Origin of the sequence: Vibrio sp. B1-2 (assembly GCF_963888445.1) — a bacterium.
GTDB classification, from domain to species: domain Bacteria; phylum Pseudomonadota; class Gammaproteobacteria; order Enterobacterales; family Vibrionaceae; genus Vibrio; species Vibrio anguillarum.
This window is the reverse complement of the sequence record NZ_CAWPJH010000004.1, coordinates 1-57671: the sequence shown is the minus strand read 5'-3', so window position 1 is coordinate 57671 and position 57671 is coordinate 1. Positions and strand designations below refer to the sequence as shown.

51 protein-coding genes, 2 tRNA genes and 1 riboswitch (1 of these 54 running past the window's edge) are annotated in these 57671 nt (G+C 45.2%); of the genes, 11 read left to right on the top strand and 42 right to left on the bottom strand.

Translation table 11 applies throughout. The features are described from left to right. Window positions 1–875: the 3' portion of an alanine/glycine:cation symporter family protein gene (locus tag AACQ75_RS02250; RefSeq protein WP_017043180.1), read on the top strand. The gene continues 670 nt to the left of window position 1, outside the view; 875 of the gene's 1545 nt are visible here — the last part of the coding sequence; its start codon lies off the left edge, out of view; its stop codon occupies window positions 873–875. A 91-nt stretch (window positions 876–966) separates the two neighbouring features. Here AACQ75_RS02250 and AACQ75_RS02245 read toward each other — a convergent pair whose 3' ends face one another. From AACQ75_RS02245 to guaB, 5 genes are all read right to left on the bottom strand, one after another. Further along, entirely contained in the window at window positions 967–1575 is a 609-nt protein-coding gene (locus AACQ75_RS02245) for an acetate uptake transporter (protein ID WP_094144566.1), read from the bottom strand. Window positions 1576–1754: 179 nt separating this feature from the next. Next, window positions 1755–3443, bottom strand: a complete 1689-nt coding sequence (locus AACQ75_RS02240) for a chitinase (protein ID WP_115339568.1) — start codon at window positions 3441–3443, stop codon at window positions 1755–1757. Between the two features lie 280 nt (window positions 3444–3723). After that, window positions 3724–4581 carry a bifunctional hydroxymethylpyrimidine kinase/phosphomethylpyrimidine kinase gene (thiD, locus tag AACQ75_RS02235; RefSeq protein ID WP_170889404.1) on the bottom strand — a complete coding sequence of 286 codons (858 nt, stop codon included), beginning with the start codon at window positions 4579–4581 and terminating at the stop codon, window positions 3724–3726. A gap of 100 nt (window positions 4582–4681) precedes the next feature. Beyond that, a riboswitch (TPP riboswitch) is annotated at window positions 4682–4792 on the bottom strand. A gap of 49 nt (window positions 4793–4841) precedes the next feature. Continuing rightward, window positions 4842–6395: a glutamine-hydrolyzing GMP synthase gene (gene guaA / locus AACQ75_RS02230; RefSeq protein WP_017044245.1), complete on the bottom strand. Its 1554-nt coding sequence runs from the start codon at window positions 6393–6395 to the stop codon at window positions 4842–4844. An 81-nt stretch (window positions 6396–6476) separates the two neighbouring features. Next, window positions 6477–7940: an IMP dehydrogenase gene (guaB, locus tag AACQ75_RS02225; protein ID WP_010320392.1), complete on the bottom strand. Its 1464-nt coding sequence runs from the start codon at window positions 7938–7940 to the stop codon at window positions 6477–6479. Between the two features lie 230 nt (window positions 7941–8170). Between guaB and xseA the strand changes: the two genes are divergently transcribed. Beyond that, a complete protein-coding gene (gene xseA / locus AACQ75_RS02220; protein ID WP_170889403.1) occupies window positions 8171–9502 on the top strand; it encodes an exodeoxyribonuclease VII large subunit in 1332 nt (443 codons plus the stop codon). A 4-nt stretch (window positions 9503–9506) separates the two neighbouring features. Here the strand turns inward: xseA and AACQ75_RS02215 are convergent, their stop codons facing one another. The 19 genes from AACQ75_RS02215 to trmJ form a co-directional block, all read right to left on the bottom strand. Further along, window positions 9507–9731 (bottom strand): zinc ribbon domain-containing protein, encoded by a 225-nt coding sequence (locus AACQ75_RS02215; RefSeq protein ID WP_199871416.1) that lies wholly within the window; start codon window positions 9729–9731, stop codon window positions 9507–9509. Window positions 9732–10351: 620 nt separating this feature from the next. Beyond that, the gene (gene der, locus AACQ75_RS02210; RefSeq protein WP_029388206.1) at window positions 10352–11839 is read right to left on the bottom strand and encodes a ribosome biogenesis GTPase Der; all 1488 of its coding nucleotides are present in this window, start codon (window positions 11837–11839) and stop codon (window positions 10352–10354) included. A 149-nt stretch (window positions 11840–11988) separates the two neighbouring features. Next, window positions 11989–13149, bottom strand: a complete 1161-nt coding sequence (gene bamB / locus AACQ75_RS02205; RefSeq protein WP_026027694.1) for an outer membrane protein assembly factor BamB — start codon at window positions 13147–13149, stop codon at window positions 11989–11991. 12 nt (window positions 13150–13161) lie between these two features. Next, entirely contained in the window at window positions 13162–13776 is a 615-nt protein-coding gene (locus tag AACQ75_RS02200; RefSeq protein WP_013857490.1) for a YfgM family protein, read from the bottom strand. Window positions 13777–13814: 38 nt separating this feature from the next. After that, on the bottom strand, window positions 13815–15083 hold the full coding sequence (gene hisS / locus AACQ75_RS02195) for a histidine--tRNA ligase (RefSeq protein WP_017044251.1): 1269 nt from the start codon (window positions 15081–15083) through the stop codon (window positions 13815–13817). A 25-nt stretch (window positions 15084–15108) separates the two neighbouring features. Further along, window positions 15109–16233 (bottom strand): flavodoxin-dependent (E)-4-hydroxy-3-methylbut-2-enyl-diphosphate synthase, encoded by a 1125-nt coding sequence (gene ispG / locus AACQ75_RS02190; RefSeq protein WP_010320399.1) that lies wholly within the window; start codon window positions 16231–16233, stop codon window positions 15109–15111. A gap of 8 nt (window positions 16234–16241) precedes the next feature. After that, on the bottom strand, window positions 16242–17186 hold the full coding sequence (locus AACQ75_RS02185) for a RodZ domain-containing protein (protein ID WP_170889402.1): 945 nt from the start codon (window positions 17184–17186) through the stop codon (window positions 16242–16244). A 301-nt stretch (window positions 17187–17487) separates the two neighbouring features. Continuing rightward, window positions 17488–18609: a bifunctional tRNA (adenosine(37)-C2)-methyltransferase TrmG/ribosomal RNA large subunit methyltransferase RlmN gene (locus tag AACQ75_RS02180; protein ID WP_026028096.1), complete on the bottom strand. Its 1122-nt coding sequence runs from the start codon at window positions 18607–18609 to the stop codon at window positions 17488–17490. A 209-nt stretch (window positions 18610–18818) separates the two neighbouring features. Beyond that, entirely contained in the window at window positions 18819–19244 is a 426-nt protein-coding gene (ndk, locus tag AACQ75_RS02175) for a nucleoside-diphosphate kinase (protein ID WP_013857494.1), read from the bottom strand. 72 nt (window positions 19245–19316) lie between these two features. Then, window positions 19317–20612: an aminopeptidase PepB gene (gene pepB / locus AACQ75_RS02170; RefSeq protein ID WP_026028095.1), complete on the bottom strand. Its 1296-nt coding sequence runs from the start codon at window positions 20610–20612 to the stop codon at window positions 19317–19319. A 184-nt stretch (window positions 20613–20796) separates the two neighbouring features. Then, window positions 20797–20991 (bottom strand): Fe-S cluster assembly protein IscX, encoded by a 195-nt coding sequence (iscX, locus tag AACQ75_RS02165; RefSeq protein ID WP_010320404.1) that lies wholly within the window; start codon window positions 20989–20991, stop codon window positions 20797–20799. A 50-nt stretch (window positions 20992–21041) separates the two neighbouring features. Then, window positions 21042–21380 carry an ISC system 2Fe-2S type ferredoxin gene (gene fdx, locus AACQ75_RS02160; protein WP_010320405.1) on the bottom strand — a complete coding sequence of 113 codons (339 nt, stop codon included), beginning with the start codon at window positions 21378–21380 and terminating at the stop codon, window positions 21042–21044. An 11-nt stretch (window positions 21381–21391) separates the two neighbouring features. After that, a complete protein-coding gene (gene hscA / locus AACQ75_RS02155) occupies window positions 21392–23245 on the bottom strand; it encodes a Fe-S protein assembly chaperone HscA (protein ID WP_017047929.1) in 1854 nt (617 codons plus the stop codon). A gap of 21 nt (window positions 23246–23266) precedes the next feature. Beyond that, window positions 23267–23782, bottom strand: a complete 516-nt coding sequence (gene hscB / locus AACQ75_RS02150) for a co-chaperone HscB (RefSeq protein WP_094163330.1) — start codon at window positions 23780–23782, stop codon at window positions 23267–23269. Between the two features lie 66 nt (window positions 23783–23848). Beyond that, complete coding sequence (gene iscA / locus AACQ75_RS02145; protein ID WP_010320408.1) at window positions 23849–24172, bottom strand: iron-sulfur cluster assembly protein IscA; 324 nt, start codon at window positions 24170–24172, stop codon at window positions 23849–23851. Window positions 24173–24234: 62 nt separating this feature from the next. Beyond that, window positions 24235–24618, bottom strand: coding sequence for a Fe-S cluster assembly scaffold IscU (gene iscU / locus AACQ75_RS02140; RefSeq protein WP_010320409.1), 384 nt, complete (start codon window positions 24616–24618; stop codon window positions 24235–24237). Window positions 24619–24674: 56 nt separating this feature from the next. Further along, on the bottom strand, window positions 24675–25889 hold the full coding sequence (locus AACQ75_RS02135; RefSeq protein ID WP_013857499.1) for an IscS subfamily cysteine desulfurase: 1215 nt from the start codon (window positions 25887–25889) through the stop codon (window positions 24675–24677). 26 nt (window positions 25890–25915) lie between these two features. After that, window positions 25916–26437: a Fe-S cluster assembly transcriptional regulator IscR gene (gene iscR, locus AACQ75_RS02130; RefSeq protein WP_026027698.1), complete on the bottom strand. Its 522-nt coding sequence runs from the start codon at window positions 26435–26437 to the stop codon at window positions 25916–25918. A 115-nt stretch (window positions 26438–26552) separates the two neighbouring features. Next, complete coding sequence (trmJ, locus tag AACQ75_RS02125) at window positions 26553–27281, bottom strand: tRNA (cytosine(32)/uridine(32)-2'-O)-methyltransferase TrmJ (protein ID WP_170889401.1); 729 nt, start codon at window positions 27279–27281, stop codon at window positions 26553–26555. A 177-nt stretch (window positions 27282–27458) separates the two neighbouring features. On the opposite strand from trmJ, the gene suhB reads away from it, so the two are divergent. After that, the gene (gene suhB / locus AACQ75_RS02120; RefSeq protein ID WP_013857502.1) at window positions 27459–28262 is read left to right on the top strand and encodes an inositol-1-monophosphatase; all 804 of its coding nucleotides are present in this window, start codon (window positions 27459–27461) and stop codon (window positions 28260–28262) included. A gap of 174 nt (window positions 28263–28436) precedes the next feature. On the opposite strand, the gene secF is transcribed toward suhB, so the two are convergent. The 5 genes from secF to queA all read right to left on the bottom strand — a co-directional run bounded on the left by secF (window position 28437) and on the right by queA (window position 34026). Continuing rightward, window positions 28437–29384, bottom strand: coding sequence for a protein translocase subunit SecF (gene secF, locus AACQ75_RS02115; protein WP_013857503.1), 948 nt, complete (start codon window positions 29382–29384; stop codon window positions 28437–28439). Window positions 29385–29398: 14 nt separating this feature from the next. Further along, window positions 29399–31255: a protein translocase subunit SecD gene (gene secD / locus AACQ75_RS02110; protein ID WP_017044259.1), complete on the bottom strand. Its 1857-nt coding sequence runs from the start codon at window positions 31253–31255 to the stop codon at window positions 29399–29401. Between the two features lie 19 nt (window positions 31256–31274). Continuing rightward, window positions 31275–31607 (bottom strand): preprotein translocase subunit YajC, encoded by a 333-nt coding sequence (yajC, locus tag AACQ75_RS02105; RefSeq protein ID WP_013857505.1) that lies wholly within the window; start codon window positions 31605–31607, stop codon window positions 31275–31277. A 107-nt stretch (window positions 31608–31714) separates the two neighbouring features. Next, window positions 31715–32845 carry a tRNA guanosine(34) transglycosylase Tgt gene (tgt, locus tag AACQ75_RS02100; protein WP_170889400.1) on the bottom strand — a complete coding sequence of 377 codons (1131 nt, stop codon included), beginning with the start codon at window positions 32843–32845 and terminating at the stop codon, window positions 31715–31717. Window positions 32846–32973: 128 nt separating this feature from the next. Further along, window positions 32974–34026 carry a tRNA preQ1(34) S-adenosylmethionine ribosyltransferase-isomerase QueA gene (gene queA, locus AACQ75_RS02095; protein WP_170889399.1) on the bottom strand — a complete coding sequence of 351 codons (1053 nt, stop codon included), beginning with the start codon at window positions 34024–34026 and terminating at the stop codon, window positions 32974–32976. A 228-nt stretch (window positions 34027–34254) separates the two neighbouring features. Here queA and AACQ75_RS02090 point away from each other — a divergent pair, with 228 nt between their 5' ends. Beyond that, a complete protein-coding gene (locus tag AACQ75_RS02090; protein WP_038171482.1) occupies window positions 34255–34701 on the top strand; it encodes a CBS domain-containing protein in 447 nt (148 codons plus the stop codon). A 93-nt stretch (window positions 34702–34794) separates the two neighbouring features. On the opposite strand, the gene aceA is transcribed toward AACQ75_RS02090, so the two are convergent. From aceA to AACQ75_RS02075, 3 genes are all read right to left on the bottom strand, one after another. Further along, window positions 34795–36105, bottom strand: a complete 1311-nt coding sequence (gene aceA, locus AACQ75_RS02085) for an isocitrate lyase (RefSeq protein ID WP_013857509.1) — start codon at window positions 36103–36105, stop codon at window positions 34795–34797. Window positions 36106–36240: 135 nt separating this feature from the next. Next, window positions 36241–37875, bottom strand: coding sequence for a malate synthase A (aceB, locus tag AACQ75_RS02080; protein ID WP_170889398.1), 1635 nt, complete (start codon window positions 37873–37875; stop codon window positions 36241–36243). Window positions 37876–38467: 592 nt separating this feature from the next. After that, window positions 38468–39370, bottom strand: a complete 903-nt coding sequence (locus AACQ75_RS02075) for a hydrogen peroxide-inducible genes activator (RefSeq protein WP_013857512.1) — start codon at window positions 39368–39370, stop codon at window positions 38468–38470. A 196-nt stretch (window positions 39371–39566) separates the two neighbouring features. Here AACQ75_RS02075 and AACQ75_RS02070 point away from each other — a divergent pair, with 196 nt between their 5' ends. Together AACQ75_RS02070 and AACQ75_RS02065 are read left to right on the top strand one after the other, a co-directional pair. Next, on the top strand, window positions 39567–40178 hold the full coding sequence (locus tag AACQ75_RS02070) for a peroxiredoxin C (protein ID WP_010320425.1): 612 nt from the start codon (window positions 39567–39569) through the stop codon (window positions 40176–40178). A 157-nt stretch (window positions 40179–40335) separates the two neighbouring features. Next, a complete protein-coding gene (locus AACQ75_RS02065) occupies window positions 40336–41172 on the top strand; it encodes a copper homeostasis protein CutC (RefSeq protein ID WP_170889425.1) in 837 nt (278 codons plus the stop codon). Window positions 41173–41238: 66 nt separating this feature from the next. Here the strand turns inward: AACQ75_RS02065 and phoU are convergent, their stop codons facing one another. Genes phoU through AACQ75_RS02045 form a run of 4 tightly spaced genes read right to left on the bottom strand, consistent with a single transcriptional unit; the run spans window position 41239 to window position 46666 of the window. Further along, on the bottom strand, window positions 41239–41937 hold the full coding sequence (gene phoU, locus AACQ75_RS02060) for a phosphate signaling complex protein PhoU (RefSeq protein WP_010320427.1): 699 nt from the start codon (window positions 41935–41937) through the stop codon (window positions 41239–41241). 36 nt (window positions 41938–41973) lie between these two features. Continuing rightward, the gene (gene pstB, locus AACQ75_RS02055) at window positions 41974–42792 is read right to left on the bottom strand and encodes a phosphate ABC transporter ATP-binding protein PstB (RefSeq protein ID WP_010320428.1); all 819 of its coding nucleotides are present in this window, start codon (window positions 42790–42792) and stop codon (window positions 41974–41976) included. Between the two features lie 2 nt (window positions 42793–42794). Then, window positions 42795–44441, bottom strand: coding sequence for a phosphate ABC transporter permease PstA (gene pstA / locus AACQ75_RS02050; RefSeq protein ID WP_064624534.1), 1647 nt, complete (start codon window positions 44439–44441; stop codon window positions 42795–42797). A gap of 23 nt (window positions 44442–44464) precedes the next feature. Continuing rightward, window positions 44465–46666: an ABC transporter permease subunit gene (locus tag AACQ75_RS02045; protein WP_170889397.1), complete on the bottom strand. Its 2202-nt coding sequence runs from the start codon at window positions 46664–46666 to the stop codon at window positions 44465–44467. Between the two features lie 249 nt (window positions 46667–46915). Between AACQ75_RS02045 and ppk1 the strand changes: the two genes are divergently transcribed. Continuing rightward, window positions 46916–49015, top strand: a complete 2100-nt coding sequence (gene ppk1, locus AACQ75_RS02040; RefSeq protein ID WP_170889396.1) for a polyphosphate kinase 1 — start codon at window positions 46916–46918, stop codon at window positions 49013–49015. After that, entirely contained in the window at window positions 48996–50501 is a 1506-nt protein-coding gene (ppx, locus tag AACQ75_RS02035; RefSeq protein WP_170889395.1) for an exopolyphosphatase, read from the top strand. Before ppk1 ends, ppx begins: the two co-directional genes overlap by 20 nt. A 41-nt stretch (window positions 50502–50542) precedes the next feature. On the opposite strand, the gene AACQ75_RS02030 is transcribed toward ppx, so the two are convergent. From AACQ75_RS02030 to phoB, 3 genes are read right to left on the bottom strand one after another with little or no spacing between them, the layout of a single operon-like run. After that, window positions 50543–51502 carry a PstS family phosphate ABC transporter substrate-binding protein gene (locus AACQ75_RS02030; RefSeq protein WP_017047923.1) on the bottom strand — a complete coding sequence of 320 codons (960 nt, stop codon included), beginning with the start codon at window positions 51500–51502 and terminating at the stop codon, window positions 50543–50545. Then, window positions 51499–52800, bottom strand: a complete 1302-nt coding sequence (gene phoR / locus AACQ75_RS02025) for a phosphate regulon sensor histidine kinase PhoR (RefSeq protein ID WP_013857521.1) — start codon at window positions 52798–52800, stop codon at window positions 51499–51501. Before phoR ends, AACQ75_RS02030 begins: the two co-directional genes overlap by 4 nt. Window positions 52801–52820: 20 nt before the next feature. Then, window positions 52821–53510 carry a phosphate regulon transcriptional regulator PhoB gene (gene phoB, locus AACQ75_RS02020; protein WP_013857522.1) on the bottom strand — a complete coding sequence of 230 codons (690 nt, stop codon included), beginning with the start codon at window positions 53508–53510 and terminating at the stop codon, window positions 52821–52823. Window positions 53511–53700: 190 nt separating this feature from the next. Here phoB and rdgC point away from each other — a divergent pair, with 190 nt between their 5' ends. The 3 genes from rdgC (at window position 53701) to AACQ75_RS02005 (ending at window position 56435) form a co-directional block, all read left to right on the top strand. Continuing rightward, window positions 53701–54615 (top strand): recombination-associated protein RdgC, encoded by a 915-nt coding sequence (rdgC, locus tag AACQ75_RS02015; protein ID WP_170889394.1) that lies wholly within the window; start codon window positions 53701–53703, stop codon window positions 54613–54615. A gap of 162 nt (window positions 54616–54777) precedes the next feature. Further along, window positions 54778–56178 carry a prephenate-dependent tRNA uridine(34) hydroxylase TrhP gene (gene trhP / locus AACQ75_RS02010; RefSeq protein ID WP_047689061.1) on the top strand — a complete coding sequence of 467 codons (1401 nt, stop codon included), beginning with the start codon at window positions 54778–54780 and terminating at the stop codon, window positions 56176–56178. Window positions 56179–56180: 2 nt separating this feature from the next. Next, window positions 56181–56435 carry a YfhL family 4Fe-4S dicluster ferredoxin gene (locus tag AACQ75_RS02005; protein ID WP_013857525.1) on the top strand — a complete coding sequence of 85 codons (255 nt, stop codon included), beginning with the start codon at window positions 56181–56183 and terminating at the stop codon, window positions 56433–56435. A gap of 40 nt (window positions 56436–56475) precedes the next feature. Here AACQ75_RS02005 and nfsA read toward each other — a convergent pair whose 3' ends face one another. From nfsA to AACQ75_RS01990, 3 genes are all read right to left on the bottom strand, one after another. Next, a complete protein-coding gene (nfsA, locus tag AACQ75_RS02000) occupies window positions 56476–57198 on the bottom strand; it encodes an oxygen-insensitive NADPH nitroreductase (RefSeq protein WP_170889393.1) in 723 nt (240 codons plus the stop codon). Window positions 57199–57417: 219 nt separating this feature from the next. Beyond that, window positions 57418–57494: transfer RNA gene (locus tag AACQ75_RS01995), tRNA-Trp, on the bottom strand. Window positions 57495–57554: 60 nt separating this feature from the next. Next, window positions 57555–57631: transfer RNA gene (locus tag AACQ75_RS01990), tRNA-Asp, on the bottom strand. Window positions 57632–57671 lie beyond the last annotated feature (40 nt).

Here is a 57671-nt window from a genome sequence, read left to right as displayed (position 1 = left end):
TGGCCTATGTCATTACTGCGTTTGTTATCATCCTGCTCAACATCAGTGAAGTACCACGTATTTTTGCCATGATCATTGGTGATGCGTTCACACCAATGGCAGGTATTGGTGCTGCGATTGGTTGGGGGGTAAAACGAGGTGTTTACTCAAACGAAGCAGGCCAAGGTACTGGACCGCACGCTGCGGCTGCCGCGAGTGTTGATCACCCTGCGCAGCAAGGTTTAGTGCAAGCCTTTTCTATCTACATTGATACTTTGCTGGTCTGTTCCGCAACCGCGTTCATGATTCTGATCACTGGTGCTTATAACGTACACGGCGGCGCAGAAGGTGCATTTTTAGTACAGAACATCGCGGCGGATATCAGTGCCAATGGCCCAGTATTTACCCAAATGGCGATTGAGAGCGCACTACCGGGCGTGGGTAAACCTTTTGTTGCGTTTGCTCTGTTCTTCTTCGCCTTTACCACGATTTTGGCATACTACTATATTGCTGAAACGAATATTGCTTACATTCGCCGCACCTTTAAAGTCGATGGCCTGATGTTCCTTCTTAAAGTAGTGATCATCGCAACGGTATTCTACGGCACAGTGAGAACCGCGAACCTTGCTTGGGCAATGGGTGATGTGGGCGTGGGTTTGATGGCGTGGCTAAACATAGTCGGGATTTTGATCATCTTCTTTATGGCTAAACCAGCTATTGCAGCACTCAAAGATTATGAAGAGCAACAAAAACAAGGTGTCGATGAGTATCTTTTCAACCCAGTAAAACTCGGCATTAAGAATGCGACATATTGGGAAGGAAAATATAAACGCAAAACGGGACAAGAACCAACCGTAGAAGAAAGCTCCGTGGGTGTTGAACAACCATCATCCTAACGATTAGCTAAGCTCATCAGCAAAAAGCAATCAAGGTAAACGTAAAAAGGGTTAGCAAACGCTAACCCTTTTTCTTTTTCATCAACCCGTATTAGGCTGCGATTTCTTGTGTCGTCAACTTTTCGACAACAGCGTTTTGCGCTTTCTTTTCACCAATCGGTAAAATAACACGGCCATATTCATTATTCAGAACTTGAGCCATTGCAAAATAAATCGCACTTGCGCCACAGAAGATGCCTTCAAAGCCAGCAATCGTGCCGATAAGTTCGCTACCAGTGAAATCACGCGCAGCTAGTAAAGCAAATAGAATGGTCAGTGAGCCGAATACCACTTGTTTAGCACGTGGGTAGCACAATGAACCGATAAACATGAAACCAGTGAAAATGCCCCACAACGTTAAGTACCAACCCATAAAGTGAGCAGGGCTTGCTGGTAGTCCCATATATGGCATGACAATCAGGCCAACCAATGTGAGCCAAAATAGACCGTAAGAGGTAAACGCTGTGGTACCAAAAGTGTCACCACGTTTGAAACACATGATACCCACGATGACTTGACTTAAACCACCGTAGAAAATACCCATCGCCAAAATCATAGAGTCGATAGGGAAAAAGCCTGCGTTATGGATATTAAGCAGGATAGTCGTCATGCCAAAACCCATTAGGCCTAGCGGCGCTGGATTGGCCAATTTAGTAGACATTCGCGAGTACCTTAAAAAATGTTGATAAAAATTACGCGCGGATTTTAGTGGAGTAGCACACAAAATGGAAAGAACGTTAACGAAAACTAAGATTGTAAATTTAACCACTTGATTGTTCAAAAAGAGAGCAGAGCAACCGAATTCGATCGTGCTGCTCTCCTTTTGCTAAATGTTACTCTCTATTGACAGTTTATTTCATCCCAAAACCAGTTACTTTGCGTGGGTGATTCCCATACTCCGGGGTTATTTTTAGCCATAAAACACTTTCCATTATGCGTAATTTTATCGCCATTTTTTGCAACAGTAACCCCTGCAACCCAGCTTGAAAAATCACTGCTTGGTGGCGTAGGCTCTGGCGTGACGGGCGGTTCTGGCTCGGTGACGACTGGCGGTGGCTCAACAGGGTCAGGTGTTGTGGGCGCGGTTGGTTCACCTGTAATAAGCTTCCAAGGATCACCTTGAGTGGGTTCATTACCTTGTGACCACCACTTAGCTTCATAAGTAGCGCCTTTATAGCTCACCTTATCGCCCGTGTTATATACCTTTGTCGCTTCCCAGCCGACGATGCCATCCACTGGTGGCTCTGGTGGCGTACCGGGATCAATCGCATCCACAACACGCACTTGGGGCCAGCTAGAATGTGAACCATAAAAGTTAGTCACACATTTTTCGTAATCACCAGCAACAAGGGCTGAATACGCGGTTTGGAAACCAACCAATTCACATTCAAACGAGTAGCCACCTGGGCGATCAGAGTAATATTTCCAATTACCATCCCAGTTGGTATACAGCACATCCGTCGCACCGTTCAAATTTAAGCTACCGTAAGGCGTTTGCTGCCAACAGGTATTCTTTTCATCAGACTCAATCGGTATTTGATAATGATCGGCTAGCCCTTCCCAGTAGCGAATACGATTAACCGGTTGACCTTTATCTTTGTTCTGTTCACCGCACTCAATGCCACCATTGATAACGTTAATTGTGGTGCCAAAACCATAGCCAATACCGGCATCGCTTTCACGTTGCGAAGGTGTCCATGTACGGTCAATTACGTGCAACATTGCCGGTTTCGGTGCTTGAGGTGTTAAGAAAAACCAAATCGCTGAGGCTAAATTCAACCAAGAATCCGCTACTAATCCGGGGTTATTGAGCAGTACTTTGGCATCACCATCAAACATCACTTCAGAAAAAGCGCCATAGTTGAAATGGTAAGAGAGCTGCTTCGCGCCACGACCAAAATAACCTTGCCCGGCGGCGCACGGCCAACGAGCATTTTGCCAATCATTTTGGCCACAACCGGTTGTGTAGCCACTTTGCCCTTCAGACCAACCCATTTCACGCACATGAACTAATGCTTGCTGCCATTCTTCAAGCCTATTCGGATTATCAGATACGTTGTCTTTCGCAATGTGACCACCCGTTTCTTGTGAGAAATGGGCAAAAGCCGTCACAATGGATTTTTTACAAATTGCGTCAGAATCTCGGCCATCCGTATATTCGCCACAAAATGCGGGGAATTTGCCAATTGCCCGTAAGAAGCGTGTGTAGGTGTATTCGGGAGCCGCCATTTGAGTTAAGAAATCCCACTCGTACTGTGGAAAGACTCGTTCAACACGCTTGACGTTTTCAGGGTTAGAACTTAACCCCGGTACTATTGCTTCAACAATCGCATTCGAACGCGTTTCTAGTGCTTTCGACCAGATGGCATACATGGGATCCGCTGTTTTGGCTTTTTCTGCCGCTTGTAGCTCTACTTTAGAGACAATATAACCCGCGGAATTTTCAGGGTCAGGTAAGATATTTAACGCGTAACTGTTTGCGGCTAAGACACTGCTAATCAGCACGGCTAGATGCTTTGTTTTCAACATATCAATCCCTTATTTTTTGCTTAGTGGGTACGGTGAAAATAGTATGGATAGCCGAGCCATTGTTGACAGTGAAACTTATTAATTAAATGTCAAAATGCGAGTGGTTTCATCATGATGTAAACCAATTATCGTACGGCGACATCGCCCTTTGAAGGCAAGTCGATAAATATGAAAAAGCCTCAAAAAAGCTTGAGGCTTTTAGAGTTCAATCTATTTTTCATCAGGTTAAGTGAACAACCAATGCCTCAAATTTCTCAAGCATCATCGCACCGGCAATGGCTTAGCGCACATGAGCGTGGCCAGTAAAAAAGTGATGAACTGGGCCGCGACCTTGGCCAACATCCAGTTCATCGGCATAGCCAATAGCTTGCGATATGTACTGCTTAGCCAAATACACGGATTTGTGCAGGTTATTTCCTTGAGCAAGATAAGAAGCGATCGCAGAAGAGAGCGTGCAACCCGTCCCATGGGTATTTTGGGTTGGAAAACGCTTCGCACTGAGCAATTCTGACGAAGATTGCATGATCAAAAGATCATTACTGTTTTCATCTTGTTCTAAATGCCCACCTTTTAGCAACACCGCCTTTGCACCCAACGCTCGTAAATCAGCCACCATACCGCTCATTTCGACTTCAGATTGAGGAACCGGCTTGCCAGTAAGTACTGCTCCCTCAAATAAATTGGGGGTAATAATGTCAGCCAAAGGGATCAACATTTCTTTTAATGTACTGATTGCCGATTGCTCAAGTAATAAATCACCACTGGTCGCCACCATCACGGGATCTATCACAAGGCTCTTGGGTTGGTATTGCTGCATTTTTTGGGCAACGATCTTGATGATACTGGCATCGGCTAGCATGCCAATTTTAACGGCCACGATCTTCAAGTCGCTAAAGACGGCATCTAACTGGCTTTCGATATGATCAAGTGGAATGGGGAAAATGGCGGAGACGCCTTGAGTATTTTGTGAAGTAATGGCGGTAATAACGGAACACGCGAAACTGCCAGTTGCCGATATCGCTTTTATGTCGGCTTGAATGCCTGCCCCTCCACCGCTATCAGACCCTGCGATAGTGAGTACAACAGGTATGTTTAATAGCGTCGTTTCTTGTGTGTGTTTCTGTATTGGTTGTGCCATGGTCGCTCCTATGACAAGACATACAGGAACTGACTTTGACCGTGGTTTGGAAAGTTCGGTAATCGAATTTACAAAGGTTAGCCGTTGTTATTCGGCTCGTGACAAAGTGCTCATAGTTCCCTACGTCAGTATTAACTGAATCAGGTTCGACGGGTCTCGAATTTCGATCTCAGCCGATGCAGAATCTGCATCGGCTCCCCGACTATTTCGCAGCAATCATAACAGGGCACTCACCGAAGGAGTACGCTTTTTTAGAGGAATTATTCCCACTCAATGGTGGCTGGTGGCTTACCTGAAATATCGTAAACCACACGAGAAATACCATTCACTTCATTGATGATACGGTTAGAAACCTTACCTAAGAACTCATAAGGCAGGTGCGCCCAATGTGCTGTCATAAAGTCAATGGTTTCCACAGCGCGTAGCGATACAACCCAATCGTATTTACGCCCATCACCCATAACGCCTACCGAACGAACAGGTAAGAAAACCGTGAAAGCTTGTGACACTTTGTTATACAGATCAGCGGCATGCAGCTCTTCAATGAAAATAGCATCGGCGCGGCGCAGCAAATCACAGTACTCTTTCTTCACTTCGCCCAGCACGCGTACGCCAAGGCCAGGGCCAGGGAACGGATGGCGGTAAAGCATGTTGTAAGGCAGACCAAGCTCTAGGCCAATCTTGCGTACTTCATCTTTGAAAAGCTCACGCAGTGGTTCAACCAATCCCATTTCCATATCATCAGGCAAACCGCCAACGTTATGGTGAGATTTAATCACGTGCGCTTTACCTGTTTTAGAGGCAGCCGATTCAATCACATCTGGGTAAATCGTGCCTTGCGCAAGCCATTTCGCATTTTTCAATTTCTTTGATTCTTCATCGAAGATATCAACAAACACATGGCCGATGATTTTGCGTTTCGCTTCCGGATCAGACTCACCTTGCAGTGCGTTGAGGAAACGATCTTCTGCATTAACATGAATGATGTTTAAACCAAACTTGTTGCCAAACATATCCATTACTTGCTGAGCTTCATTCAGACGCAATAGGCCGTTATCAACGAATACGCAGGTTAATTTATCGCCAATCGCTCGGTGAGCCAGCATCGCCACAACTGACGAATCTACACCACCCGATAGGCCAAGGATCACCTCATCGTCGCCGACTTGCTCTTTAATACGAGCAACCGCATCTTCGATGATAGACTCAGCCGTCCATAGACGCTCACAACCACAAACGTTGAGAACGAAATTCTCAAGCATTTTTAGACCGTTTTTGGTGTGCGTGACTTCTGGGTGAAATTGCACGCCATAATATTTTTTCTCTTCGTTCGCCATTGCCGCATAAGGACAAGTTTCCGTTTGCGCTGTTTTTACAAAATCAGCTGGAATCTGCACCACTTTATCACCGTGGCTCATCCAAACGTCTTGCGTTAGCTCAAGGTCGCTAAACAGGGCCGATTCACCCATTAGCTGTACAGCTGCATAACCAAATTCACGTTCCTCAGAACTGGCCACTTTTCCGCCCAACTGTTCAGCCATGGTTTGCATGCCATAGCAAACACCAAACACAGGGACGCCAGAGTCAAACACATATTGTGGCGCACGCGGAGAGTTGGCTTCAGTCACGCTTTCAGGGCCACCAGAAAGAATAATGCCATCTGGGTTGAATTCACGGATGTCCGCTTCTTCAACATCCCAGCTCCACAGCTCACAATAAACACCGATTTCGCGAACACGGCGGGCAACCAGTTGTGTGTACTGAGAGCCGAAATCTAAGATCAGAATACGTTGGTCATGGATATCTTTAGTCATTTAAGGTCAATCTCAATCATTAATGTAGTGGATGGGGAGCATCGCGCTCCCCATAAGCTTCAAGCTATTCGTGGTTGGTCATTAACCCAAGCGGTAGTTTGGCGCTTCTTTGGTAATTTGAACATCATGCACGTGTGACTCTTTCATACCTGCACCAGAGATACGAACAAACTCGGCTTTAGTGCGCAGATCTTCGATAGTGGCCGAGCCAGTTAAGCCCATGCTTGAGCGTAAACCACCCATTTGTTGATGAACGATCTCTTTTAGACGGCCTCGATAAGCGATACGACCTTCGATCCCTTCAGGTACAAGCTTGTCAGCTGCATTGTCAGATTGGAAATAACGATCAGAAGAGCCTTGAGACATTGCACCCAGCGAACCCATACCGCGGTAAGCTTTATATGAACGGCCTTGGAACAAAATAACTTCACCCGGAGCTTCTTCAGTACCCGCAAACATGGAGCCGACCATCACACAAGATGCACCAGCAGCAATCGCTTTACAAATATCGCCAGAAAAGCGAATACCGCCATCAGCAATCACAGGAATACCGTATTGATCAGCCACTTCAACTGCATCAGAAATCGCCGTAATTTGAGGAACACCAACACCCGTTACAATACGCGTTGTACAGATTGAACCCGGGCCAATACCGACTTTGACCGCGCTTACGCCCGCGTCAATTAGAGCTTTCGCACCGGCACCCGTTGCAACATTGCCGCCGATAATATCGAGATCAGGATAAGCGGCGCGCGTTTCACGAATACGGTTAAGTACACCTTCTGAATGGCCATGAGAAGAGTCAATCAGTAGAACATCCACTCCCGCTTCCACTAATGCTTTTACGCGCTCTTCATTGCCAGCACCGGCACCAACAGCCGCACCAACACGTAAACGCCCTTGTTCATCTTTACAAGCATTCGGTTTGCGTTCTGCTTTATGGAAATCTTTCGCGGTGATCATACCAGTCAGTTTGAATTCATCATTCACTACCAAGACTTTTTCAACACGCGCTTTGTGCATGCGCTCTTGTACATCCTGACGAGATGCGCCCTCTTTAACTGTGGCTAAGCGATCTTTTGGTGTCATGACTGCTTCAACTTTTTTTGTTAAATCAGTAACAAAGCGAATATCGCGGCCGGTGATGATGCCGACAAGCTCATTGTGATCGCTCACCACAGGGAAACCGGCAAAACCATGTTTCTCTGTCAAAGCAATCACATCTTGAATGGTTGCGTCAGGGCGAACTGTTACTGGCGCTGTGACTACACCCGCTTCAAAAATTTTGACAAGACGGACTTGTTCAGCCTGCTCTTCAATGGGCATATTTTTGTGGATAAAACCAATACCACCCTCTTGGGCAAGAGCGATCGCAAGGCGAGCCTCTGTAACTGTATCCATAGAAGCTGAGATCATCGGAATGTTCAGTGCGATATTTTTGGTCAGCTGAGTATGGAGATCGGCTGTGTTTGGGAGAACAGTGGAGTGTGCTGGTACGAGAAGAACATCATCGAATGTCAGCGCTTCTTTGGCAATTCTTAGCATTTGCAATATCTCACAATTAAGAGGAGTGAATAAAAGGTAAATCCAAGTTGTCTCAATTTGCCCCAATACACAATGAACAGGATAAATCGATTTGGATTTGATATTGCGGTCGGATTATACGCCCGAGGTAATCGCTTGACCACTCATTTTTTCATTTTTAATTTGCATTCCAACCCTTGATATGTATTATATTGCCGCTAATTTCCATACCCTCGTCTAGGGGATTAGCCTTGCCTTCTTTGACCAACGAAAACATCTACACTGTCTCTCGTCTCAATGCTGAAGTACGCCTGTTACTTGAAAATGAAATGGGCATTGTGTGGCTCGTTGGTGAAATATCGAACTTCTCCGCTCCTGTTTCTGGCCATTGGTATCTCTCACTCAAAGATTCTCGCGCGCAAGTAAAATGTGCGATGTTCAAAAGCAATAATCGCTTTGTGACCTTCAAACCTAAAAATGGCCAGCAGGTACTTGTTAAAGCGCGTCTTTCTCTTTATGAACCCAGAGGTGACTACCAAGTCATTATCGAGAGCATGCAACCCGAAGGAGATGGTCGTCTCCAGCAAGAGTTTGAAAAGCTGAAGATGCAGTTGGCCGCGGAAGGGCTGTTTGCACAATCCAATAAGCGCCCCTTGCCGGAAAATCCTCAATGCGTCGGAGTTATTACTTCAAAAACTGGCGCAGCCCTGTTTGATATTCTTGATGTGCTCAAGCGGCGCGATCCAAGCTTGCCCGTCATCATTTATCCTACACTGGTTCAAGGCGAACAAGCGGCCATTCAAATTGCTCAAGCAATTGGTAGAGCAAATGCGAGGCAAGAGTGTGACGTATTGATTGTGGGTCGCGGTGGCGGTTCTTTAGAGGACTTATGGTGTTTTAACCACGAGATCGTAGCGCGCACAATTGCCGCTAGTCAGATCCCAATTATCAGTGCCGTCGGGCATGAAATCGATGTGACGATTGCTGATTTTGTGGCTGACGTACGTGCCCCAACCCCCTCCGCTGCTGCAGAATTAGTCAGCCGAGACAACAGTAATAAGCGACAAGCTTTCGCCTCATACCAGCACAAGCTACAAAGTGCGATGCGCTATTACACCAGTCAACAAGCGCATCATTTACGCGCTTTGGTTCACGCGCTAGAGAAACAGCACCCCACTTACCGCTTGCAGCGTCAAAGCCAGCAACTTGATGACACAGAAATGCGCCTACAGCGGGCGATACAGCGCTATATTTCGACTCAGCGTGAGCACATTGGCCAGCAATACCATCAACTGCAGTTGCATTCTCCCGTACAAACCTTAGCGAAGCAGCAGCATCGACTAGCCAAAAGCGAGCAACGATTACTGGACGTAATGGAGAAAAAACTCCTGCGCACAGCACACCGTTTAACGCTAGCTGCAGAGAAGCTTGACGCAGTAAGCCCATTAGCGACACTAAAACGAGGCTATTCGATCACGCGAGATAGCTCAGGCAAAGTGATTCACCGCGCTCGTGATCTAAAAACCGGCGATCAATTGATCACGCGAGTGGCGGATGGCGAAGTTTTCTCTACCGTTAATTAATCACTTAATCTTGTGCTTGAAACTCAAATCGAATCTTAGATTTTGATTTGAGCTCATTGCATGAGTTACAGAAAAAGTTTGCCGCGCCACACGCCTGCAATTTCTCCAGCTCAGAATCACACTCAGGGCAAAAACCAATTTTGTTAAAGTGATGTTTGCACTGAGCACAATGGTAACGCCCATCCCACGCCAGTGGATTTTGGCAACAAGGGCAAAGATTTTCCTGCATATTAATCCCATCTCTCTTTGTGTCTTTCACATAACATCTTTCACATAGTGTGATTTTGGTAGATGTTTTATATCGTTCGTTTTAATAGATAGCTCGTTTGCGTAGATAGATCGTGCATGTGATAGCCGACACTTCATCAAACGGCACGTATGGTCTCGGATTATCGAGAGTTCAGCTTTGATCTCTATCACAATACCTTTAGGCTCACCAACCACCTCATACACATTAGGCTATGATCGATAAAAGATCTCTGCCTGATCATTTGCTTTATCTGCTCCGTTCAGCGATCTACTCTCAAAAGAACATTTATATAACCACATACCGAAAGCATAAGTTACATATTCTGCATATGGATTTATAACGATACAAAATTCCATTTTATAGCTAATAAATCAAAAAAACCAGAATATATTAAAATGATCTTTTGGCGAAATGTTCTACTCATTTTGTTTGATACTTATACAAAGCAGCAACGTTGCCGTGCTCTGTTTTTCACTCAATCATTTTGGTACTGCACTTCATTTCCAGACCGCCACGTTAGTGAGACTCTATCGCCAATGATAAATTTTAGGCAAAAAAATACCCAAGTCTAAACTTGGGTATTTCAGTTATGAGGAAGGCTACTTGCTGCGTCCTTTCATCATCGTCATTAAGCGTTTACGTTTACGCTCTTGAGATAAGGTCAGCTTATTCACTTTTCCTTCAAATGGGTTATCACTGCTTTGGAACTGGATACGAATAGGCGTACCCATGATTTCTAAAGACTTACGGTAATAGTTCATCAAATAACGTTTGTAAGAATCTGGCAGCTCATTCACCAAGTTACCGTGTACAACGATAATCGGCGGGTTATAACCACCTGCGTGAGCGTATTTAAGTTTTACGCGGCGGCTACGAACCATAGGCGGTTGGTGATCATCGGTTGCCATTTTAAGAATGCGAGTCAATACCGATGTACCAACACGTGTTGTCGCCGATTTATACGCTTCTTGAACCGATTCAAATAGATGACCAACACCCGTACCATGCAATGCAGAGATAAAGTGGATACGAGCAAAATCGACAAAGCCTAAACGGCGATCGAGCTCTTTCTTGACACGTTCTTTGACGTCGTTATCGAGCCCATCCCACTTATTGACTGCAAGCACTATCGAACGTCCGGCGTTTAGTGCAAAACCTAGCAGGCTAAGATCTTGATCTGAGATATTCTCACGAGCGTCAATGACTAACAGAACAACGTTTGCATCTTCAACGGCTTTTAAGGTTTTGACGACCGAGAATTTTTCAACCGTTTCGTTAATGCGAGTACGACGACGCACGCCAGCAGTATCAATCAATACATACTCGCGCTCATCACGCATCATCGGGATGTAGATGGAGTCTCGCGTCGTTCCGGGCATGTCGTAAACCACAACACGCTCTTCACCGAGAATGCGGTTGGTGAGTGTCGATTTACCGACATTCGGACGGCCAATGATCGCCAGTTTTATCGGCTGATCTTGCAGACGTTTGTATTCAGCTTCGGCTTCTTCTTCGGTGTAATCTAACTTTTCTTCTTCGGCATCTTCAAAGTCGGTTAGATCTTCGATTTCGCCTTCAGCCTGCTCGATCATTTCTTCAGCAAGTGGATTCAAAGCTCGGTCGATAAGGATCCCAACACCACGACCATGAGCGGCAGCAATTTGGTACATTTGATCGACGCCCAATTGCCAAAACTCAGCACTTGCAGCATCAGCGTCAATGCCATCCACTTTATTCACGACTAAAATAGCGCGCTTTTCAATCTTACGCAGATGTTGGGCGATCACTTCATCAGCCGCCGTTAAACCAGCGCGACCATCAACCATAAATAGCACAACATCAGCTTCATCAATCGCGGCCAATGACTGTTGAGCCATTTTCGTTTCTACACCCTCTTCACTACCATCAATACCGCCAGTATCGATAACAATGAAGTCGTGCTCACCCAATTTAGCTTGGCCATATTTACGGTCACGCGTTAAACCGGGGAAATCCGCCACCAACGCATCGCGAGTGCGAGTTAATCGGTTAAACAACGTAGATTTACCGACATTGGGACGCCCAACAAGAGCAACAACAGGAACCATACTAACCTCTACAATATTTTCTCTTATGTAGTTATAGGTAAACACTTGCTAGCAAGCATTAAATTTTTACCTATAACCACATCTATTTATTCAATAAAACGGCCCCTAACTGTTACCAGCCAGGAGCCGAATGTGAATTATATCACGATTTATTTTTTAATCGTCAGTTTCTTTACATTGCCATTACGGGTCATGCTGACATAACCATCATCGACAGCGAGAGGACTCACCGCAAAACCGCTCTTATCAACCAACTGTTGGGCAACGAATTCGCCACTGCTGCGATCAATCCAATGTAGATACCCTTCACTGTCACCTAGCACAAGGTAGCCATTGATAATCGCTGGCGCAGTTAGCAAACGGTGTTCAAGTTGTTTGTTGCTCCAAAGTTCGGTACCGCTTCTTGTATCCACAGCCACCACATGATCTTTGTCGGTCACCACAAATAATCGGCCACCATCGCTAGCCATGTCTGTTGCTGAAGAGTAATTCCGCTTCCAAGCTGGTTTGCCCGAACGCAGATCAATGGCGATCAACTGGCCATTAAAACCAACCGCATACAGCATGCCGCCAATCACGATAGGTGAGGCATCAACATCGACTAGGCGGTCAATTTCAGTGGCACCTTTAGGCATGCCAATCGGTTGTTGCCAAATCAACTGACCACGCTCAACGATAGCGGCAGCAAGACGGCCACCTGAGGTTCCCCAAAAAACACCGCCCGATACCGCAACAGGTTTGCTGTCACCTCTCAACGTTAAATTAGGAACTTCAGTACTGATGGTCCATTTTTGCTCACCCGTCGCTTGGTCTAAACTCACCAAAGTGCCACGACTGGTATTAACAATGATCATGTTCGCATCTGCAGCCGGAGCTGCTAGCACTTCACCGTCGACTTTAACTTGCCATACAAGCTCACCCGTAGCTTCATTAAGCGCAGTGACTAAACCGTTTTCACTACCAATGTAAATTTGGCTATAGGCCGCCGCTATACCGCCGGATAAACGCATGGTGCCATCTTGTTCAAGATCGGTTTTCCACAGCTCTTTACCCGTTTTAGGGTTCAAGGCTTTCACCAAACCATCACGGCTAGCAATAAATACTTTGTCGTAAGCGTATTCTGGAGATAACTTTGAGAAGTAATGCCCTACGCCATCACCAATCGATGTGCTCCACTGAGTTGTGGGCGTAAATTCACTGGTTACCATTGGCACAGGAGCCATGATAATGGTGTCTTCTTCACTAGCACACCCTGCAAGTGCTCCCAGCACAACGGCAGAAACGAGCACTTTGTTGAACAACTTTTTCATCAACTTGTGCCCTTATTTGGCAAGATCGTCCAGTTTCATCTGTAGCGTTTGGCTTGCATCGTCAGCTTGTTGTGCTTCCGTGTATGCCGCATAAGCCGCGTCCGTGTCGCCTTTACGCAGTGAGATATCACCACGCAGTTCCGCAATGCGTCCCGCCCACCCTTTCTCTGTGATGGTCGTAAGATCAGCTAAGGCGGCATCAAACTGGCCTTGTTCCGCTTTAATACGGGCCACGCGATAGGTCGCTAACGGTAGAATAGCATCATCTTTGGTGTTTGCTTTTGCCCATTCAAGCTGCGCTAAAGCTTCATCAATTTGACCCGCTTCTACTTGAACTTTTGCAAGTTGTAGTGCGGCTAAGACGGCATATTCTGTACCTTTATTACTATCAATAAAGCTCTCAACAACCATCTCTGCTTCTGCGCCTTTTGCAGCTAACTGAGTTACCGCTTTGCTATAACTTTCAGAAGCGGCTTCTTGCGCAGCAATAACGCTATCTTGGTAGTAACGCCAACCAAACAAGCCACCAAGGCCAATTACAGCACCAAAGATCACTGCTTTACCGTTCTCTTTCCACCAATCTTTTATCGCTTCAACTTGTTGTTCTTCAGTATCGTAGAGTTCCACTTCCTGTCCTCTTTAATAGATGTCTCAAATGCGCTTGCTTACACAAGATGCGTCAGTTTGCTCGCGACTTCAGTTTGAGAAATCGTAATTTGTTCACCACCGATAAGATCTTTGAGAACTACTGTGCTTTCTGCGACTTCATCTTCGCCTAATACCAAAGCCACCGCAGCGCCCACTTTATCAGCACGTTTAAATTGTTTTTTGAAGTTACCACCACCAAAATGGTTCATAACACGCAGCCCCGGAACCTGTTCACGCAACTGCTCAGCAAGTTTCATTGCTGCCATCATAGTGCCTTCACCCGCACTGACCATGTACACATCGACACTGCGACGCACGTCGGTCAGTTCCAGTGTTTCCATCATCAGCACTAAGCGCTCTAACCCCATGGCAAAACCCACTGCTGGTGTCGCTTTGCCACCCAGTTGTTCTACCAAGCCATCATAACGTCCACCGCCACAAACCGTACCCTGAGCACCTAAGCTTTCAGTGATCCACTCAAATACGGTGCGGTTGTAGTAGTCTAGGCCGCGCACCAAGCGCTCGTTAACTTGGTATTCGATACCCGCAGCAGTAAGAAGTTCACATAAACCTGCAAAATGTTGCTTGGATTCTTCATCTAGATACTCAGACAATTTGGGTGCGTCACCTAAAATCGCTTGAATATCTGGATTTTTAGTATCGAGTACACGCAGTGGGTTGGTGTACATACGACGTTTGGCATCTTCATCCAACACCTCTTGATGCTGCTCTAAATAGTCAATCAAAGCGGTGCGGTAATTGGCACGCGCTTCAAGAGAACCAATTGAGTTCAGTTCCAAACGAACATGTTTGTCGATGCCCAATTCACGCCACAAACGCGCGGTCATCATAATCAGCTCGGCATCAACATCAGGGCCATCCAGGCCAAACACTTCAACCCCACATTGGTGGAATTGACGGTAGCGCCCTTTTTGCGGACGTTCATGACGGAACATCGGCCCCATGTACCATAAACGTTGCTCTTGGTTGTAGAGCAAACCATTTTCGATACCAGAACGGACACAACCTGCGGTACCCTCTGGGCGAAGCGATAAACTGTCACCATTGCGATCTTCAAAAGAATACATCTCTTTTTCAACCACATCGGTCACTTCACCGATCGCACGGCTAAATAGATGTGTCATCTCAACGATAGGCATACGTACTTCATTGTAGCCATATGCACTAATCACGTTTTTCACTGTGCCTTCCACTTTTTGCCAAAGTGGAGACTGAGTTGGGAGGCAGTCGTTCATGCCTCGAATTGCTTGAATTGTTTTTGCCACAATACTTACCGTAAGGTCGTTGAGATTAATTTTGTTCGATTTGAGTCACGTTGATTCGGTTCTTCTCATCGAGAATAGAGGCCTTCGCGCGAATTTTCGCTTCGAGTTGGCTGACCAGATCATCGTTATCAAAACGCTCTTTCTGGCGGACGCCGTCTTCGTAGAATGCACTTTTCTTGTTGCTGCCAGCCAAACCAAGATGAGAAGCTTCAGCTTCACCTGGGCCATTAACCACGCAACCGATGATCGAGACATCCATAGGTGTCAAAATATCTTCCAAACGTTGCTCTAACGCATTGACTGTGGCGATCACATCAAACTCTTGACGTGAACAGCTTGGACAAGCGATGAAGTTAATGCCTCGCGAGCGAATACGCAGCGATTTAAGAATATCAAAGCCGACTTTGATCTCTTCGATCGGATCCGCAGCCAGTGAAATACGCAGCGTATCGCCGATGCCTTCGGCAAGCAGCATACCTAAGCCCACTGCCGATTTAACTGCACCGGCTCTTGCGCCTCCTGCTTCCGTAATACCAAGATGCAGAGGTTGGGCAATCTGTTTAGCCAGTAAACGGTAGGAATCAACGGCGAGAAAAACATCCGATGCTTTGACGCTGACTTTGAATTGATCAAAGTTGAGTCTTTCAAGAATGTCGACATGACGCATCGCTGACTCGACTAAAGCAGCCGGTGTTGGCTCACCATATTTCATTTGGATCTCTTTTTCGAGCGACCCACCATTCACGCCAATCCGAATGGGTATGTTCTTGTCACGTGCGCAATCGACCACGGCGCGAATACGTTCTTCGTTGCCAATGTTACCAGGGTTGATACGCAAGCAATCAACGCCATATTCGGCGACTTTCAACGCAATGCGGTAATCAAAATGGATGTCAGCCACCAGCGGGATGGATACTTGCTGCTTGATCAACTTGAACGCTTCTGCCGCGTCCATTGTCGGTACAGAAACCCGTACAATATCAGCCCCGACTTTTTCTAACGCTTTAATTTGAGCGACCGTTGCCGCAACATCGGTAGTGCGCGTGTTGGTCATAGATTGAACAGCAATAGGAGCACCATCACCGATGGGCACATTACCGACATAAATACGCGTCGATGAACGACGCTTAATTGGAGATTCGTGTTGCATAGTATTTTCTAAGGTAAGGTGAATCGAGCGACTTTACCGGAAGTATACCCAGAAAGGTCTACAGGTTCACTTGCAAATGTCATTGAAACGCTTTCAGGCGCGCCAAGAATGATTTGAAACGGAGCTTCACCTTGCAAGGTTACGGTTTGCCCTGATTTTTTAATCCCAGTGGAAAGGGTTTTGCCTGCTGCATCTTTCACCTGAATCCAACAATCTGCGCTGAATGTGAGCGTTAGAGGAGCGTATGGATTCGTTGCATCCTGCGGTGGCGTCTTATCCAATACAGGATCGTCGCTCGCACTCAGGTCGGCTTCGGCTGTATCATCTTCAGGTGAAGGGATAAGTTCTGCAGCCTGAGTGTTGATTTCTACAGGGATATCCACCGCTTCTACTTCTACTTGAGATTCGTCAACCGTAGGCACTAATTCAGGAACGGTCGTGAAATCCTCATCTCGCAAACGCTCAACGGATGTCGACGTGATTGATGGTGAACTCTCAATCACAACATTCTCTTGTTCTTGGTTTTGCCACCACCATAATGAGGAAATACCAATAATGATGGCAAAAATACCCCACGTCAGCGTCATAATACGGCTATCGTGTTTCTCTCGCTTGGTTTTCTTCGAAAAACTTTGCATCGGTTGCTCAGCGACAACCGTAGGATAGCAATCATCAAAGGAAGCTAAAATAACTGACTCTTTGATCCCGACGGCCTTCGCATAGGAACGTAAATAACCGCGAGTAAACGTCGCCACTTGGTCCGAGGCGAAGTTATTCTCTTCTAAACTCTGAATGATAGAGAGACGTAACCGCAACCTATCGGCAACTTGCTTTTGCGTTAATCCCAACGCTTCACGCTTTGCCTTTAATAAAGTACCGGGTTGCACCGTGTCTGTTTTTACATCTGCAATAATCTGTTCTTGTTCAGTAGTCATCCGTTTTGTACATCTCATTATGTTATGGCTCGAATGGCACCGTCATCACTTTTATTGTTATTAGTTCGTAGTAATAAAATGGTGCATTCCAACACGGTGAAAAATTTGCATTCATTGATGCAGGCGACAGTTCAAATTTAACATTACGTCAGTTAGCAATTCTAATGGATATTTGACGTTAAACAACATGGCTTTAGGAAAGAAATTACAGCTAGGTCAATATTTTTCATAAAATTGACGTCAAAATCGCGGAAAATTATTTCAAATGGTAAAAATGCACAAAGCCAGAGGAATCTCTGGCTTTGCTTTATCATCCGATTTAGACCGATTTGACAGGAATGACATCGCCACCCATTTGTTTCATTTTGGTCCGTTTGGTTCTATCAATCACATCACCTACTAGCTGCCCACAAGCGGCATCAATATCATCACCACGAGTTTTACGCACCGTCACTGTGTGTTCATACTGCATCAGTGTTTTTTGAAAACGGTCAATACGTGAATTACTCGGTTTTTTATAAGGTGAACCGGGATAAGGGTTAAATGGGATCAGGTTAATTTTGCACGGCGTGCCTTTCATCAACTTAGCCAATTCGTGCGCGTGGTCCATATCGTCATTGACGTGATCCAGCAACACATATTCCACCGTAACCTTGCCACGGTTTGCATTTGAAGTGGCGATATAACGACGCACTGAGGCTAAGAAATCTTGAATATCCCAGCGATCATTGATCGGCATAATTTCGCTGCGTAATTTGTCATTGGGTGCATGCAATGAAATCGCTAATGCAACATCGATTTGCCCTGTCATTTGATCAAGACCAGAAACCACGCCCGAAGTGGACACGGTGACACGACGTTTTGACAAGCCAAAACCTAAATCATCCAGCATGATCTCTAACGCTGGGATCAAGTTTTTCATGTTGAGCAGAGGCTCGCCCATCCCCATCATTACTACGTTAGTAATCGGACGACGACCAGTCTCTTTCTCAAGGCCAATTTCTCTCGCTGCGCGCCAAACTTGCCCGATAATTTCAGACACTTTGAGGTTACGGTTAAAACCTTGCTGAGCCGTTGAACAGAATTTGCATTCCAGAGCACAGCCAACTTGGGAAGAGACGCACAAAGTCGCTCGGTCTTCCTCTGGGATGTAAACCGTTTCAACATCTTGATCTCCTACACGCATCGCCCACTTAATCGTGCCATCAGACGAATGTTGTGCTTGTGAAACGATCGGCGCGCGAATTTCACAGCGTTGTTGCAGTTGCTCACGCAGTTTCTTGTTGATATTGGTCATTTGTTCGAAGTCATCACAACCAAAATGGTAGATCCACTTCATGACCTGATCAGCGCGGAACGCTTTTTCACTGAGCTCTTCAGCAAAAAATTTACGCAGACCTTGGCGATCAAAATCAAGCAGATTGACTTTTTCAATAGTCATGTGGCCTCTCAACGACGGAAACAATAAATAAGGGCGCGAATTGTACAGCCTTTATGCAGTAACAACAAGGGTTGTACAACCCTTCAATTACTAAGTCATTCAATGCTTGGCGGATTGTTTTTACTCTACAGCTCCCAACCATACGAGTATAAAAAAGCCTCACAACGTGAGGCCTTAATCGAAAGAATTTGGGATAAAAAACGCCAAGATTAACGAGAGAAAATCTCTGATTCTGGGAAGAAAAAGGCGATTTCACGTGCCGCCGATTCAGGACTATCACTGCCATGAACTGAGTTATGGCGCATGCTTAATGCGTAATCAGCACGAATGGTTCCACATGCCGCTTCTTCTGGGTTAGTTTTACCCATTAATTCGCGGTAACGAGCAATAGCATCTTCACCTTCAAGCACTTGAGCCATGATAGGCCCAGAGGTCATAAATTCTTTTAGTGCTGGAAAAAACGCTTTGCCTTCATGCTCAGCATAAAAGCCGCTCGCTTGCTCTTCGTTCAAATGTACCATTTTCGCAGCGATAATACGCAAACCTGATTTTTCGATACGGTGATAGATTTCACCAATCAAGTTACGTTCTACCGCATCGGGTTTAATGATAGAAAATGTTCTTTCTAGAGCCATAAGGTTATCCTTTTTCTTTTGTTTTTTTAGTTATAGTGAACCGCCCAAAACAGAGAGTTGAGCGGTTTTTCATTATTGAGCTTGGTCGGTCAAAATGCGTGCTAATGTACGCACCCCCATCGCCGTTGCACCTGCGGCCCATTTATCGCTTGCTGATTTGCGGTAAGTACCAGCGCAATCAAAGTGCAGCCACCCTTTTTTGTAATCTTCAACAAAGTAAGAGAGGAAGGCCGCTGCGGTACTTGCTCCCGGTGAATAATCACCTGAGCTGATGTTAGAGAGATCCGCAAAGCTTGAAGGCAACATAGAGCGATGAAACTCAGCCAAAGGCAGAGGCCATAAGCCTTCTTTCTCTTGGTGAGCTGCCACCAATGCCTGCTGGGATAAGCTCTCATCAAAGCTGAGTAGTGCATGGTAATCATTGCCGAGTGCATTTTTGGCGGCACCCGTTAATGTCGCGCAATCAATAATAAGCTGTGGTTTTTGCTCATTGGCATAAATCAAGCCATCGGCCAACACTAGGCGGCCTTCTGCATCGGTGTTCATTATTTCAACTGTGGTGCCGTTTTTATAAGTGATGATATCACCCAGTTTCAAGGCGCGTCCGGAAACCATATTTTCTGCACAACACAAAATGAGTTTCACACGTTTATTAAAACCACGCATGATAGCCAAACCAAGGCCACCGGTGATCGTTGCAGCGCCCCCCATATCCGCTTTCATCGCCGACATAAAGTTGGACGTTTTTAAACTGTAACCACCAGAATCAAAAGTAATGCCTTTGCCAATTAAGCAAGCAAAAACAGGAGCACTTTCTTTTCCTGTCGGATTGTAATCGAGTTGCAGCATAGCTGATGTGCGCTCGGAGCCACGCCCAACCGCATAAATACCTTCCCAACCTTCGGTGAGTAGATCTTTATCTTTGACAATGCGGTAGCTGACATGCTCAGGCGCTAGCGATTTGATGAACTCAGCCGCCATGGTCGCTAACTGACGCGGCGCGACTTCTTCGGCGCTTTTATTGATGATATCGCGCGTCCATTCCGTCGCTTTAATACGATATTCTAACTCGGCTTGATCTGACTCACTCAGCGGTTGCCATTCTAGTGTGTTGAGTTTTTTCGCTTCACGATAACCTTGGTAGAAAGCCCAAATATTTTCTAAGTGCCAACCATCACCTTGTAGGCTGATAGCTCTGATAGCTTGCCCATCAAGCTTACGTGCCGCGCGCTGAACCGCGCTGAGTTCATGCTCACTCTCAATAGCATGAATTGTGGCACCATTTTCTGAAAACGAAACAATCGCCTTTTCTCCCCACTGAGGCTGGGCAGCTTGTTGGCTGATAAATACGGACATCTTTGTAGACATGGTTTCTCCTTGCCTGAATATGGCCTCACCTGTGCCATTACGATTAAATAACCAAGGGATGTTAGCATTTTGTAGGGTCAAAATGTCAACTTGATAAAAAAACGGACCATTCGGTCCGCTCTTTTTAGTTAAAATTGTTAACTCTGTGATGTTTTACTGAATAACCATCATGTTAGCAATAGTCTTAGTCGATCTCTTCCATCCAACATAGAATAATCGCTTCGAGAATTTTTTCGTTGGAACGGTTTGGCTCATCATCAAACTCTTCCAGTTCCATCACCCACTGGTGTAGATCCGTAAAACGTACATTTTTAGGATCTACGTCTGGGTATTGCTCACAAAGCTCGATCGCAATATCACGAGAATCGGTCCATTTCATTTTGCTTTCCTTTTACAAACAGTGAACGGGCGTTAATACGCTCAATAGGATTAATGATCTTCAGAAGCCAGATTGAGTGTGTACTTTGGAATTTCAACCACTAAATCTTCGTTAGCGACTCTAGCTTGGCAGCCAAGGCGAGATTCAGGTTCAAGACCCCACGCTTTATCAAGCATGTCATCTTCCAACTCATCACTCTCATCAAGTGAGTCAAACCCTTCGCGAACGATAATATGGCAAGTCGTGCATGCGCAGGATTTTTCACACGCATGTTCAATAGCGATACCATTTTTCAGCGCCACATCCAGTACGGTTTCTCCTGCTTGCGCTTCCAGAACGGCACCTTCAGGACAAAGCTCTTGGTGAGGTAACACAATAATCTTAGGCATAATTTTTCTCTTTAAATATCATCTACCGATTGACCAGCAAGTGCACTGCGAATGGATTTATCCATACGGCGTGAAGCAAAATCTTGGCTGGCTTTGTCTGTCTCTTTAATTCCTTGCTCGATGGCATCGGCGCTATCACCATTACGCAGCACAATTAAATCTTCTATTGCATTCAGAAGGATCTGCTTTTCTGACTCAGATAACAATTCATCACCATCGGCCTGTAAGGCAGAGATCAAACCTTCGATAACGCGATCGGCTTCTACACGTTGCTCTGCCAGAGCGCGAGTCTGCATATCTTGTTTGGCAAACGTCATCGAATCTCGCAGCATATTTGCTACTTCATTATCACTCAGTCCATACGAGGGCTTAACTTGAATTTCCGCCTGAACCCCCGTACTTTTTTCCATCGCTGTCACGGAGAGTAAGCCATCTGCATCAACTTGATAAGTTACGCGGATATGTGCGGCACCCGCCGTCATTGGTGGAATACCTTTTAGTGAAAAACGAGCCAATGAGCGGCAATCGTCTACCATCTCACGTTCGCCCTGCACCGTATGGATGCTCATGGCTGTTTGACCGTCTTTGAAGGTGGTGAATTCTTGAGCTTTCGCAACAGGAATGGTGGTGTTACGTGGGATGATTTTTTCCACTAAGCCACCCATGGTTTCAATACCCAGCGACAGGGGAATTACATCCAGCAGTAACATTTCTGAATCGGGTTTATTACCCACCAAAATGTCGGCTTGAATTGCTGCACCAATCGCGACAACTTCATCAGGGTTGATGCTAGTTAGTGGTGTGCGACCAAAAAATTCACCAACTAAATCTCGAACCAGTGGCGTACGAGTTGAACCGCCGACCATCACCACTTCCAACACTTCATCTGCAGTAATCTCGGCATCTTTGAGTGCTCGACGACACGATAGTAAGGTTCTTTTTACTAGTGGCGTGATGAGTTGGTTAAACTCATCGCGAGTTAAACGCCCTTGCCAACCCAGCACAGAAACCTCGACACTATCGGTATCAGATAAGGCAATTTTCGCTTCGGTGGCCGCATCAAGCAATGCTCGTTGCTGCTCTGCACTGAGGGGTTCAGCTAAGCCGATTTGGCTCAAAAAATGGTCAGCAATCAAATGGTCAAAATCATCACCACCGAGCGCGGAATCACCACCAGTCGCAAGTACCTCAAACACGCCTTTCGACAGACGTAAGATAGAGATATCAAACGTACCGCCACCTAAATCATAAACCGCAATCACACCTTCTTGCGCTGAGTCTAAACCATAGGCAATCGCTGCAGCGGTAGGTTCATTGAGTAAACGCAGTACGTGCAAGCCGGCAAGTTGAGCGGCATCTTTGGTGCCCACGCGTTGCGCATCATCAAAATAAGCAGGTACGGTAATCACCACACCCGCTAATTCACCACCTAACGACGCTTCGGCACGCTGAGCAAGAGATTGAAGAATATCGGCGGAAACTTGAATCGGGTTCTTATCACCTTGAGCCGTTTGCAAAATAGGCAAACCGTTGTCACTGGCTTTGAAGCGATAAGGCAATGTGGGATAACGCGCCTGAATGTCAGCCAGTGAACGGCCGATCAAACGCTTCACAGAAATGATGGTATTAGCAGGATCAACTTGCGCGTGTGCTCTGGCATCGAAGCCTACGCAACGCTCTTGAGCCGAATAGTGGACCACCGAAGGGAGGATCGAGCGTCCTTGTTCATCAGCAAGCGTCGTCGCATTACCGCTTCGAACCGATGCGACTAATGAGTTGGTTGTCCCCAAGTCGATACCCGCTGCGAGTTTATGCTGATGCGGCGCAGAGCTTTGACCGGGTTCTGCAATTTGAAGTAATGCCATGGGTTGGTCCTTATTATCGAACTAGCCGAGTAACTGTTCTTCGACTCTTTCTATTTCATTTTTGAGCTTGGCAATAAATTTAAGCTTGCGAACCGTATCAGCCGCAAGGTTCCATTGAGCATGATTAAGTTGTTGCTCAACCAAGGTAAGATGCTGTTTATACATCTTGCTGACTCTGTTTTCAAAATCGAATAACGCACTTTCAACATCAGGCTGTGAGGCGATGGCTTCAAGCTCTTCTCGCAGCTCCATTTGCTCCATTAAAAACAACGGATCTTGCATGGTTTGGTGTTCTGCGCGTAACTCTATGCCTTGTTCAAGCAACAAGTATTCTGCGCGGCTGATCGGCGATTTTAATGTTTGATAAGCATCATTGATTTGCGAGGCGTTTTGCACAGCAAGCAGGCGATCTCGCTCAGACGCAGTGGCAAAATTGTCGGGATGAAACCGTTTTTGCAGCGCACGAAACTGAGAAGAAAGAAGGCTACCATCCAGTGCAAACTGACTTGGTAGCCCAAATAATTCAAAATAGTTCATTAACACATTGCTCCTAGTGCTCGACACTAGGCTCAAGCGAGCCTAGTCACGCCGAAAGCCAATCCGTTACACGTTGAAGCTTTCACCACAACCACATTCGCTTTTTGCATTCGGGTTGTTGAACTCAAAACCTTCGTTTAGCCCTTCTTTGACATAGTCAAGCTGTGTGCCATCAAGATAGACGAGGCTTTTCGAATCGATAATCACTTTGACACCATGATCTTCAAACACTTCGTCTTCTTCGTTAACGTCATCAACGAATTCAAGCACGTAAGCCATACCCGAGCAGCCTGTTGTTTTCACTCCAAGACGTAAACCTACGCCTTTGCCTCGGTTATCTAGGAATGCTCGAACGCGATGCGCTGCTGTTTCAGTTAAGGTAATGGCCATACTACAACCTTAGATTCTTAGTTTGAACTTATGGGAGTGAACCATCATTCACTCCCTTAATATTATTGTTGGTGTTTCTTTTTATAATCGGCAACGGCAGCTTTGATCGCATCTTCCGCCAAAATCGAACAGTGAACTTTCACTGGTGGAAGCTCTAGCTCTTCCGCGATTTCAGAGTTCTTAATCGCTGCCGCTTCGTCAATGCTCTTGCCTTTCACCCATTCAGTAACCAGTGAGCTCGAAGCAATCGCGCTACCACAACCGTAGGTTTTAAATTTTGCATCTTCAATGATGCCTTCTGGCGTCACTTTAATTTGTAGCTTCATTACGTCGCCACAAGCTGGAGCGCCAACCATACCACTACCAATGGTTGGATCTTCTTTATCAAAAGAGCCAACATTACGTGGGTTTTCATAGTGATCAATTACTTTTTCGCTGTATGCCATGATAGTTACCTCTAATCCTCTATTTCCTTGGGAATAAACCAGTGCCTTTTAAAGGACTAGTGATGTGCCCATTCAACGGTGTTTAAATCCACACCCTCTTGATACATATCCCATAGAGGAGACATGTCACGTAATTTGCTTACGGCTACGCGGATTTGTTCAACGGCGTAGTCCACTTCCTCTTCGGTCGTAAAACGGCCAAATGAGAAACGAATTGAGCTGTGCGCCATTTCATCGTTCAAACCAAGCGCACGCAGTACATATGACGGCTCTAAGCTAGCCGACGTACAAGCACTACCTGATGATACCGCTAAGTCTTTTAAAGACATCAGTAGCGATTCGCCTTCAACAAAGGCAAAACTAATATTCAGGTTGTGCGGAACACGCTGATCTAAATCGCCATTCACACTCACGGCTTCCATGTCTTGTACACCAGCGAGTAGACGATCACGCAATGCTTTTGCGTGGTCAAAATCTTTTTGCATGTCTTGCTTAGCAATACGGAATGCTTCACCCATACCTACGATTTGGTGCGTTGGTAATGTGCCTGAACGGAAACCACGTTCATGGCCGCCACCGTGCATTTGCGCTTCAAGACGGATACGAGGTTTACGGCGAACATATAATGCGCCAATCCCTTTAGGTCCATACGCTTTATGCGCTGAAAGGGAGATAAGATCCACTTTCATTTCTTGCACATCAAGGGGAATTTTACCGGCAGATTGCGCTGCATCTACGTGGAAAATTATCTTGCGTTCACGGCAAAGCTCACCGATCGCCATGATGTCCTGAATTACGCCAATTTCGTTGTTCACGTGCATGATCGACACCAAAATTGTGTCATCACGCATTGCCGCTTCTAATTTTTTTAGATCAATCAAGCCATTCGATTCTGGCTCAAGATAGGTCACCTCATAACCTTCACGCTCAAGCTGACGACATGGATCAAGCACCGCTTTATGCTCGGTTTTACAGGTAATGATATGCTTACCTTGCTTGGCATAGAAATGCGCCACACCTTTGATCGCGAGGTTATCTGACTCTGTCGCACCGGATGTGAATACGATTTCGCGAGGATCAGCATTAAGCAGTTCAGCAATTTGCTCACGCGCAGTGTCTACGGCTTCTTCTGCCTGCCAGCCATAACGGTGCGATCGCGATGCTGGATTACCAAAAACACCATCCATCGTCATGTACTGAACCATCTTTTCAGCCACGCGAGGGTCAACTGGACAGGTAGCTGAATAGTCAAAATAAATAGGCAGTTTCATTTTCTACTCCAATGTAAACATTGCCGCTATGAGCGGGCATTAAGACCTACGGGCACCGAGCCGATAATCACGGTATTGGTATTTTTATTGGTTAACCCGTGGTTCACCGTCAGGCCCAAGCCTTGGCGGTCAGAAATTTCTAGTACTTCATTATCAATCATTAACTCGCCAAGAGTAATGTTGTTCAGAAAATCACTAATGCGAGAGCTAAGATCTCGCCATAACGTATGTGTTAAGCAGCGAGTACCACCTTGGCAGTCGGCTCTTCCATTACATTTTGTTGCATCAACTGATTCATCAACAGCGGCAATCACAGTACCAATCGAAATTGAGCAGGCATCTGCACCTAAGCGGTATCCACCACCTGGACCACGCACACTAGCAACTAGCCCCGCTTTACGCAGTTTAGAAAACAGCTGCTCAAGGTAAGAGAGCGAAATGCCTTGCCGTTCGGAAATATCCGCCAGTGGCACTGGGGTTTGTTGCGAATGCAGAGCCACATCTAACATGGCTGTAACCGCATATCTTCCTTTAGATGTAAGTCTCATATCACCGTATCCACATTGATTATGTGGTTGGAATTTTTCCATACCTGACTAAATAGGTCAAGTATTTATTTGACTAATTTAGTCAGGTATTTAACCCTATTATTAATCTGGATAATTATTGATTGCTGCGATGCTTCTCAATTGAGGTCAACACACCACGTAATATATTGATTTCTTGAGACTCTGGACGCGAACGAGAAAATAGCCGACGGAGTTTATTCATGATCTGTCCCGGTTGTTCTTTTGAAATAAACTGTGTCTGTATCATTACCTTTTCAAGATGCTGATAGAACATTTCCAATTCGTGATGCAGAGGATACGCTTCTTCTGGCTGGGCTTGATAACCTTTTTTTTCATTATTTAGATAGGCAACACGCAGCTCATAACTCAATGTTTGTACGGCCATAGCAAGGTTTAACGAACTGTATTCAGGATTAGCCGGAATGCATACATGAAAATGGCATTTTTGCAGTTCATCGTTGGTCAGCCCGGTTTTTTCTCGGCCAAACACTAAAGCAACCGGGTATTGCTGCCCCTCTTGCGCCAATTTTTCTCCACATTCACGTGGTTCAAGCATTGGCCATTCTAAAGTTCGTGAGCGTGCACTTGACCCAACCACCAGGCCACAATCTGCGACAGCCTGCTCTAGCGTATCCACGACCTCCGCATTTAAAGCAATGTCGCTTGCTCCAGCAGCTAGAGCGATCGCTTGAGCGTCTACCTCGCATTGAGGCGAAACCAAAATCATTTTACTTAGGCCCATGACCTTCATCGCTCGGGCAGCAGAACCAATATTTCCTGAATGAGATGTCCCTACTAAAATGATTTTTACATTGTCTAGCATTACGTTGTACGCCACTCTATTTTAAACGACAGAATACTAACATAAACCTGACTAAAATGGTCAGGTCCTTTAGCTACACATGAACAACCGAGCAAAAAATAGCCACTTCCTTTTTAATAAAACTTTGTTATACTGCTGCCCGCTTTTTCGTTCTTTAACATCCGTTGGGAAAACTGTATGCATCCAATGCTAAACATTGCTATTCGCGCTGCGCGAAAAGCTGGTAACCATATTGCTAAATCACTAGAAAATACTGAGAAAATCGAAACAACTCAGAAAGGGACTAATGACTTTGTTACTAACGTAGACAAAGAAGCAGAAACTATGATCATCGATACAATCAAAAGTTCTTACCCAGAACACAGTATCGTTGCTGAAGAAAACGGGCTTATCGACGGTAAAGATAAGGACGTTCAATGGATCATCGACCCACTGGATGGCACAACAAACTTCGTCAAAGGTTTACCCCACTTCGCCGTTTCCATCGCGGTTCGCATTAAAGGCAAAACAGAAGTTGCTTGTGTTTATGACCCAATGCGCAATGAGCTGTTTACCGCTCAACGTGGTGCTGGTGCGCAATTAAACAACTCACGCCTTCGTGTTAAACAGTTAAAAGATCTTCAAGGCACTATTCTCGCTACTGGTTTCCCATACAAACAAAAGCAACATGCCGAATCTTTCATGAAAATCATGTCTGCACTGTTTGTTGAATGTGCTGATTTCCGTCGTACCGGTTCTCCTGCGCTTGATTTATGTTACCTAGCTTCAAACCGTGTCGATGGTTACTTTGAACTGGGTTTAAGACCTTGGAATTTAGCCGCTGGCGAGCTGATCGCTCGTGAAGCAGGCGTTATTCTTACCGATTTCTCTGGCGGTACTGAATACATGAAATCGGGCAACATTGTAGGTTCAAGTGCCCGTGGTGTTAAAGCGATTCTGAAACACATTCGTGATAACGGTAACAGCGCTATTCTTAAATAGGTTGCACTAAATACCATCAACACCGTCAAAATTGATTCAAGCCTCGTATAGCAATATACGAGGCTTTTTTAGTTTCGTTTTATACTTTGCTACTTAGAGTGACAGCGGTGAGATGGTTAGAAAAAAGCCGCAGAATATTCTGCGGCTTTGGCTATTTAAGAAACTTTCAGTCTGCTAAGGAAGTTCGTCGAACTCCGCACCCTCTTTTTCCACTTGAGGTGGAAGTAGGTGCTCACGGGTAATTCCTAATTTCAATGCCAACGCTGACGCAACATAGATAGATGAATAAGTACCCACGGTGATACCGAGCAGTAAAGCGGTGGCAAAACCATGTATGTTCGCCCCACCTTGCACAAAGAGTGCGATCACCACCAGCAAGGTGGTTCCCGATGTAATCAAAGTCCGGCTCAAGGTTTGGGTAATTGAGCTGTTCATGATCTCAGCTGAATCACCTTTACGCAATTTACGGAAGTTTTCACGGATACGGTCAAATACCACAATCGTATCGTTGAGCGAGTAACCGACAACGGTCAGCAAAGCGGCAACAATCGTTAAATCAACCTCAATTTGCATAATAGAGAAGATGCCAAGCGTGATGATCACATCGTGTGCAAGTGACATCACCGCACCCGCAGCGAGCCGCCATTCAAAACGAACAGAGACATAAAGCAAAATACAGATGAGCGAAGCCAAAATTGCTAAGCCTCCGGCTTCAGCTAATTCATCGCCCACATTCGGGCCAACGAACTCAATACGGCGCATCTCGACACTTTTTCCTGTCCCCTCTTTAATAGCAGAAAGAATTTGGTTGCCTAACGTCTCGCCAACCATGTCAGCACGTGGACGAAGACGAACCATCACTTCGCGCGCGGAACCGAAATTCTGCACCGTCGCATCGCCAAACCCTTTCGCTTCCAAAGCACTGCGGATATCTTCAAGATTAGCTGGGTGTTCAAACCCAACTTCAATCAAAGTACCGCCGGTGAAGTCCAGTCCCCAGTTCAACCACTTGGTTGATAAAGTGAAAATAGACGCACCAATCATTAAAAGAGAGAATAAAAACGCAAATTTAGACCAACGCATAAAGTCGATCGTTTTATCTGCTTTTAGAATCTGAAACATAGTAATTCCTAGCCTTAGATCGACAATTTTTTAATGCGTTTACCACCATATAACAGGTTCACAATACAGCGAGTCCCGATAATAGCGGTAAACATTGAGGTTAAAATACCGATAGAAAGTGTGACGGCAAACCCTTTGATGGCTCCAGTACCCACAGCAAATAGAATGATTGCCGTAATCAACGTAGTGATGTTGGCATCAGCAATGGTACTGAACGCGTTAGCATAGCCTTGGTGGATAGCTTGTTGTGGGTTTCGTCCATCACGGAGCTCTTCACGAATACGCTCGAAGATCAGAACGTTAGCATCCACGGCCATACCAACCGTCAATACGATGCCCGCAATACCCGGCAAGGTCATTGTCGCCCCTGGGATCATCGACATCACACCAATAATGAGCACAAGGTTCGCCATCAATGCAATATTGGCAATCAAGCCAAAACCACGGTAGTAAAGCAGCGTAAAGAGCATCACCGCAACCATACCCCAGATGCAGGCTTGAATGCCCATATCGATATTTTGCTGCCCCATTGATGGACCAATGGTACGCTCTTCAACAATAGAGATTGGCGCAATTAACGCACCTGCACGCAGTAAAAGTGCAAGGTTTTGAGCTTCTGCAGCAGAATCAATTCCCGTGATACGGAAGTTACGCCCAAGAGCCGACTGAATCGTTGCTTGGTTGATCACTTCTTCATGCTTATCCAGAATCACTTTGCCATCAGGTGTCCGACGGCCGCTGTCTTTGTACTCTGCAAATACCGTTGCCATAAGCTTGCCAATGTTCTTTTTAGAGAACGCCGACATCTTATTTCCGCCTTCGCTATCTAACGAAATGTTCACTTGCGGGCGACCATATTCATCCATGCTAGAGCTGGCATCCGTGATACTTTGACCACCTAGAATCACGCGTTTTTTCAAGACAACCGGGCGACCATTACGATCAGATTTGATTTCACTCCCAGCAGGAGCACGACCAGAAGCCGCGGCGGCTAAATCAGCCTTGTCATCAACTTCACGAAACTCAAGAGTCGCGGTTGCGCCAAGAATTTCTTTAGCACGAGCAGTATCTTGAACCCCCGGTAACTCAACCACAATGCGGCTGGCACCTTGACGCTGTACTAAGGGTTCAGCAACCCCTAACTCGTTAACACGGTTACGCAAAATCGTGATGTTCTGCTCAACGGCGTAATTTCGAACTTCCTGCAAACGCTGCTCAGTAAATTGAGCAATCAGCGCAAAGCGACCGTCAGCCTTAGACGTAGTAAAAGTCATATCAGGATGTTTCGACGTTAATGCTTGCTGTGCTTGCTCTAATTGCTCATCGTCACGCAAAGTGACTTCCACTCGATCGTTGCCCACTGAGCGAATAGCGCGGTAGCGAATTTTGTCATCACGCAGTTCGCTGCGAAACGCTTCTTCTTGCTGGCCAATCAATTTTTCCATTGCGGCATCCATATCCACTTCCATTAAAAAGTGAACACCACCACGCAGATCAAGGCCAAGCTTCATCGGTGCCGCGCCAATAGATTCCAACCAAGAAGGCGTTGAAGGAGCAAGGTTAAGTGCAACAATTGTATCTTTGCCTAACGCTTCACTCACCACATCACGCGCACTGATTTGAGTATCGGTATCGTTAAATCGAACAAGAATTGATCCATTCTCTAGAGCAATGGATTTATGAGAAAGGCTCTCTTTATCAAGAGCTTTGGTGACAGCATCCAGCGTTGACATATCAACAGAGGCGCCACGCGCCCCTGTAATTTGAATTGCCGGATCTTCACCGTAAATATTTGGAAGTGCATATAAAGCAGAGAGAGTGATGGCGAACACCACTAACAAATACTTCCATAACGGATAACGGTTTAGCACAGCAAGGATCCTTTAGCTGTTATAAAGACTTAAGCGTACCTTTTGGTAGCACCGCTGTAATGAAATCTTTTTTGATCACAATTTCATTGTTCACATTCAGTTCGATAGAGATGTAATCGCTGTCTTCTGCGATTTTAGTGATTTTACCCACTAAACCGCCACTGGTTAACACTTCATCACCTTTAGTCATGGCGGCCATCAAACTTTTATGCTCTTTAACACGTTTGGCTTGTGGGCGGTAAATCATGAAGTAGAAAATAACCGCAAACATACCAAGCATGATCAGCATTTCATAACCGCCACCTTGTGATGCACCTTCACCTGCTGCGTGTGCTACAGAAATTAAACTCATTGAAAACGTCCTCTAAAATATTGTTGTGTAATGTGATTCTAATTGGGCTGCGTTGGCTTAATTTCAAGTTTATCACTTCACAAATTAAGCAAAACGCAGCAAAACCGTTATTGGCCCATTGGTGGAACTTCACGATTGCGACGAGCATAAAACTCCTCAACAAACGCGTCGAAGCGATCTTCTTCAATCGCTAAACGAATGCTTGCCATCAGGCGTTGGTAATAACGTAAGTTATGAATAGTATTTAAACGCGCACCCAGAATTTCGTTACAACGATCCAGATGGTGTAAATACGACTTCGAATAATTTTTGCAAGTGTAACAGTCACAATGCGGATCCAGCGCAGTTGTATCGGTTTTATGTACTGCATTACGGATCTTGATCACACCACCCGTCACAAATAGATGGCCATTACGTGCATTTCGCGTTGGCATCACACAGTCAAACATATCGATACCGCGACGTACCCCTTCCACTAAGTCTTCAGGTTTACCGACACCCATCAGGTAGCGTGGTTTATCTTCTGGCAATTGTGGACAGGTGTGCTCAAGTACACGGTGCATGTCTTCTTTAGGTTCACCCACCGCTAAGCCACCAACAGCGTAGCCATCAAATCCGATCTCGGTTAAGCCTTTCACGGAAACATCACGCAAATCTTCGTAAACACTGCCTTGCACGATACCAAATAGCGAGTTGGTGTTCTCTAATTTGTCGAAATGGTCACGTGAACGCTGCGCCCAACGTAAAGACATCTCCATTGATTTTTTCGCTTCGTCGTGCGTCGCAGGGTACGGCGTACACTCATCGAAAATCATCACAATGTCAGAGCCCAGATTTTTTTGAATTTCCATCGACTTTTCTGCGTCCATGAAAATCTTGTCACCATTTACTGGGTTACGAAAATGCACCCCTTCTTCCGTGATTTTGCGAATATCACCCAAGCTAAACACTTGGAAACCACCTGAATCGGTGAGGATCGGGCCTTGCCAGTTCATAAAATCATGCAAGTCGCCGTGCATTTTCATCACTTCTTGGCCAGGGCGCAGCCACAGGTGAAAAGTATTACCGAGCAAAATTTCTGCGCCCGTCTCTTTTACTTCTTCCGGTGTCATGCCCTTTACTGTGCCGTAAGTACCTACAGGCATGAATGCCGGTGTTTGCACAGTGCCACGTTCAAAGGTTAATTGCCCACGGCGAGCATTTCCGTTTTTCTTTTTAAGTTCGTATGTTAACTTCACGAAGCCTCCAATGTCAGAGAAACAGTCTGACGTATCATGATTAGGTGCAAGCACCCCTCTAGAGCGGTCGCCAATTCCTAGCGAAAAACGAAGCGGAGCTTCTTCTCCTAGCGTAATGCTAGCACTCGTTAATTGGTGTTCTTGGTGATAAACATCGCATCACCATAACTAAAGAAACGATATTGATGTTTCACGGCATGCGCGTACGCGGCCATAGTATGCTCATAACCTGCAAAAGCGCTGACGAGCATAATCAGTGTCGACTCTGGTAAGTGGAAGTTAGTGATTAAGCAATCCACCAACTGGTACTCATAACCAGGGAAGATAAAAATTTCAGTATCGCCAAAAAAAGGAACCAGCTCAGTGCCCTTTTTAAGCGCATCTTGCGCGGCACTTTCCAGTGAGCGCACCGACGTAGTTCCAACAGCGATCACTCGACCACCACGCGCTTTCGTCGCGTTGACGGCATCGACTACCTCTTGTGGCACTTCAACATATTCTGCATGCATATGGTGATCGTGAATATTGTCGACTCGTACTGGCTGGAAGGTTCCAGCGCCAACATGCAAAGTTACATAAGTAAATTCGACGCCTTTCGCTTTGATTTGCTCAAGCAGAGCCTCATCGAAATGCAAACCGGCGGTCGGTGCAGCGACAGCTCCCGGTTTTTGGTTGTATACGGTTTGATAACGCTCTTTATCAGCATCTTCATCAGGGCGGTCAATGTAAGGCGGCAACGGCATATGGCCAATCTCGTTTAAGATCTCCAGTACCGTCTTTGACGCTGTAAAACGAATCTCGAACAGCGCATCATGGCGAGCCACCATGTGTGCATGATATTCGTCATGCTCTCCTAAATACAACTCACTGCCCGGTTTTGGCGGCTTAGATGAGCGAACATGAGCTAAAATCGTCTGTTCATCCAACATTCGTTCGACCAATACTTCCAGTTTGCCGCCTGAAGCTTTGCGCCCAAACATGCGAGCCGGGATGACACGTGTATTGTTAAAAACCAATAAATCGCCGGGCTGAACTCGGTCAAGAACGTCTTTAAATGAGCCATCCGCCAGTTCACCGCTGTTACCGTCTAATTGCAGTAAGCGACTCGCCGTACGTTCAGCCGTTGGGTAACGAGCAATCAGCTCATCGGGAAGTTCAAAGTGAAAGTCTGAAACTTGCATAGTTCTTATCTTGTTCGTTTTGAGTGGATGACGTAATTTTTTTAAGCGCCGTAGTATATACGTAAACACCTTCGCTCGTCAGACCCAGATCTAAATTTAATGTAATTAAACATGAAAATGGCACCCAATCTTTACGCATCAATCAAAGTAAAAATAGCGGGAGCTCTCAGATATTTTGCGCAGAAAAAACTATAGTTGAATCAGGTCAATAATAAAAAGGAGCTCGTTATGATCAAAATAGAAGACATGATGACTCGCAACCCCCATACCCTGTTGCGTACACACACGTTAGCCGATGCTAAGCACACTATGGAAGCGTTGGATATTCGCCACATCCCTATCGTCGATCCACACAAAAAACTACTCGGTATCATTACTCATCGAGATATTCTTGCCGCGCAAGAGTCGAGCTTAAAAAACATCCCTGAAGATCAATCATATACACTGACAACACCGTTATATGAGGTGATGCATACTGAAATTATGACGGTTGACCCGCGAGCTGGGTTAAAAGAGAGTGCTATCTACATGCAAAAACATAAAGTAGGCTGCTTACCCGTTGTAGATAAAGGCCAACTAGTGGGCATTATTACTGACACGGACTTTATTGGGGTAGCTGTTACCTTACTTGAGCTACAAGAAGAGAGTGAACCGGACGAAGTCGATATTGAATAACGCTCACTCCCTAATATAAGTGCCTCACATAAAAAAGAGCGGCTTACGCCGCTCAAAGGTGTTACACAGATAATGATTGGGAAGTATCGCTAATTAAAATTGGTCTTCTTCAGTAGAGCCCGTTAACGCGGTCACGGAAGAGCTGCCACCTTGGATGGTATTGGTCATCCGGTCAAAGTAACCCGTTCCCACCTCTTGTTGGTGTGCAACAAAGGTATAACCTCTTGATGCTGCTTCAAACTCTGGACGCTGAACTTTCTCAACGTAATGACGCATACCTTCGCCTTGCGCGTAAGCATGTGCTAACTCAAACATGTTGTACCACATGTTATGAATGCCCGCTAAGGTGATGAATTGATATTTGTACCCCATGTCCGACAACTCTTGCTGGAAACGAGCAATGGTGTCTGCATCCAAGTTTTTCTCCCAGTTGAAAGAGGGAGAACAGTTATAAGCCAGCAGTTGATCTGGGTATTGCGCTAGAATTGCTTCGGCAAATTGGCGGGCTTCATCCAAATCAGGCTTAGCGGTTTCACACCACACGAGATCAGCATACGGCGCGTAAGCGAGACCGCGTGAAATCGCTTGCTCAATCCCAGCATTCACGCGATAGAAACCTTCTTGAGTACGCTCACCTTGGATAAAATCACGATCGTATGCGTCGCAATCCGAGGTCAGTAGATCCGCCGCGTTTGCATCAGTACGAGCAATGACCAAAGTGGTTGTCCCTGATACGTCAGCGGCCAAACGTGCCGCAATCAATTTTTGAACCGCTTCTTGAGTCGGAACCAGAACCTTGCCGCCCATGTGTCCGCATTTTTTTACTGACGCCAACTGATCTTCAAAGTGCACACCGGCCGCCCCTGCTTCAATCATCGACTTCATCAACTCGTAAGCATTGAGCACGCCACCAAAACCGGCTTCAGCATCAGCAACAATCGGTAAGAAGTAATCAATACCACCTTCATCTTCCGGTGATTTTCCAGCCGCCCACTGAATTTGATCGGCACGACGAAACGAGTTGTTGATGCGCTTGACCACCGATGGAACAGAATCGACTGGATAGAGCGATTGGTCTGGGTACATGGTGGAAGCGGTGTTGTTGTCTGCCGCTACTTGCCAGCCGGAGAGATAAATCGCCTCAATTCCCGCTTTGGCTTGTTGTACCGCTTGACCACCTGTCAATGCACCCAAACAGTTCACATAACCTTTTTTGGCACTGCCGTTAACCAGTGACCACAATTTATCAGCGCCACGTTGGGCCAAGGTGTTGGCTGGAGTGATTGAACCGCGCAGGTCAACCACTTCAGCAGCAGTATAAGTACGCTTTACATTTTTCCAGCGTGGGTTGGTTGCCCAATCTTTTTCTAGAGCTTCGATTTGTTGGCGGCGAGTTAATGTCATGGTCTATCCCTCTTATTTTGATGCGCAAGCGCACTGTCATCCTTTTCTCAGCAGTACGACCTATTCTGCTTTTGAAAACAGCTTCACGTTATTGGTTGTCAGTAATTGGTTATTAGTTATTGGTTTTAAATCTCATCAATCTAGGTAGTCATAACCCGGAACGGTGAGAAAATGTGTCAGCTCATCGCTGGTAGTTAAGCGAGCCATCAATTGTGCCGCTTCGCTAAATCGTCCTTGTGCAAATCGCTGCGTGCCGATTTCCTGTTTCACGACTTCAATTTCTTGCGCAAGATACTGCTCAAAAAGCGCTTTGGTAACAATCTGACCGTTATCCAAGGCTTTTCCATGCTTGATCCATTGCCATATTGACGCTCGAGAAATCTCTGCGGTCGCCGCATCTTCCATCAAACCATAAATGGGGACACAGCCATTGCCGGAGATCCATGCTTCGATGTACTGAAGTGCAACTCGAATATTATGACGCATGCCATGCTCGGTACGTTCCCCTTCACATGGAGTCAGCAGCTCATTGGCATAAATCGGCGCATCAGACAGACGCGTAACATCTAATTGGTTACAACGCTCGCCAAGTACTTGGTCAAAGACCGCTTTTGCCGTATCCGCTAAACCGGGATGGGCAACCCAAGTACCGTCATGACCATTATTGGCTTCGAGCAATTTATCGTGATGAATTTTATCGAGAACCAACTGATTTTCTTGGGGATCTTTAGCTGGAATGAACGCGGCCATACCGCCCATCGCAAATGCGCCACGCTTATGACAGGTGTAGATCAGTAAGCGTGAATAGGCGTTAAGAAACGGCTTTTCCATTGTGACAACTTGGCGATCTGGTAGCACCCGATCCGGATAATTTTTCAATGTCTTGATATAACTGAAAATGTAATCCCAGCGGCCACAATTTAAGCCGACAATGTGTTCTTTAAGCGAGAACAATATTTCGTCCATCTCGAACACGGCGGGTAAGGTTTCAATCAATACGGTGGCTTTAATGGTGCCAGTTTCTAACCCAAAATACTCTTCGGTAAAATGGAAAACGTCACTCCACCACTTTGCTTCTTGATAGGCCTGAAGTTTTGGAAGATAAAAATAAGGGCCACTGCCTTTTTTAAGCAATGATTTATAGTTGTTGTAAAAGTAGAGTGCAAAATCAAACAGCGAACCCGGAATACTTTGCCCTGCATATTTAACATGCTTTTCTTTAAGGTGCAGACCGCGTACCCGACAAATGAGCACCGCTGGGTTATCTTTAAGCTGGTAGCACTTACCATTGTCAGGATTGGTATAGCTAATGGTTCCTTCAATGGCATCACGCAAATTGACTTGCCCATCCAGCACTTTATCCCATGCTGGTGACATCGAATCCTCAAAATCCGCCATGAACACTTTGACGTTAGCATTCAATGCATTGATCACCATTTTTCGGTCGGTTGGCCCCGTAATCTCCACTCGACGATCTTGTAAATCGTGTGGGATACCGAGAATTTTCCAGCTTCCTTCGCGAATATCTTGCGTATCCTTGAGAAAATCCGGCAGTTCTCCGTTATCAATACGTGTTTGTCGCTCTTCTCGTGCATCCAGCAGCGAATCAACACGGCTTGCAAATTTAGCACACAGAGTGGACAAGAAGATTTGGGCTTCTGAAGGGAAAATAGCTTGGTGATGTGGGCCAACGGCACCAACAACCTCAAGCTTGGCTTCGTGGTGTTCTTTGCTGAGTGCTAACTCTGTTTCTGGGGTCTGTGCAAACATAACGTTCTTCCTTAAAACCATTCCAACTACATTTGTAATTTAAAAACCACAAATTCAAATGCTCATTTTTTGCTATCCACTGACTTATCTCTACCGACACTTTCTCTCAGTCAATCCAATATTTCAAGCCTAACCAAGCTAGACATAAGTCTTACAAAACCTTATTAAACCTTACATCAACTCATCATTCAGCAAAAGAGACAAAGTTAATGAAAGGTTAAAAACAAAGTTTTATCCCGTTTCAAACCTATGTTTGATTTCCTTGTCAAATATGAAAGTTATTACGTTATTTTATTACACAACTCAAAAAGGCAGATTTTAGTTTTAAACAGACGTTCGAAATGATGTGAGACGCAGTAAGGCTTGAATTTACGACTAACCGAGCGAGACAGATGCCTTATTTTTAAACGCAAGAGAAAATAGGATGTGTAAAATTGTGGCTGTAAAGATTTTTGATTTTATGAAAACTTCATCAAGAATTGTTTGTAAAATTTTACAAGTTTAAAAACACTAACAGAATAAAAAACTGAAAAAAGCCACATTAAAAGTGACTTTTTGATTTTTTAGGCAAAGGAAAGAGTAAGACTAATCGCTAAAGTAAACCAGAAACCACATCCGCTAACTGCTTAAAAGTGTGAGTTCGCGATGAACTTGGCCGCCAAACTAAACCAATCTCTCGATACGCTTGCTGGCCAGGAGGCTCGATGACCACTAAATTTTGGTTTTCAACTAAGCCATGATTGATTGCCATTTGTGGAATGAAAGTCGTCCCTAAACCATTGGCGACCATCTGCACTAAGGTATGTAAACTGGTTGCGGTAAATGGATTAATTTTCTCTTTGGCGGTTAACTTGCAAGCCGACACAGCATGATCCGTTAAACAGTGCACATTTTCGAGCAAAAACACCGATTCATCAGGCAGGTCAGCATACTTGATTGGCACACGGATGCTATCCATTTGATGACGGCTGATCACCATTTTGAATGGATCAATCCCCACGACTCTACTCTCCATTTTGCCGATATCGACAGGCAAAGCCAAAATCAACACATCAAGCTCTCCATGACGCAGTGCTGCCAAAAGGTTCGTCGTCGTATCTTCTCGTAATAATAAGTTCAACTTCGGAAAGCGGACATTCACTTCTTGCACTAAATCACACAGTAAAAATGGGGCAATGGTTGGAATACAACCCAGCTTAAGCTGACCTTGCATCTCATCGCCTTGGCAAACCTTGCCGAGTTCCACTAAATCTTGTCCTTTGGCAAGTAACTCTCTTCCTTGGCTAACAACCAGCTCTCCTGCTTGAGTAAACACTAACGGAGCTTTCTTATCCTTTTCATAAAGCGGGCAACCTATTAATTCCTCTAAATTTTGGATCCCTTTACTTAGGGTAGATTGACTAACAAAACAACGTTCAGCGGCATCACTAAAGTGCCGTGTTTCGTAGAGTGTTACTAAATAGTGCAACTGCTTCAAACTGGGCCATTTATTCATCGTTCTACTACTATCTTATTTGAGTGCCGTTTCTGATTCCGTCATTAGAGCTCATCGCTTTTTTCGATGAGACTAATCTATTTATTTCGCTTTTTACTATCCTACAATCTGTACTATAGTTTGTCTCGTTCAAAAACGGACTGGACCAGTGCTCATCACTGGTTTGGAACTAAACCTTATTCTTAGGAGCAAAAAAATGGTACTAGTTGGTCGTAAAGCCCCTGATTTTACTGCAGCAGCTGTTCTTGGTAACGGTGAAATCGTTGATAGCTTCAACTTCGCAGAATTTACTAAAGGTAAGAAAGCGGTTGTTTTCTTCTACCCACTAGACTTCACTTTCGTTTGCCCATCAGAGCTTATCGCTTTTGACAAACGCTTCGAAGATTTCCAAGCGAAAGGCGTTGAAGTAATCGGTGTATCTATCGATTCTCAATTCTCTCACAACGCATGGCGTAATACCGCTATCGAAAACGGTGGCATTGGCCAAGTAAAATACCCGCTAATCGCTGACGTGAAGCACGAAATCTGTAAAGCGTACGATGTTGAGCACCCAGAAGCAGGCGTTGCTTTCCGTGGTTCTTTCCTCATCGACGAAGATGGTCTTGTACGTCACCAAGTTGTGAACGACCTACCACTAGGCCGTAACATCGACGAAATGCTACGTATGGTTGATGCGCTTAACTTCCACCAAAAGAACGGTGAAGTGTGCCCAGCACAGTGGGAAGAAGGCAAAGCCGGTATGGATGCATCTCCAAAAGGTGTTGCAGCATTCCTAGCTGAGCACTCAGACGACCTAGGCAAGAAATAATTCTCCTTAGCCCGCGCTCAACTCGGGTCAATGGTTGGACATATAATAAAGCGTAAAACGCATCGCCAATCAGTTAAGAAGTAAAGTCCTTATCCAAGCCCAAAGCTAACGCTTTGGGCTTTTTCGTTGTCGTTCATTTAGTGAAAATGAGGCAGCACTGGTTGGTAAACTTTACCCCTATTTCTCACCTCAATCACACAGACGTCACTACTCTAACTTGCTAACATTAACCAAATTTTTCCAGCAGGATTTTGCTATGAATATTCAAGTTGAAGTGTGTATTGATAATATTGAATCGCTACACAACGCCATTAAAGGCGGGGCTACTCGCATTGAATTGTGTTCGTCGCTCGCATTGGGTGGACTGACGCCCAGCTTTGGTTTAATGAAAAAGGCCGCGCAAATATCGAGCGTTCCTGTTTACGCGATGATTCGTCCGCGTCAAGGCGACTTTCTTTATGATCAGGATGATCTCGATTCGATGTTGATCGATATCGAGATGGCAAAACAGGCGGGACTAGACGGCATCGTCTTTGGTATTTTGAATCCGAATCGCACCATCAACCTTGAAGCAAGCTTACTGATGATGCAAGCCGCGCAAGGATTGGGTACCACTTTCCACCGTGCGATTGATCAATGCCACAGCTATGAACAAGCGATTGAAGACATTGCAAAATTAGGGTGTGAGCGTGTACTTACTTCAGGGTTAGCGCCAGATGCCTATGCAGGACGAGCCGTAATTACACACATGGTGAAACTGGCGAATGGCCGATTCTCTATTATGGCTGGGGCTGGCTTAAACGCATCAAACGTGACTGACATTATCCGTGAAACGGGCATCACTGAAGTGCATTTGTCCGGCAAAACCACGCGTGCAAGTAGCATGGATATGATCGCCAATGCGGTGAAAATGGGCCAAGAGTCTGTCGATGACACCCTCATCCCAATTACCGATCCGGCTAAAATCCAAGAGGTATTGCGCCAGCTTTCTTAACTTCGGCGACCATTATGTCTTGATGTAAGGTGAATAACTTTCCTTCACCTTACTTTACCCAAAAGGCTATTTGAGGATGTCATCAATCGATTGTTTACCTAAGTGGCGCACATCCTTACCTTTGACAAAATAGATGATGTATTCGCAGATATTCTGGCAGCGATCGCCCACGCGTTCGATGGCTCGTGCAGACCACATGACTTGTAATATATGTGGGATATTTTTAGGGTCTTCCATCATATAGGTCATCAGTTGGCGGATCACGGCTTCGTATTCGGCATCCAGCTTGTCATCCAAGCGGTACACTTCAGCAGCCGATTCAAGATCCATCCGCGCAAAAGCGTCTAACACTTGGTGCAACATTGCAATGGCTTGCCGGCATAAAGGTTCAAGAGAAACTCGAAATTTACTCTCTTTAGGTGAAGGGCTTTCGATAGTGACGTAGGCAATTTTGGTGGCAACATCACCAATTCGTTCAAGGTCGGTAATGGTTTTGATGATCGCCATGATCAAGCGCAGATCCTTGGCTGTCGGTTGTCGCTTAGCGATAATACGCGTGCAAGCCTCATCAATAGAGACTTCCATCGCATTCACTTTGTGATCATCCCGAACGACTTTTCTGGCCAGATCGGCATCATCTTTATGCAATGCTTGCATCGCAAAAGAGAGTTGTTGCTCCACCAGCCCGCCCATCGTCAATACATGAGTGCGAATCGATTCAAGTTCAACATTGAACTGTCCTGAAATGTGGCGACCTAGATGCATCATCGTTCCTTTTGAATATCGCTATTGACGAAAGTATTAACCATATCGACCAGTAATATAGTCTTCCGTCTGTTTTTTCAATGGGGAGGTGAAAATAGAGTCAGTATCCGCATACTCAATCAATTTTCCCATATGGATAAAAGCCGTATGGTCGCTCACTCTTGCCGCTTGTTGCATGTTATGCGTCACAATCACCACTGTGTATTTGGTTTTTAGATCGTTAATCAACTCTTCGATGGTCAACGTAGAAATTGGATCTAACGCAGACGTTGGCTCATCAAGCAACAGCACCTCTGGCTCAATAGCAATCGCTCTGGCGATAACTAAGCGTTGCTGCTGCCCACCCGAAAGGCCAAATGCATTTTCATGTAGGCGATGCTTCACTTCATCCCATAACGCAGCGGCTCTTAAAGCTCGCTCAACGGAGTCATCTAAAGTACGGCTATTTTTAATTCCCTGTAGACGAAGTCCATACACCACGTTTTCATAAATGGATTTCGGAAATGGGTTAGGTCGTTGGAATACCATCCCCACTCGGCGGCGCAACGTGGCAACATCCACATCTGGGTGATAGACGTTTCTACCATGAAGTTTGACTTCACCTTCAACTCGACACCCTTCGACCAGATCGTTCATCCGGTTAATACAGCGCAGTAAGGTTGATTTACCACAACCGGAAGGGCCGATAAACGCCGTTACTTGTCCTTTGGGAATACGCATTGAGATATGGCTCAGCGCACAAGTCTGTTTATAGAACAGATTCAGATCTTCAATCGCAATCGCCGTTTGTTGATCGCTCAGATTATTAACATCTAACGGGGCGTGATAACCCAAAGTTTGATTGATGGAAAACATAATTAATCTTGCCCTAACGTTCGATATTTCTCACGCAAGTTATTGCGGATACTGATGGCCGTTAAATTCAGTGCCACAATCACTGTCACCAATAAAAATGAAGTGGCGTACACCAGTGGCCTAGCCGCTTCGATGTTGGTCGTTTGGAAACCAACATCGTAAATATGAAAACCTAAGTGCATGAATTTTCGCTCAAGATGTACAAAGGGAAATTCGCCATCCACAGGCAAACTTGACGCCAGTTTGACCACACCCACCAGCATCAAAGGGGCAACCTCACCCGCGGCTCGCGCAATGGCGAGAATAAGCCCAGTAATAATCGCAGGGCTTGCCATCGGCAATACTATGCGCCAAATCGTCTCAAAATGGGTAGCGCCCAATGCTAACGAGCCATGGCGTACTGCGCTGGGAATCCGTGTTAACCCTTCTTCCGTCGTCACAATCACTACGGGTAGAGTTAACACGGCTAATGTGAGCGCCGACCACAGTAAGCCAGGCGTGCCAAAAGTGGGAGCCGGTAACCTTTCGCTATAGAGTAGCGTATCAATCGATGAGCCTATGGTGTAAACAAAAAAACCAAGACCAAACACCCCATAAACAATCGATGGCACACCAGCAAGGTTGATAACCGCAACACGAATGATACGAGTAAACAGATTCTCTTTTGCGTATTCGTGCAGATAAATAGCCGCCACAACACCAAGTGGCATGACGATAATCGACATCAACAACACCAACAGCACTGTACCAAAGATGGCTGGAAATACACCGCCTTCAGAGTTCGATTCTCGGGGATCTTCTGATAGGAAGAGCCACACCTGCTTTCCCCACTGGACCAATTTTTGCCCCAAAGTCATATCATTGGGATACCAAATATCGAGAATTTGGCTAAGTGGAATCGCCACTCGTTGCCCACTCATCTCTTCAACAATCAACGACGGCCCATTCATTTGCTGGCGCAGCGCATCTAACTTTTGTTCGGCAATAGCTAATTGGCTATCCAAATCCTGCTTTTTATGAAAATAGTGATCTAAATAGGTTCGTTCTAGCTTTCCATTGAGTTCTTTACGACGCTTCTCTAAACGTAATTTTTCGGCGGCAAAGCCAATGACTCGGATCTCCTGGTCAATAACATCATCAATTTGCTCTCTCAATAACGCGACATCCTGCATTCCTGCAGCGAGCATGGTTTGAACATCCGAACTCTCGCTTCCATCGGTTTGCACATAAGCAATCGGCTTGCCATAAAACTGTCCGTTACTCTTACGTTCTATTACCGCCCACCCGCTAGGCATTTGTTTATCCGACAGTTTAACATCCAGTATCGAGACAAAGTCCGCATGATTTCGTTCTCGGTTAGCGACTTTGATACTGAGCCGCTTCACTTCCCCAGCATCCAGTATGGCTTTGGGCCATGTAATATCTAACGCTCTTAAGTGTGTTAATGGCACATTTTCCTCAGAGTAGAGCTGACCAACCAGTGCTTGCCCCTCTTGAGTTTGCCATTGATAAAGTGGCGTCGGCCAAAAATAGGTTAATCCTTTCCAACCAATAAACAGGAGCAAGCCCAATACCGAAATCAGGCTGATGCTGACAGCACCGCCTGTTAACCATATCCAAGGTGAACCTGATTGAAACCACTTAAACATTTGTGATGATTTTTCCCAATTGATTACAAAGCGCGATATTTGGCACGCAACCTTTGTCTGACCCATTCAGCAATCGAGTTCACACAAAAGGTGAACATGAGTAGCAATAGTGCCGCTAAAAAAAGCAACCGATAATGGGAGTTCCCCACTTCCGACTCTGGTAACTCAACCGCAATCGTTGCCGATAAGGTACGCATCCCTTCTAAAATATTCCAATCTAAAATGGGTGTATTACCCGTCGCCATAAGAACGATCATTGTTTCTCCGACGGCTCGCCCCAAACCCATCATGATCGCCGAGAATATGCCAGGACTTGCCGTTAACAACACGACTTTAGTTAATGTCTGCCAAGGTGTTGCGCCTAATGCTAATGACCCATCAGAAAGATGTTTAGGTACGGAAAAGATCGCATCTTCCGCAATAGTAAAAATGGTTGGAATGACGGCAAAGCCCATCGCAAAACCAACCACCAGCGCATTACGCTGATCAAAATCGATGCCGTTTTGCGCGAGATAAATCTGAATATCGCCATCAAATAGCCAAACTTCAATTTGGCTGCTATACGAAAAGATAACCACTGCACTAACGACTAATACGGGGATTAGTATCAATGCGTGCCACCCATTTGAAAAATTTCGCACCCATGCTCTCGGTAATAGGTGCCAACCTAGCCCAACGAGTAACATCACAATGGGTAAAAATAGCAGCAGCGCTCCGACCGCCGCGAGATGGCTTTCAATTAATGGCGCAAACCACAACCCCGCTAAAAAACCAATAATGACGGTTGGTAACGCTTCCATCAATTCAATCGACGGCTTCACCACTCGGCGCATTCTCGGTGACATAAAATAAGCCGTGTAAATCGCGCCAAACACCGCAATCGGTATCGCAAATAACATTGCGTATGCCGCGGCCTTAAGAGTGCCAAAGGCTATCGGTACTAGGCTAAACTTAGGCTCAAATTCATCGTTCGCTGACGTCGATTGCCACACATATTGAGGCTCAGGATAACTTTCGTACCACACTTTTTGCCACAATGATGAGAGTGATATTTCAGGATAATCATTATCCACTTTTGCCACGCTGATCTTCTGCTCGCTCAACGTAGCGAGATAAAGCTCATTATTGGACATGGCGGCCAATTGAGGGGCTTTGTTGTACATCCTCTCAAACAACACCAGTTTTTCACTGGTCGTATAGTGACTTTGGATTGTGCCATTAGGGTAGAAACTGTAAAAACCTTTGCGATAAGTATCCGGCAGTAACAGCGTCACCTGCGGCGCTAATTTAAACTTACGAATCTGAGTCAGTTGACGTTCTTCATTTTGCAGCACATCAAACCATTGTGACACTAAGCCGTTACGGTGAGTCACCAGTAGCGAATAAGCACCGGACAATAAGTTGATTTGTGTCACGGCTCGATCGGAATTACCTTGGCTTAAATCAACCACTTCTCGCACGAAATAACCTTGACGACTCTTAACGGCAACAACCAATTCGGACCCTGAGCGAAGATAAAGCGTTTTACCATCTGGCGTAAAAAGCAATTGGTCCAAAGAAGGAAATGAGCCTTGAAACACAAAGCGCTGAATTGGCTCGACGTTATCACTCGTTAAGGTTTGTACTATCACCTCATCATTATCGAGATAAGAAGCGAAGAAAAGTGCCTCATCAGTAACAGCGAAGGCAAACTGGCGTAACGTTTGCGTTTTATGAGTCAGCCGAAAGGTAGAGGGTAAACTGACGCGCTCAAGATAAGGAGAAAACTGGCGACCTTCCACGCTATGCAGATAACTGAATTTAGGGCGAGCAATAAAGACCTCTCCCGCCACATTGCTAGCGGCAAACCATCCATCCAGCGGGGGAGCTTGGCTAAAAAGATCAACGCGAATAGGGAGACTATCCGACCACAATGCGTGTTCCGTTTTGCCCTCCAAGGGCCAAAAGTTCATGCTGCCATCAAGGTCAACAACAAAGGCATTCTCGCCGTATTCATCTATGGCCAAAAATTGAGGATTGGAAGTGGTTATACTCACTTGCGCCACGTTCCTTTCAATTTTTGCGCTACCAAAAAGAGGGAAAACAACCATCGCAAGATAGACAAAAATCAGCACTAAAGCGCCAAGTACACTCACGCCACCAAAACTCACTGCAAGGCGAACCAAACGGTCTTTTATCAACCGTTTTCTGTCACGTTCCTTCAATGAAAATTCACTTGGTGCCATTGCTCTCTCTACCCTTTTTCCTGTCTGCGTATAATATGTAATTTTCGTGACAAGTATATTACAACTCGCAATAAACGACTGAAAATAAAACAACTATACTCAACTTGCCTGCTTGAAATAAAAATGTCACATAAAAGGCATAGTTTTCATAATCATCAATACCCGAATTGATTGCTGTGCAGAATCGCACAATCAGCACACAGAGGGTGAGTCAGTAAAAAACGTCAATTGAGTTAAAAGGTAACATGAATGAGTACGGACAAGTTGTATATCGACAAGGAATTGAGCTGGCTTTCGTTTAATGAACGCGTATTGCAAGAAGCCGCAGATAAAACCGTGCCTTTAATCGAGAGAATACGGTTTTTAGGTATTTTTTCTAACAATCTGGATGAGTTCTATAAAGTTCGCTTTTCCGATGTAAAACGGCAAATTTTGATCAACCGAGAACGTGGTGGTAACGATACTACCAAGCATTTGCTGACACGAATGCAAAGTAAGGCGTTCAAACTCAACCAAGATTTCGACAATCTCTATAATGAGCTTATTTTAGAAATGGCACGTCGCCGTATCTTCTTGGTTAATGAAACGCAGTTGGATGAGACTCAGAAAAAATGGATCACTAAGTATTTCCATAAAGAAGTGCGCCCGCATATTACACCGCTGCTCATGACTGACGACATTGATGTCATGCAATTTTTGAAAGATGAATACGCCTATATTGCCGTTGATCTCAAACACAATGACCGCAGCCAATATGCGCTGATTGAAATCCCGACAGACCACCTACCGCGCTTTGTCATGGTGCCGGAGCAAAAGGGCAAACGCCGCAAAACCATCATCTTATTGGACAACATCATTCGCCACTGCCTCGATGAGATTTTCCGCGGATTTTTTGACTATGAAGAGCTCACGGGTTACGCGATGAAAATGACACGTGATGCGGAATATGACTTGCGACGGGAAGTCGAATACAGTTTGTTAGAACAGATGTCAGAAGGGTTGAATCAACGCTTAAGTGCTATGCCCGTACGCTTTGTTTATGAACGAGAAATGCCGACAAAAATGCTTAAATTTTTGTGCGAAAAACTCAAAATATCGCACTATGATAGCCTTCTTCCTGGTGGTCGTTACCATAACTTTAAAGATTTTATTGGGTTCCCAAACGTGGGGCGTGACTATTTAGAAAACAAGCCGCTACCACCCATGCAATGTGCTGACTTTGAAGGTTTTGCCAATGCATTTGATGCGATTCGCGCTCAGGATATTCTACTTCACTATCCTTACCACTCATTTGAACACATTACCGAGTTGGTAAGACAAGCGTCGTTTGATCCCAAAGTGATCAGCATCAAAATCAATATTTATCGTGTTGCCAAAGATTCTCGCCTAATGAACTCGCTCGTCGATGCGGTACACAATGGCAAACGAGTGGTGGTAGTGGTTGAGTTACAAGCACGGTTTGATGAAGAAGCCAACATTGAATGGTCACGTATTTTAACCGAAGCGGGGGTCCAAGTAATTTTCGGTGCTCCCGGATTAAAAATTCACTCTAAATTGCTGCTCATTAGCCGCAAAGAACAGGACAACATCGTTCGCTACGCACACATAGGCACGGGCAACTTCCATGAAAAAACCGCCCGTATCTATACGGACTTTTCACTCCTAACCGCCGACAATGAAATTGCTACCGAAGTACGAAACGTGTTTGGCTATATTGAAAACCCTTACCGCCCAGTTAAATTTAGCCATCTCATTGTGTCGCCAAGAAACTCTCGTATTCAGCTTTATCGATTAATCGACAGTGAAATCGCCAATGTGAAACTTGGTAAAAAAGCCGCAATCACTTTAAAGTTAAATAACTTAGTGGATAAAGGGTTAATCAATAAACTGTATGGCGCAAGCAGCGCGGGCGTACAAATTAAGATGATCGTCCGGGGCATGTGTTCGCTGGTTCCGGGAATTGAGGGCGTGAGTGACAATATCAAAATCATCAGCATCGTTGATCGCTTTTTGGAACACCCTCGTGTCATTATTACGCACAATGATGGCAACCCGCTGGTGTATATCTCCTCTGCCGACTGGATGACGCGCAATATCGATCATCGTATCGAAGTAACGACACCAATTCGTGACCCACGTTTGAAACAGCGTATGATTGACATTATGAATTTACAATTTACCGATACAGTGAAAGCGCGCTGGATAGACAAAGAGATGAGCAATAATTATGTAGAACGTGGTAACCGTAAAAAAGTGCGTTCACAATTTGCCATCTACGACTATCTTAAGAATGTAGAAAGACAGACCAGAAAGAGCAAAGAACCCTCACATGACAATCAACCCAACTAATACTATTCGCGATATTGCGGCCATCGATTTAGGCTCTAACAGCTTTCATATGGTGGTGGCCAAAGTCGTCGATCAAGATCTGCAACTGGTGAGCCGCCATAAGCAACGTGTACGCTTGGCGGCTGGGTTAGATGAACAAAAAAATTTGGATGCCGATGCCATAGAGCGAGGACTTGAATGCTTAGCGATGTTTGCCGAGCGGTTGCAAGGTTTCGAACCTGAAAACGTGCGTATCGCGGCCACGCATACGCTGCGTCAAGCCAATAATGCTCATACATTCTTGCAACGAGCCAAACAGGTACTGCCTTTCCCTATTGAAATCATTCCCGGAGCTGAGGAAGCACGCTTAATTTATTTAGGCGTGGCACATACTCAACCTCAAGCAGCGTCTATGTTGGTGGTGGATATCGGTGGCGGCAGTACCGAGATGGTGATTGGCCAAGGGTTTGATCCAGACCTAATCAACAGCAAGCAAATGGGATGCGTCAGCTATACCGACCGTTACTTCGCTGATAGTAGGCTTTCAAGCAGAAACTTCGCTCATGCGATATTAGCCGCCGAGCAAAAAATCGAATCTATTGCGGCGAAATATCGCAAAAAAGGGTGGGAAGTCGCCTTCGGCTCGTCAGGAACCATCAAAGCCATTCACGAAGTACTGATTGGTTTGGGCTTTGATGATGGCATCATCACGCTTGAGCGAGTCAATAAACTCATTGAAAAACTCTGTGAATGGCAAAGTATTGATGAGATCGAACTCAGCGCGTTGACTGACGATAGAAAACCCGTTTTTGCTGCGGGAGTTGCCATTTTAAGCGCGGTTTTAAAATCGCTGCGTGTGAAAGAGATGCATTTTTCTGATGGTGCATTACGAGAAGGTTTGCTTTATGAGATGGAAGATCGCTTCAAGTATTCCGATATCCGTTTACGCACCACTGAAAACCTCGCGATGAAGCATCTAGTCGACTTAGAGCATGCCGCTAAAGTCAAAGGCCATGCAAAAGAGTTTCTACAGAATGTGACCCCAGAGCTAGGATTGAAAAAAGGCAGCGAACTGTTTGATCTTTTGGAATGGGGAGCGTTATTGCATGAGGTGGGATTGAGCATCAACTTACAAGGCTTTCACCGACACTCTGCTTATATTCTGCGTCACACCAACATGCCCGGTTTTAACAGCGAGCAACAGCAAGTGCTGTCGACCTTAGCGCGCTTTCAACGCAAATCTCTCAAGCTGCAAGAAATGAATGATTTCACCTTGTTTAAGAAAAAGCACATTATTGGCCTCATCCGCGTGTTGCGTTTAGCGATTGTTGTCAATAGCCAACGTAATGATGATCCTCTTCCTGAGCTGACACTCAGCGCAAAAGATGATGAGTGGAAACTAGAATGTGAAGACGCCAATTGGTTAGAAAATAATAAATTATTACATGCGGATCTGATGTGCGAACAACAGTATTGGCGAAGTGTCGGTTGGCAGCTCAATGTTTAATTTGAATTGGGTTTGATTAAAAATAGCGAGCGAACAGCTCGTTATTTTATGCCCACTTTAGCTAGTTCTTGCTGAGCAAACTCGGCACTGACAGGCACATAACCATCTTTCCCAACAATCGCTTGTCCTTGCTTAGAAAAAATGAAACGGATAAATTCTCGCTGCATGGGTGGCAGATCCTGATTAGGATGTTTATTCACATACACATACAAATAGCGAGATAACGGATAAGCACCTGATAGAATATTTTCATAACTTGCGACAATAAACTGATCGCCTTGTTTGGCTATCGGAATCAATTTCACACCAGAAACCTGATAACCAACACCAGAATAACCGATAGTATTGATCGATGAAGCAACCGATTGTACAACCGATGCCGATCCCGGCTGCTCGTTTACTCCCTTTTTGAAATCGCCACCACATAGTGCGTTTTGTTTGAAATAGCCATAGGTTCCCGACACCGAGTTTCGGCCAAACAGTTGAATTCCTCGCTTAGCCCAATCCTCATCAACGCCCAATTGCGCCCAAGTATTGATCGGTTGTGTTGCACCGCAGCGCAACGTGGATGAGAAAATACTGTCTAATTGAGTAAAATTAAGCCCTTTGATTGAATTATCTCGATGTACAAAAATACCAATGGCATCTATCGCAACCCGCAATGCCGTCGGCTTATAACCATGAGCGCGTTCAAATGCTTCAATCTCACGACCACGCATCGGGCGACTCATTGGGCCAAATTGCGCCGTTCCTTCAGTTAAAGCAGGAGGCGCGGTGGAGGAACCTGAGGCTTGAACTTGAGCATTGATATTTGGGTAGATCGTCTTAAACTCTTCAACCCAGAGCGTCGTCATTCCTGCCAGAGTGTCTGACCCCACTGAAAGTAAACTACCTGCAACACCGTTAGTTTTTGAGTAATCCACGAGCGGCTGAGCGATCACGGCGTTCGTGGTAACCAGCAAGTAAAAATAGAGAAAGGCTGTAAATATGCGATGTATCATGACAGCACAACCAAACGTTTAGGCAAAATAAAAGAGAATTTGCTGCCAACACCCACTTCACTGTGAATCTGCAAATGCGTGTCATGATGTGACAATGCATGCTTAACAATCGCGAGCCCAAGCCCACTTCCTCCGGTATCTCGCGAACGTGCTTTATCGACACGATAAAAACGTTCCGTTAAACGATGTAAATGCTGTGGCTCAATCCCTTCCCCTTTATCCACCACGTCTAAACAAGCACCTTGCGCGTTTTGATACCAACGCACATTAATTTCCGCTCCCGGAGGCGTATATTTGACGGCGTTATAAACAAGGTTTGATATAGCACTGCGCAGCTGATCTTCATCGGCCAATACTTTAAGTCGCTTATCGACATCAAAATGCAGTCGGTGATGATGATCGCCACTTAAACTGATCGCTTCTTTTTCAAGTACTTCCAACATAGCCGGAACATCAACCACTTCATCCAGCTCATGCATAGGCGCCGCTTCAATTTTTGACAACGTCAGCAGTTGATTGACTAAACTGTTCATACGGTTTAACTGCTCAGTCATCACTCCATGTGCCTTAGGCCACATCGGCCCTACCAGCATGTCAGGATCTTCTGTCATCTCAAGATACCCTTGCAACACCGTCATCGGCGTTCTCAGTTCATGAGAAACGTTAGCAAAGAAATTTCGGCGCATGCCTTCTAACTGTTTCAACTGAGTGACATCACGCACAACCATCAAATGCTCACCTTCTGTGTAAGGCACAATACGCAGCTCTAGCATTCGCTCCACATTAAGTGGAGAGCGCATTTCAAGTGGTTCTGTGAAATCATCTTTTTGCAGATATTTGATAAAATCAGGGGCGCGCAATAAATTTGAGATAGGTTGACCTGCATCATCTGGCCAGCGAAAACCGAGCAGATGCTGTGCAAGTCGGTTACACCAAACAATGTTCCCTTCGTCACGGAACACCACCACCGCATCGGGTAGCGATTCAGCCCCGTTACGAAAGCGGCGGATCAAATTGGTCAGTTCTTTGCGTTTTTTACGTTGGCGTTGCTGTAAACGGTAAATCCCATTAAACAGGTATTCCCAATTTCCAGTCCCGGAAGGCGGCGTTAAACGTTTTTCATCCCACAACCAAGCCGACAAACGCATTTGGTTATGCAAATGCCAAATCAGTTGCAACGCTGTAGCCGCTAGCAGCAGCCAAGCCATATGGCCAAAGATCCAGCCAACGATAATCCAAGGAGAGTAAAAAAAAGCCAGCTCCCAAGCCAGCCTTTTCCACGTTAAACGTTCAACCATTTCGTACCTTAATTAATCCTTTATGTTCTGGATGAAAAGCGATAACCGGCACCACGTACTGTTTGAATTAATTTATCGTGGCCAGCCTCCTCTAACGCTTTTCTCAGACGGCGTATATGAACATCGACAGTGCGGTCTTCAACATAAACGTTGGTACCCCACACATTGTTCAATAACTGCTCACGGCTATAGACGCGTTCTTGGTGCGTCATAAAGAAGTGTAGCATTTTGAATTCCGTCGGCCCCATCTCTAAGGCATTATCATTAGCCGTTACTCGATGAGAGACAGGATCTAACTTCAATCCTTGCACGTCGATCACATCTTCCAGTGCTGTCGGTGTGACGCGCCGGATAACCGCTTTCAAACGAGCTACCAACTCTTTAGGCGAAAAAGGTTTAGTTATGTAATCATCCGCACCCACTTCAAGGCCGCGAACTTTATCTTCTTCTTCACCACGGGCGGTTAACATCACAACAGGAATGTTGCGTGTTAATTCTTCACGCTTCATATGCTTAATAAAGTTGATACCACTCCCGCCGGGCAACATCCAATCTAATAACACAAGATCGGGAAAGGGTTCAGCCAGTTTACTCACCGCCGTGTCGTAATCTTCCGCTTCAACAGCTTGATAACCTTTTTGTTCAAGCACGAAACACAACATTTCGCGAATGGGTGCTTCGTCTTCAACAACCAGAATCCTTCTAGACATTTGAATAACCTTTCTATGTAATCAACGCTATGCATTATGGGAAACAATTATGACACTTTTGTGACCTTTGCAAACAATTTTTCATATAAGTTTCTTATCAAGTTCATGATTATATTTTGAAATTGATTTAAGACTTTAGCTTTCAAATCCCCTATCATGTTGCGTCTTCTAATTAAGTAAGAGAAAGAATATGTGGTTTAAAAACTGTATGGTTTATCGTGTTAATCGCGATGTAGAATTCAACGCCGATCAGCTCGAAAAACAACTGGCCGAATTTCGTTTTACGCCATGCGGCAGCCAAGATAAGCAAAAATTTGGTTGGGTTAACGCAATGGGTAAACACGGCGACATGATGACCCACGTTTCTGAAGACCGTATTCTGATCTGCGCGAAAAAAGAAGAAAAGATCTTACCTGCTTCGGTCATTAAAGATTCTTTGAATGCCAAAGTTGAAGCGATGGAAGTGGAAGAAGGGCGACCTCTCAAGAAAAAGGAGAAGGAAAGCCTCAAGGAAGATATTGTCATCGATCTCCTACCTAGAGCATTTAGCCGCAGCAATCTCACCTTTGTACTTATTCTACCCAAACAAGGCTTCATTCTAGTCGATGCCGCAAGCTACAAAAAAGCTGAGGACGTTTTGGCGCTGCTACGCAAAACCATGGGTAGCCTACCCGTAGTACCTGCGATCCCAGAACAAGCGGTAGAAACAACACTTACTCAGTGGGTTAAAAGTGGCGAACTACCACCAGGGTTTAGCTTGTTGGATGAAGCTGAATTAAAGTCGTTATTAGAAGATGGCGCAGTGATCCGCTGTAAGAAACAAGAACTGACAAGCGATGAGATCTTAAGCCATATTGAAGCCAATAAAGTCGTCACTAAACTGGCATTGAACTGGCAAGATCGCCTGAGCTTTATTCTGGCTGAAGATTGTAGCATTAAGCGTTTGGCATTTAGCGATGAGCTCAAAGAACAAAATGAAGATATTCCACGAGAAGAGCAAGCGGCTCGCTTTGATGCCGATTTCTCATTAATGTGTGGTGAAATGTCGGCATTTTTGCCTAACTTATTTGACGTTCTCGGCGGCCTTCCTCACCCGAACGCTTAACAAAAGCATCATGCAAAAGCCCAATACCCTTAAAAGTGTTGGGCTTTTTTGTATCGCTTACGATCCCTACTATGCATAAGGTTATTTTTAACGTAAAATTTGCGCCCCTCCAATACCATCAGGTGGTATTGGCCTGACTTGAGATCAGATTAGAGAAAAACAATGAGCACACATACCCCTTTTGTCCCCGAGCTACTATCACCGGCGGGCAGTCTAAAAAACATGCGTTATGCGTTTGCTTACGGTGCAGATGCCGTTTATGCCGGCCAACCTCGTTATAGCCTTCGTGTACGCAACAACGAATTTAACCATGAAAACCTGCAAATCGGTATCGATGAAGCACATGCTTTGGGTAAAAAATTGTACGTGGTTTGTAATATTCAACCCCACAACTCAAAACTTAAGACATTCATCCGAGATCTAAAGCCTGTGGTTGAAATGGGACCTGATGCGCTTATTATGTCTGACCCTGGGCTTATCATGATGGTTCGTGAAGCATTTCCTGAAATGCCTATTCACCTTTCAGTTCAAGCCAATGCTGTTAACTGGGCAACAGTTAAGTTCTGGGCATCCCAAGGCGTTGAACGAGTGATTCTATCACGCGAACTTTCGTTGGAAGAAATTGAAGAAATTCGTGAGCAATGTCCAACGACCGAACTCGAAATTTTTGTTCATGGCGCATTATGCATGGCTTATTCAGGTCGCTGTCTATTGTCTGGCTACATTAATAAACGTGATCCAAACCAAGGAACATGCACTAATGCATGTCGTTGGGAATACAAAGTTGAATCAGCCAAAGAAGACGAAACCGGTCAAATTGTCGAGAAATTTGATCCAGCAGCAGTTCAAACTATCGAGATACAAGAAGAGCGCCCTGATAATACACTTGGTTTAGGCAAACCGATTGATGATGTGGTTTTGCTTTCAGAAAGCCATCGTCCAGAAGAGAAGATGGCCGCTTTTGAAGACGAACATGGCACCTACATTATGAACTCAAAAGATCTACGAGCCGTACAGCATGTAGAACGATTGACGAAAATGGGCGTGCATTCATTAAAAATAGAAGGCCGTACTAAATCTTTCTATTATTGCGCTCGTACAGCTCAAGTGTACCGCAAAGCAATTGATGACGCAGTTTCAGGTAAACCATTTGACGAAAGCCTGATGGGCACTTTAGAAAGCCTTGCACACCGTGGCTATACCGAAGGTTTCTTGCGACGCCATACACACGATACTTATCAAAACTACGACTATGGCTATTCAGTCTCAGATTCACAGCAATTTGTTGGCGAATTTACGGGTAAACGTCGTGGTGAAATGGCTGAAGTTGAAGTTAAAAACAAGTTTATCTTAGGTGATAGTTTAGAGCTGATGACCCCAAAAGGGAATGTTGTCTTCAGACTTGAAGCAATGGAAAACCGCAAAGGTGAAACTGTTGATGACGCAAAAGGAAACGGTCACTTTGTTTATATCCCGGTTCCTGAAGAGTTGGATTTAAACTTTGCTCTGTTAATGCGTAACTTGAATGCTGGCCAAGATACTCGTAACCCCGTAGGCAAGTAGTTATGGCATTATTGATCACCAGTAAATGCATTAACTGTGATATGTGTGATCCGGAATGTCCAAATGGCGCGATCTCTATGGGCAACCGGATCTATGAAATTGATCCTAATCTATGTACTGAATGCAAAGGACATTACGACAAGCCCACCTGTCAATCCGTATGTCCGATAACAAACTGCATCATTACCGATCCAGAACACATAGAAACTGAACATCAACTACTTGAAAAATTCGTCGTTATTCAAGGTTTAGCCTAATCATTGTAAAAGAGCCCAATCGTTAAGATTGGGCTCTTTTTTATCGGTGTGCTAAGCCTTTACTGTTGAGATAGTTCAACATATGAGGTCGAGATTCTTGTGCTAATTTAGCCGTTACCTCTGTAGACCAAGCCGCTTGCTTGGTATTGGAAGAACGCGTCTGATAATAAGCCCTCATCGTCTCATCATATTGCTCTATTTCAGCATAACTCAAAGCATGGTAGGTATTCTCATGAACAATTACCTCAGGAGATAAACGAGGTTTTAGTTGTGGATTCTGAGCCGGATACCCCAAGCACATACCAAATAACACTGCGCAATATGGAGGAAGCCCTAATAACTCATCCACTTCTTTAGGTGAATTTCTTAAGCCGCCAATATAAACACCACCCAACCCCATCGATTCTGCCGCCAATAAACAGTTTTGTGCCATGATCCCAGCGTCTACAGCGCCAATCAAAGTGAGTTCAATCAGCTCTGGTTTTACCTCAGGATTAATGGCGTAATGACGTTGGTAGTCAATGCAGAACACTAAAAACTCAGCAGCGCTTGCAACATAAGCTTGATTGCCCGCCAATCTAGCCAACTGCTTGCGTTTATCTTTATCCGTAACACGAATGATTGAATTAACCTGTAATAGGCTCGATGATGATGCCGCAATACCAGCAGAAATAATTGTGCTCAGCTGATCTGGAGTTATCTTCTGATCGGTAAAAGATCGGATAGAACGATGTGCAAGAATAGTTTCAATGACTGGATTCATCTTATATTTTTCCCTACGAGGATATTGCCACTATCTTAGCAAGCATTACCTACTGACGCCGTAAAAATGCAAACTTAAAATTAGCACAGAAAAGATCGTTTTAATGCAGTATGGGGGCGATACTTTTATTGAAGTTATTGAAGAACAGGAATGTTCAAAAAATACTAAGGAGATGAAAAATAGCAAAAAGCCTCAGCATTTCTGCGGAGGCTTGATAGATGGCAGGGGTGGAGAGATTCGAACTCCCAACACGCGGATTTGGAATCCGCTGCTCTGCCAGTTGGAGCTACACCCCTAAATAATTTATGCTTCTCATTGAAGAAAACCTCAACATAACTGCTGAGGCTCTTAATAAGTGGCGGAGCGGACGGGACTCGAACCCGCGACCCCCGGCGTGACAGGCCGGTATTCTAACCAACTGAACTACCGCTCCGCAGCGTGTCTGGTTAGACAATATTCAAAGCCTGGCGATG

Coding starts and splice junctions, on each gene's coding strand:
- AACQ75_RS02245 (WP_094144566.1), bottom strand. CDS start 1,575: ATGTCTACTAAATTGGCCAATCCAGCGCCGCTAGGCCTAATGGGTTTT.
- AACQ75_RS02240 (WP_115339568.1), bottom strand. CDS start 3,443: ATGTTGAAAACAAAGCATCTAGCCGTGCTGATTAGCAGTGTCTTAGCC.
- thiD (WP_170889404.1), bottom strand. CDS start 4,581: ATGGCACAACCAATACAGAAACACACACAAGAAACGACGCTATTAAAC.
- guaA (WP_017044245.1), bottom strand. CDS start 6,395: ATGACTAAAGATATCCATGACCAACGTATTCTGATCTTAGATTTCGGC.
- guaB (WP_010320392.1), bottom strand. CDS start 7,940: ATGCTAAGAATTGCCAAAGAAGCGCTGACATTCGATGATGTTCTTCTC.
- AACQ75_RS02215 (WP_199871416.1), bottom strand. CDS start 9,731: ATGCAGGAAAATCTTTGCCCTTGTTGCCAAAATCCACTGGCGTGGGAT.
- der (WP_029388206.1), bottom strand. CDS start 11,839: ATGGTTCCTGTTGTTGCTCTTGTTGGGCGTCCCAATGTCGGTAAATCT.
- bamB (WP_026027694.1), bottom strand. CDS start 13,149: ATGAAAAAGTTGTTCAACAAAGTGCTCGTTTCTGCCGTTGTGCTGGGA.
- ispG (WP_010320399.1), bottom strand. CDS start 16,233: ATGCAACACGAATCTCCAATTAAGCGTCGTTCATCGACGCGTATTTAT.
- AACQ75_RS02185 (WP_170889402.1), bottom strand. CDS start 17,186: ATGAGATGTACAAAACGGATGACTACTGAACAAGAACAGATTATTGCA.
- AACQ75_RS02180 (WP_026028096.1), bottom strand. CDS start 18,609: ATGACTATTGAAAAAGTCAATCTGCTTGATTTTGATCGCCAAGGTCTG.
- ndk (WP_013857494.1), bottom strand. CDS start 19,244: ATGGCTCTAGAAAGAACATTTTCTATCATTAAACCCGATGCGGTAGAA.
- pepB (WP_026028095.1), bottom strand. CDS start 20,612: ATGTCTACAAAGATGTCCGTATTTATCAGCCAACAAGCTGCCCAGCCT.
- iscX (WP_010320404.1), bottom strand. CDS start 20,991: ATGAAATGGACCGATTCTCGTGATATTGCGATCGAGCTTTGTGAGCAA.
- fdx (WP_010320405.1), bottom strand. CDS start 21,380: ATGCCTAAGATTATTGTGTTACCTCACCAAGAGCTTTGTCCTGAAGGT.
- hscA (WP_017047929.1), bottom strand. CDS start 23,245: ATGGCATTACTTCAAATTGCAGAACCCGGTCAAAGCTCTGCGCCGCAT.
- hscB (WP_094163330.1), bottom strand. CDS start 23,782: ATGAACTATTTTGAATTATTTGGGCTACCAAGTCAGTTTGCACTGGAT.
- iscA (WP_010320408.1), bottom strand. CDS start 24,172: ATGGCCATTACCTTAACTGAAACAGCAGCGCATCGCGTTCGAGCATTC.
- iscU (WP_010320409.1), bottom strand. CDS start 24,618: ATGGCATACAGCGAAAAAGTAATTGATCACTATGAAAACCCACGTAAT.
- AACQ75_RS02135 (WP_013857499.1), bottom strand. CDS start 25,889: ATGAAACTGCCTATTTATTTTGACTATTCAGCTACCTGTCCAGTTGAC.
- iscR (WP_026027698.1), bottom strand. CDS start 26,437: ATGAGACTTACATCTAAAGGAAGATATGCGGTTACAGCCATGTTAGAT.
- trmJ (WP_170889401.1), bottom strand. CDS start 27,281: ATGCTAGACAATGTAAAAATCATTTTAGTAGGGACATCTCATTCAGGA.
- suhB (WP_013857502.1), top strand. CDS start 27,459: ATGCATCCAATGCTAAACATTGCTATTCGCGCTGCGCGAAAAGCTGGT.
- secF (WP_013857503.1), bottom strand. CDS start 29,384: ATGTTTCAGATTCTAAAAGCAGATAAAACGATCGACTTTATGCGTTGG.
- yajC (WP_013857505.1), bottom strand. CDS start 31,607: ATGAGTTTAATTTCTGTAGCACACGCAGCAGGTGAAGGTGCATCACAA.
- queA (WP_170889399.1), bottom strand. CDS start 34,026: ATGCAAGTTTCAGACTTTCACTTTGAACTTCCCGATGAGCTGATTGCT.
- AACQ75_RS02090 (WP_038171482.1), top strand. CDS start 34,255: ATGATCAAAATAGAAGACATGATGACTCGCAACCCCCATACCCTGTTG.
- aceA (WP_013857509.1), bottom strand. CDS start 36,105: ATGACATTAACTCGCCGCCAACAAATCGAAGCTCTAGAAAAAGATTGG.
- aceB (WP_170889398.1), bottom strand. CDS start 37,875: ATGTTTGCACAGACCCCAGAAACAGAGTTAGCACTCAGCAAAGAACAC.
- AACQ75_RS02075 (WP_013857512.1), bottom strand. CDS start 39,370: ATGAATAAATGGCCCAGTTTGAAGCAGTTGCACTATTTAGTAACACTC.
- AACQ75_RS02070 (WP_010320425.1), top strand. CDS start 39,567: ATGGTACTAGTTGGTCGTAAAGCCCCTGATTTTACTGCAGCAGCTGTT.
- phoU (WP_010320427.1), bottom strand. CDS start 41,937: ATGCATCTAGGTCGCCACATTTCAGGACAGTTCAATGTTGAACTTGAA.
- pstB (WP_010320428.1), bottom strand. CDS start 42,792: ATGTTTTCCATCAATCAAACTTTGGGTTATCACGCCCCGTTAGATGTT.
- pstA (WP_064624534.1), bottom strand. CDS start 44,441: ATGTTTAAGTGGTTTCAATCAGGTTCACCTTGGATATGGTTAACAGGC.
- AACQ75_RS02045 (WP_170889397.1), bottom strand. CDS start 46,666: ATGGCACCAAGTGAATTTTCATTGAAGGAACGTGACAGAAAACGGTTG.
- ppk1 (WP_170889396.1), top strand. CDS start 46,916: ATGAGTACGGACAAGTTGTATATCGACAAGGAATTGAGCTGGCTTTCG.
- ppx (WP_170889395.1), top strand. CDS start 48,996: ATGACAATCAACCCAACTAATACTATTCGCGATATTGCGGCCATCGAT.
- AACQ75_RS02030 (WP_017047923.1), bottom strand. CDS start 51,502: ATGATACATCGCATATTTACAGCCTTTCTCTATTTTTACTTGCTGGTT.
- phoR (WP_013857521.1), bottom strand. CDS start 52,800: ATGGTTGAACGTTTAACGTGGAAAAGGCTGGCTTGGGAGCTGGCTTTT.
- phoB (WP_013857522.1), bottom strand. CDS start 53,510: ATGTCTAGAAGGATTCTGGTTGTTGAAGACGAAGCACCCATTCGCGAA.
- rdgC (WP_170889394.1), top strand. CDS start 53,701: ATGTGGTTTAAAAACTGTATGGTTTATCGTGTTAATCGCGATGTAGAA.
- trhP (WP_047689061.1), top strand. CDS start 54,778: ATGAGCACACATACCCCTTTTGTCCCCGAGCTACTATCACCGGCGGGC.
- AACQ75_RS02005 (WP_013857525.1), top strand. CDS start 56,181: ATGGCATTATTGATCACCAGTAAATGCATTAACTGTGATATGTGTGAT.
- nfsA (WP_170889393.1), bottom strand. CDS start 57,198: ATGAATCCAGTCATTGAAACTATTCTTGCACATCGTTCTATCCGATCT.